The following is a 57,503-nucleotide window of genomic DNA, read 5'->3' on the forward strand; positions in this document are numbered from 1 at the left end:
AGGTCGGGCCTAAAGGCAGTCAGATCAATGCCCGTCACACGCGACTCCGCTCAGTTGTGCAGCTCAGGTGCAGTCCAGTTCGTCGAATCAGTCTAGCAGTTCGCATGCGTAATGAATGTTCGGGTAATCACAGACAGAGTGAGAGTCCGTGCGGTTTCGTCTTGATGTTGGCGCGGACAAACGGTGCACTTATGGCAGCAGCGTTATGCTGCTGATTTCTCAAAAATGGAGTCCAGCATGTCGGAAATCGCGGTGGTGGCGATCTCGGTGGCGAAGCCGGGGCACGAGGAGCAGTTGCGCAAGGCGCTCGAAGGGATCGTCGGGCCGACACGCAAGGAACGCGGCGCGTTGCAATACGACTTGCACCGCGATCTGCGCGAGCCGCGCCGCTTCGTCTTCTTCGAACGATGGGAAAGCGAAGAGGCACTCGCTGCGCACGCGAAATCCGCGCATATCGAGGCGTACAGGAAGGCGTCGGCGGACTGGATCGAGTACGCGGAGCTGCGCATCGTGTCGAAGATCGCCTGAAGCGAAGGAGCAGCGAGCGAAGCAGATCGAGAAAAGCCCGGCAATGCCATCGCCGGGCTCGAGCATGCTGGCGTTGGAAGCACCGTAGGTGGCTGGGGCTTCTCTATGCGCATTTCGTTTTCGCGCGCTTCGTGCGTGGTCGCGCGGCCTTCATGCGGTCCATACTATCTTCCGACGCGGCGCGCATGAGGCGTCATGCGATCAATGCGTGGAATGCGGCACGTCGAGGATCAGGATGATGGTCCAGTCTGCGTCGCCGTCGTGATGGTACTGACGTTCCGCGACGATGAACGGCTGCTGCTTGCCGGCCGGTCCGAGAAACAGCACATCCCCTTCCATCGGCAGACATTCGACGGGCGGCAGCGCAAGGAACGCATCCTGACTGCCGCGCGGCATGAGTTTTTCGATTTTGCGGGATGCTGCTTCAGTCCATTCGATGTCCAGCTGGATGTTGCTCATTCTGTCCTCCGCACCAGGGTGCGCACGGGTTGGGTGGGTTCTTCGGTGCGCGACTGTAGCATACCGTCAGCGCGCATCCGGCGACATGCGCTGCGCTGCCGCCGCGCCGCTCACGGAAAGCGTGCGGCGGCAATGAAAAAGCCGAAGCCGTGCGGGACGGCTTCGGCTTCGGATCGAACTTTGGCATCGAGCGACGACCGCGGGCGCGACACGCCGGCCATCGCGCAGTGGCCGCGCGCGGCGGCGCATAGAGCCTAAACTGCGAGGACCTGCTGCGGCAGCTTACTGCGCCGGCTCAGCCTGCTTCTTATGATGCGTCGAGCCCTTGTGATGCTTCATCGGCGCAGGCGGCGGCGCGCTTTCCATTGCCTGCTGCTTCGATTGCATTTCCTGCGCGCGCTGTTCGACGTCGGCGGCCTTCGCCGGATCGGTGCTCATCGTCACCCCTTGGTCCTGCTGCGCGTACGCCGCGCCCGTCAGTGCCGAAAGGGAAACCAGGATTGCCAGGGACACTTTCTTCATCGCTGCCTCCGTCGAGAGTGGTTGTGGACCCCGAGTATGGCTGTCCGTTGGAACGACAGTGCATTCTATCCAGCAATGTTTGATCCAGCGTATCGTCTGTAACAGAATTCACAGACGGTTACGTTTAGTTACATTCGCGCCCAGTCGCCACGGAGCCGCTTCGGAGAAGCCATTGCGCATGAAACGTATTGTGCTTCCGTTCGGCGCATCCGTCTCGACAAGTCAGATTTTCCCGCTCGCGCGTTGCGCCGATGGTTTTTCGGTGGGCCCGAGAAATTCCATCGGATAGCTAAGCAAATGGCGGCATGCCCATTTGGCCGCGGTCAGAACCAGCCGATCTCCCGGTACGCATGGAACTGCGCAAGGCCGATCAGTTCGTGCAGCGCGATTTCCGCGTCGAACAGGTTTTCGCCGCGCGGCAAGAAGCCGAGTTTCGCTTGACGCGTGTTCGACACGACAGGCACCGGCTGCATCCCGAAACGGTGAAAGTTGAGCAGGGCCCTCGGCATGTGATAGGCGGATGTGACGAGAATCAACGAACCGTAATATCCGTCGTGCAGAATCGCTCTGACGTTACGCGCGTTTTCGTAGGTCGTCAGGCTGCGGTTCTCAAGGATGATGTCGCCGCGCGGCACATGGTCGCGCAGCAGGTAGGGCAGATAGGTGTCTGCTTCCGTCGCCTCGTGCTCCTGCGGATTGCCGCCGCTTACGATCACGTGACAAACAAGACTGACCTGCTTGCAGCGGGCGTAGAGGTCGGCACTCTTGTCGATGCGGGCGTAGGCGTCTCTGGGCGGAACGAGCTTGCCGTCATGGTCATGAATGGTGCCCGTGCCGAGCAGCACGATGGCCGTATGGGGCGCATACGTTGCGGGTGCAACCGTCTGCCCGCCGGGCGGCGCGTCGCGCTGGGTGAGATCGAGCAGCGGCTGGGTCAGCCAGCCCGAGCCAAGCGCCCAGTAGAACGCAATCGCTGCCGCGCCGATTATCGTGCGTGCGCTGCGCAGCAGCACGAAAGCTGCGAAAAAAAGCAGCAATAAAGTTAAGAGAATCAATTTTATTGGGGTAACGTATGGTATTCGGACATTTCCACCCGCGGGCCATCGCGCCGATACGGTCGCATCGCCGCCAATTGGAAGCAGAACGCTAGCACGGCGTTCACACGGGGACCGAAAAAAACGGCGGCCAATGCCGGAATCGCGGACCTACGGGGGAAATCTCCGGCCATCCGCGATGCGCGCGTCAGCAGACGCGCCATTGTGTCGCGAACAAATAAGTCATGGCTGCACTTAAAGAAAGAAGTGAGATGACCACTTATTCCAACGAAGCCGTACTTGAGGCGCTGCGACGGGCGCAATACCGTCAGGTGCCATGGGCCAAGCGCCCAGGCGTTTTCGAATATCTGCGTTCGCTTGGCATGATGGACACCGTTCGTCAACGGACGGTCGCTCCCGCGCCGGGTTTCCATGCTCCAGTGGACATCGCGGTGCTGACCGAACGTGGCCGCTCCGAATTTGCGCGGCTCGCTCGCGACGAGCGTTCGCTCGACTGGGACGCGCGGCGCATGCGCAACTACGTTTTTGCCGGCGCGGTCGCCGGAGAGAGGGCAGCTGCCGTCTAGACGACGGGCTCTTGCAGGACGCGCGCTCACCATGACAGTGCGGCGTGCGGAAAACGCGTCGTGCGAGGCGCGTCGAGGGCATGTCGCCGCCATCTCCGCGTTTTAGCACTTTCTTTACACATGCCGGGCGGCGTCGCTCGGCACCCGCGCCCATTGGCTCCGAAGAAACATTGGACGAAAAAAAAGCCCGTATCGCGAGGATACGGGCGTACCGGAATTACTTCTGCCACGCTGTGCTTATGGCACTTGTGAGACTGGCGACCCGGCAGGTGGTTCCCGATTTCGCACATCTTCGTTGCCGCTGCTGCGAAAGCGGCGCGGTGGCAAGGCAATCAGCCTGCTCTCGGCGCCGTTCAGTGCGCGTCCGCCGCCCGCCGTTGCACGGGCTCATCTCGCTGCCCGTCGGGCCGCGCTCGAACGTTGCTGGCGATATCGCCGCGCAAATCCCCACGCGGCGAGGGTGGCGTGAACCCCTGATTACGCGCTTCCGTCTGCTGCCACGCCTGAAGCGTGGCCGGCTGTTCCGGCCGCCAGTTCCAGCCCTGCTGCGGGCGTTGCTGCGCGAACGCAGTCGCGGCAATCACTGAAGCGACCATGCCGCAGACACGCAGTGACATTGGCCTCATGATCGACTCCCGACAAGCCAGTCGGGGCTTGTTTGCATACTCGTACGGTATGCCGCAGTGCGAAAGCGTGCTGTAAATAAAAGTAAATGGATGTTTCGTCCCGTCACGGCAGGAATGCAGGCCGCAAAAACGGGATCCGGCGGGCGGCAAGGGCGGGCGCGTGCAGAACGCGGCGGAACTGCGAAGCCGGCCGAGACTCGCGGTAACGAGGCTTCGCGATCGGATAGGCGTTTGGCGCCGTCGATCCGTCAGCGGGTCGATTTCAGTTCTGAAGAAGAGGCAAGGGACGGAATTGGGCGAAAGTCCGGTCCCGGAAAGGCGCCGGGCGCCCCTTGGGGCGCCCGGCGGCGTGATGTGCTGCGTCAGGCCATCTTGACGGGTGCGCGCCAGGATTCCGGATTGGTCCAGAACGCGCCGCGCAGACGGTCGCGGCTCGGCGGCGCCGGTGGTTTGGCCGCCGTTGCGCCAATGCGTCCGCGCAACGAAATCTCACGGCCGCTCGTGCCCAGCCGCTTGACTATTTCGGCGAGCGTGCCGTCGGCTTGCCATTCGTCGAAACGACGACGGCACGTCGGCGGCGACGGATAGCGGCCCGGCAACTTGGACCAGCCTTCTCCCGTCGACAAAACCCACAACACGGCGTTGACTACCGCGCGAGCTTCGACGCGTGGTCGACCACGGCGTTCGCTCCGTGCAGGCTCCGCACAGAACAACGCCTCGACCAGCGCCCACTCGTTGTCTCTCAAATCGTCGAACACCATCATGTTTCACCTCAGCGAAGCTAACTCCGGTGCGCTGCCCCGCGCTGCGCACTCTTCATGCACCCGAATCCGTTTCGGGCGCCGGCGGAGAGCCGGCCTGTACCTTTGCGAACCGCTTTTTTCGCCAGTCCGAATCGGCGCCGACTCTTGTGCAGGAGGAAACGCACGAAGCGTGCCATCTTTCATCCAACCGCCTCGAAGCCTCGCCGCATCAAGCCGTTACGGGCGTTAGCCTGGCCCGTATGAGAATCCAAAAAACCCATTCGGCAAATCGGGACAATCACCAATCTTGTGCAATCAGGCCCGCCCCGCGTGCGTTTGCGCCTTCCTGCTGCATTGCAGCGACGCAAAAGAAACGATGCGGAAACACATCGCGGGTCATAAAATCGGCATCAAACAACATCATTCATGAGGGGAGCGGATGAATGTGACGCTGCGTCAACTGCGCGTGTTCATCGAGGTGGCGCGGCTGCAGAGCTTCAGCCGTGCGGGGAGCGAAATCGGGCTGACGCAATCGGCCGTGAGCCGGTGCGTGCGCGAGCTGGAAGGGGAAATCGGCTTGAAGCTGATCGATCGGACGACGCGCGAAGTCCAGCTCACCGACGTCGGCGGCAATCTGGTCGCGAGCGTGTCGCGCCTGCTCGGCGATCTCGACGACGCGCTGCGCGAAATTCGCGAGATCGGCGAGCAGCGGCGCGGCCGCGTGATGGTGGCCGCCAGCCCGACGATCGCCTGCCGGCTGATGCCGCCGATCGTCGCGGCTTGTGGCAAGCAGTATCCGTTCATCATGCTCGGCTTGCGCGACGACGTGCAGAGCGACGTGGTGCGCAAGGTCAAGTCGGGCGAGGTGGATTTCGGCGTGATCATCGGCCCCGTGTCCGCCGACGATCTGATCGCCGAGGCCTTGATGACCGACTCGTTCTGCCTCGTCTCGCGGGACGACCATCCGCTTGCCGGACGCAGCGAGGTGGCGTGGCGCGAGCTGGAAGGCGAGCGTCTCGTGTTGCTCGACCATGCGTCGGGCAGCCGGCCGATCATCGATGCCGCGCTGGAGGCGTACGGCGTCAGCGCCAATGTCGTGCAGGAGCTGGGCCATCCGTCGACGGTGTACGGACTGGTCCAGGAGGGCATCGGCGTGAGCGTGCTGCCGTGGCTCGCCATGCCGTTGCCCGCGGGGTCGTCGCTGGTCACACGGGCGCTCGTGCCGCGCGCCGAGCGGACCGTCGAGCTGGTGCGGCGGCGCGACCGCTCGCTGTCGCCGGCCGCCGACGCCGTGTGGAACCTGATCCACCAGGTGCCGGGCCGCACCGAGGACTTGCGCTGAGAGCGGGCCTGACCGCGTTGCCGGCTTCCGGGCCGCGCGTTTTGCGACACGCTACACTCCCATTTTTCACCGACCCGCCGGGATCTTCGATGAGCGAAACCGATTTGCCCCCGTTCCCCAATGCACGCGATGCCGTGCGCTCGCTGCGCGCGTCGCAGATCCGCGAAGTGGCGAACGCCGGCTTCGGCGTGCCGGACGTGCTGCCGTTCTGGTTCGGCGAATCGGACCGCGTGACGCCGCCGTTCATCCGCGATGCCGCGAGCGCGGCGCTTGCGTCCGGCGCGACGTTCTACACGCACAACCTCGGCATTGCGCCGTTGCGCGAGACGCTCGCCCGCTACGTGAGCGCGCTGCACGGGCCGACGCCCGTCGAGCATCTGGCCGTCACGAGCGCGGGTGTCAACGCGCTGATGCTGGCCGCGCAGCTGGTCGTCGGCGCGGGCGACCGCGTGGTGGCCGTGACGCCGCTGTGGCCGAATCTCGTTGAGATCCCGAAGATTCTCGGCGCGCGCGTCGAAACCGTGTCGCTGGTCTATGGCGCAAGCGGCTGGCAACTCGATCTGGAGCGGCTGCTCGCGGCGCTCACGCCCGACACCAGGCTGCTGATGCTGAACTCGCCGAACAATCCGACGGGCTGGGTGATGACCCGCGACGAGCAACGCGCCGTACTCGAGCATTGCCGGCGTTTGGGCATCTGGATCGTCGCCGACGAAGTCTACGAGCGCCTCTATTACGCAGGCGAGCCCGGAGAAAGTGCGCCGTCGTTCCTCGATCTCGCGGGCCGCGACGAACGCGTGATCTGCGTGAACTCGTTTTCGAAGGCCTGGCTGATGACGGGCTGGCGGCTCGGCTGGATCGTCGCGCCGACGTCGCTGATGGACGATCTCGGCAAGCTCGTCGAGTACAACACTTCGTGTGCGCCGGCGTTCGTGCAGCAGGCGGGCATTGCCGCGATCGAGCAGGGCGGGCAGTTCACGCGGGAGCTGGCGGGCGAGCTGCAGACGTCGCGCGATCATCTGGTCGGGGCGTTGTCGGCGCTGCCGGGTGTCGACGTGAAAGCGCCGCCGGGCGCGATGTATGTGTTTTTCTCGTTGCCGGGCGCTTCGCGCAGCCTCGATCTTTGCAGGGCGCTCGTGCGCGACGCGGGGCTCGGCCTCGCGCCGGGCAGCGCGTTCGGGCCGGAGGGCGAGGGCTTCGTGCGCTGGTGCTATGCGTGCGACACGGCACGTCTCGATGCGGGCGTCGCACGGCTCAAGGACTATCTCGCGCGCCATTGAGCGAATCGGTAAAGCCATAACACGGGGCAGGGCGGCGCAACGGCGCGGCGCTCCGCACCGTGATGCACGGCGGAGTATCCCGATTAAGGTGCAGTTTGGATTTCGTCTTTACGCACCGATTGTTTTTGCGTAATATGGCAGCCAGTCACGCGGTTCCCTCGCGGAATTTCGCTGCTCCGTCGTCCGGCTGGGTATGGCTCGATGCCTGTTTCGCCTCCCCCCGGTGCGTGCTCCCATCAATATGACCGATCAAAATCGGGCGAGCGCGTCTTCAGTTCCACATCGTCTGTTTGATCCGGTTCTTTGACCACAGGGTCTGACCTAGCTGCATGAATACCCAAGAGGCGAAGATCGTCCTCGAGACTGCCTTGATCTGCGCGCAGGAGCCGTTGAAGATCGGCGATTTGCGTAGGCTCTTTGCCGACGGCGTGTCGGCAGACACGGTTCGCACGTTGCTTGAAGACCTGAAGCAGGACTGGTCCGGACGGGGTGTCGAACTCGTCGGACTCGCTTCCGGCTGGCGTTTCCAGAGCAAGCCCGCGATGCGCACGTATCTCGACCGCCTGCATCCCGAGAAGCCGCCGAAGTATTCGCGCGCGGTGCTCGAAACGCTCGCGATCATCGCGTACCGGCAGCCCGTCACGCGCGGCGATATCGAAGAGATTCGCGGCGTGACCGTGAACACGCAGGTCGTCAAGCAGCTCGAAGACCGCGGCTGGATCGAAGTGATCGGCCATCGCGACGTGCCCGGGCGCCCGGCACTGTACGCGACGACGCGTTCGTTTCTCGACGACCTCGGCCTGAAGTCGCTCGAAGAACTGCCGCCGCTCGACGACCCGTCGGCACAGTCGAACATGGATCTGCTCACGCAGCACGCGATCGAATTCGCGGACCGCGAAGCCGGCGACGAGAGCCGCGCAGCGGATACGGACGACATCGATGGCACGGCTCATGCTGCATCGGAAGCGGCGGAACCCGCCGCTGTCGCCGAAGCCGAGGCTCAAGCGGAGCAAGCCGGCGAGCAATCGGAGCCTGCGGAAGAAGCGCAAGCAATGCACGGCATGACGCAAGACGCGCAAGACGCCGTGCGCGACGACGCTAAAAGCAACATCGGGCAAACGGATGTGTTGCCGCCCGCCGAACAGCGCAGCGCTACACAGGCGGCGCATGAAACGGAGCTGGCTCACCAGGCCGGATCTGCAGCGCAGTCGGAAGACCAACACGAAGACACGCGCGAATCGCATAACGAGACCGGGCACGCGCAGCGCGCCAATCCGGCCGGAACAGACCAGACTCACGCGGTGCATGACGATCGGCACGATCGCCGCGACACCGCTCAGGACGCAGGCGAGCTGACCGACGACGAAGCCGAGTCGCGCAGCGCCTGACGTAACCGTACCTTTTTGACGCGCCCGCGACGGGCGCGCGACCAGACATTTTGAGGTTGTTTTGACAGACATCCACGACACCGATTCGCCCGAATCCGAGCGCGCCGTTGCCGCCGCGCGCCCCGACGAGACGCGTACGGCGCAAGCATCGACGGCCGACAGCGAGCGGCCCGCGCAGGCGCATGACGCCGAAGGCGAAGAACGTCCGCGCCGCGGCCTGCGCCGTGGTCCGCGCAGCCTGATCGCGCGTCGCCGCGCCGGTACGAAAGCGAAGACGCCCGAGGCGAAGACGCCCGACGCCGCCGACGCGCAGCCGGCGTCCATCGCGGCGGAAGCGCCGCCCGACGGCGAAGTCGTCGCGCAGGTGCGCATGCCGCGCAAGGACGCTGGCGCGAAGGGACAAGGCGGCCAGGGCGGCCGTCGCGCGGGTGGCAAGCAGGGCGGGCAGCAAGGCGGCCACCAGGGCGGCCAGCGCAAGAATCGCGGCGGCAGCAGAGTTGCTGCGCCCGCCGCGGCCGCCGATGGCGACAAGCAGGACGACCTGTTCGCGTATGTGACGTCGCCGGCGTTCGATGCCGACAACTCCACGACGGGCGGCGTGCGCGCGCCGATGCTGCGCCGCGGCCGCGCCGCTGCACCCAAGCGCGTGCTTGCGCCGGACGACGACGCACCGAAGCTGCACAAGGTACTCGCTGAAGCGGGCATGGGCTCGCGTCGCGAGATGGAAGAGCTGATCGTCGCGGGCCGCGTGTCGGTGAACGGCGAGCCGGCGCACATTGGCCAGCGCATCATGCCGACCGATCTCGTGCGCATCAACGGCAAGCCCGTCAAGCGCAAGCTGCAGAACAAGCCGCCGCGCGTGTTGCTGTATCACAAGCCGACGGGCGAAATCGTCAGCCACGCCGATCCGGAAGGCCGTCCGTCCGTGTTCGACAAGCTGCCGCCGATGAAGACGGCAAAGTGGCTCGCCGTCGGCCGTCTGGACTTCAATACGGAAGGCCTGTTGATGCTCACCACGTCGGGCGATCTGGCCAACCGCTTCATGCATCCGCGCTACAGCGTCGAGCGTGAATACGCGGTGCGCGTGGTCGGCGAGCTGACGGAGGGCAACCGGCAAAAGCTGTTGCACGGCGTCGAGCTGGACGACGGTCCGGCGAACTTTCTGCGCATCCGCGATGGCGGCGGCGAAGGCACAAATCACTGGTATCACGTCGCGCTCGCCGAAGGGCGCAACCGCGAAGTGCGCCGCATGTTCGAGGCCGTCGGCCTGATGGTCAGTCGGCTGATCCGCACGCGGCACGGCCCGATCCTGCTGCCGCGCGGCCTGAAGCGCGGCCGCTGGGAAGAACTCGAGGACAATCAGGTGCGCAGCCTGTTGGCGTCGGTGGGCCTGAAGGCGCCGACCGAAGAGAAAGGCGGCGGCCGCCGCAACGAGCAGGAGCGTCGTCAGCCTGATCCGATGCAGACATCGATGGGCTTCATCAGCCGCGAGCCCGTGCTGATGTCGCATGGTCGCTTCGACCAGCAGCAGCCGCGCGGCGGGCAGGGTCGCCGCGGCAAGGCGCCGGGCGCCGTCGGCGCGTTGAATTCCGGCCTGGGCGGATTTGGCAACACGAACGGCAATCGCGAAGGGCGTGGCCGTGGCCGCGATGTCGACGGCAATCGCGCGCCGTCGGGCAACCGCGCGGCAGCGGGCGGCAATGCGAAGCGCGGCGCCGGCAATCGCGCGCCGAACGGTAATCGTGCGAATAGCGGCAATCGCACCGGCGGCAACCCGAATGCCGGCGGCAACCGCGGCGGCGGCGCGCCGCGCAACCGATCGCGCGGACGCTGATCGCTCTATCGCTGCGGGCGGTCTCGGGTTCCAGCCGAGCCCATCCGTCGGCGGCGATGCGGCGATGCGGCGATGCTGTGATTGTGGTGTTTGTGTCTGGATGCACCTCCACCGTTTGCAGCCGTTTTCAAGTCGTTTCAAGCGCGGGCGCACACCCGCGCAAACTGCCCGACAAAGCCCAGCTTTAACCCTTGATTGCGGCGAACTCAGCCGCAAGTCTCGTTGGTGAGCCTGTCGGCGGTTTGCGTTTGTCCTGAAAAATGGCTACAATCGCAAAGTCACTGGGCGTGCGGTTTCATGTGCGGCTCAGGTGCGACCACCGGCAATAAGATGATGGGCGTTTCGCCCATTTTTTTTTGCCGCTCAGTTCTCACGTGGGTCGGCATCTCGGGTAGCACGAACGTGCGCCGGCTTGGCGCGCAGCCCGCGGGTGTATCGCAAAGGCTTGCAGCGCGAACATCTTAAAGGGCAGCACTGTGCAACTGACGGAACTGATTGAAACCACGGTCGTGGGCCTCGGCTATGAGCTCGTCGACCTCGAGCGCACCGGGCGCGGCATGCTGTGCGTGTATATCGACCAGCCCGCGGGCATCGCGATCGAAGACTGCGAAAAAGTTACCCGTCAGCTCCAGCACGTTCTGACGGTCGAAAATATCGATTACGAGCGGCTTGAAGTATCGTCGCCGGGTCTCGACCGCCCGCTGAAGAAACTGGCGGACTTCGAACGCTTCGCGGGCAGCGAGGCGGTCATCACATTGAAAAAACCATTGGACGGACGGAAATCGTACCGGGGCATCCTGCATGCACCCGAAGAAGGCGAAACGATCGGTCTGGAATTTGAAGGGAAGGAAGGCGCCGCGATGCTGGATTTCACGCTCGCGGATATCGACAAGGCACGCCTCGTTCCGAAAGTTGACTTTAGGAGCCGCAAACAATGAGTCGCGAAGTGTTGATGCTGGTGGATGCGCTGGCACGCGAAAAAAATGTCGACAAGGACGTGGTTTTTGCCGCGCTCGAGGCAGCGCTCGCGTCTGCATCCAAGAAACTCTTCGACGAGGACGCGGATATCCGCGTTCATATCGACCGTGATAGTGGCGAGCACGAGACGTTCCGCCGATGGAAAGTCGTGCCGGACGAAGCGGGTCTGCAGGAGCCGGATCAGGAAATCCTGTTGTTCGAAGCGCGCGAGCAGAAGCCCGACGCGCAGATCGACGACTTCCTGGAAGAGCCCGTTCCGTCGATCGAATTCGGCCGCATCGGCGCGCAGGCCGCCAAGCAGGTGATCCTGCAGAAGGTGCGCGACGCGGAACGCGAGCAGATCCTGAGCGACTTCCTCGAGCGCGGCGAAAACATCATGACGGGCACCGTCAAGCGTCTCGACAAGGGCAACTTCATCGTCGAATCGGGCCGCGTCGAAGCGCTGCTGCGTCGCGACCAGCTGATTCCGAAGGAAAACCTGCGCATCGGCGACCGCGTGCGCGCCTATATCGCGAAGGTCGACCGTACTGCGCGCGGCCCGCAGATCGAACTGTCGCGCACGGCGCCCGAGTTCCTGATGAAGCTCTTCGAAATGGAAGTGCCGGAAATCGAGCAGGGCCTGCTGGAAATCAAGGCGGCGGCACGCGATCCCGGCGTGCGCGCGAAGATCGGCGTCGTTGCTTACGACAAGCGCATCGATCCCATCGGCACCTGCGTCGGCATTCGCGGTTCGCGCGTGCAGGCCGTGCGCAACGAGCTCGGTGGCGAAAACGTCGACATCGTGCTATGGTCGGAAGACCCCGCCCAGTTTGTGATCGGCGCGCTCGCGCCGGCAGCCGTCCAGTCGATCGTCGTCGATGAAGAAAAGCATTCGATGGACGTCGTCGTCGACGAGAACGAACTGGCCGTCGCTATCGGCCGCAGCGGCCAGAACGTGCGTCTTGCCAGCGAGCTCACCGGCTGGCAGATCAACATCATGACGCCGGACGAGTCTGCGCAAAAGCAGAACCAGGAACGCGGCGTACTGCGCGACCTGTTCATGGCTCGTCTCGATGTCGACGAGGAAGTCGCCGACATCCTGATCGACGAGGGTTTCACGAGTCTCGAAGAGATTGCGTATGTGCCGCTCAACGAGATGCTCGAAATCGAAGCATTCGACGAAGACACGGTTCACGAACTGCGTAATCGCGCTCGTGACGCACTGCTGACGATGGCGATTGCGAACGAGGAGAAGGTCGAAGGCGTTGCGCTCGACCTGAAGAGCCTGGAAGGCATGGATGCCGATCTGCTCGCGAAGCTGGCTGAACATCAGATCCAGACGCGCGACGAACTGGCAGAACTGGCTGTCGACGAGCTGGTCGAGATGACGGGAATGAATGAGGACGCCGCGAAGGCGTTGATCATGAAGGCCCGTGAACACTGGTTTCAATGAGATCCACGACCATGAACCACTGATCTGATCGCGGCCGCAAGGCTGCATGACCCGATGCTAACCGCAAGGAATCGGTCCTTGCACTAAGAGGAATGAATGGCGAGTAACAACGTAGCCCAATTTGCCGCGGAACTGAAAATGCCTGCAGGCGTGCTGCTCGAGCAGCTGCAGGCGGCGGGCGTCCAGAAAGCGAGTGAAGACGATGCCTTGTCCGAGACGGACAAGGCGCGTCTGCTCGACCACTTGCGCAGGTCGCACGGCTCGAACGATGCAGACAAGCGCAAGATCACGCTGACGCGCCGGCATACGTCGGAAATCAAGCAGTCCGACGCCACGGGTAAAGCTCGCACCATTCAGGTCGAAGTGCGCAAGAAGCGCACGTTCGTCCGCCGCGATGAAGCGGCCGAACAGGCGGAAGTAGCGGGCAACGGTCAGGAAGCGGAAGATCTCGAACTGCAGCGTCGCGAGGAAGAAGCGCGTCACGCGGCAGAGCTGCTCGAAAAGCAGGCGCTGGAGCTGAAGGAGCGCCAGGAGCGTCTCGCGCTCGAAGAAGTCGAGCGTCAGGCACGCGAACAGGCGGCCGAGGCGGAGCGTCGTCGTGCCGAAGAGGAATCGGCGAAGAAGCGCGCGGCGGCCATGGCCGAAGCGGCGGCTCGCGAGCAGGCCGAGCAGGAGCGCGCATCGCAGGATGAAGAGCGCGCGGCGGCGGAACGCGCTGCGCAGCGCGAAGCGGCGAAGAAGGCCGAAGACGCTGCACGCGAGCAGGCCGAGAAGGCGCGCCTCGAACAGGAAGAAATTGCGAAGCGTCGCGCGGCGGCTGAAGCCGAAGCGCGCGCGATCCGCGAAATGATGAGCACGCCGCGCAAGGCGCAGGTGAAGGCGCCGGAACCGGCGCCGAAGCCCGCCGAGCCAGCCAAGCCCGCCGAAGCGAAGGGCACGCTGCACAAGCCGGCGCGTCCCGCTGGCGAAACGTCGGCGCGTCCGGCCGCGAAGAAGCCGGCGCCCGCAGTAGCGGCGCAACCGGCGGCGACTGCGCAGCCGGCGGGTCCCGCTGGCGACAAGAAGAAGCCGGGTGGCAAAGGCGGCTGGCAGGACGACGCAGCGAAGCGCCGTGGCATCAAGACGCGCGGCGACACCAGCGGCGGCGTCGATCGCGGCTGGCGCGGCGGTCCGAAGGGCCGTGGCAAGCATCAGGAAGCCACGACCTTCCAGGCGCCGACCGAGCCGATCGTGCGTGAAGTGCACGTGCCTGAAACCATTACGGTTGCCGACCTCGCTCACAAGATGTCGGTGAAGGCTTCGGAAGTCATCAAGGTGATGATGAAGCTCGGCCAGATGGTCACGATCAACCAGATGCTGGACCAGGAAACGGCGATGATCGTCGTCGAGGAACTGGGCCATCGTGCCGTCGCGGCAAAGCTGGACGATCCGGAAGCGATGCTGATCGAAGGCGAGGTCTCGGACGCGCCGCAACTGCCGCGTCCTCCCGTCGTCACGGTCATGGGTCACGTCGACCACGGCAAGACCTCGCTGCTCGACTACATCCGTCGCGCGAAGGTCGCGGCAGGCGAAGCGGGCGGCATTACGCAGCACATCGGCGCGTATCACGTCGAAACGCCGCGCGGCGTCATCACGTTCCTCGATACGCCGGGTCACGAAGCGTTCACGGCCATGCGTGCGCGCGGTGCGAAGGCAACCGACATCGTGATTCTCGTCGTCGCCGCCGATGACGGCGTGATGCCGCAGACGAAGGAGGCGATCTCGCACGCGAAGGCTGGCGGCGTGCCCCTCGTCGTCGCGATCAACAAGATCGACAAGCCGGAAGCGAACCCGGAACGCGTGAAGCAGGAACTCGTCGCGGAAGGCGTGGTGCCGGAAGAATACGGCGGCGATTCGCCGTTCGTCCCGGTGTCGGCGAAGACGGGCGCGGGCATCGACGATCTGCTCGAAAACGTGCTGCTGCAAGCCGAAGTGCTGGAACTGAAGGCGCCTGTCGAAGCACCGGCGAAGGGCCTTGTGATCGAAGCGAAGCTCGACAAGGGCAAGGGTCCCGTTGCGACGATCCTCGTCCAGTCGGGTACGCTCAATCGCGGCGACGTCGTGCTGGCAGGCAGCGCCTACGGCCGCGTGCGAGCGATGCTCGACGAAACCAGCAAGCCGACCAAGACGGCGGGTCCGTCGATTCCGGTCGAAATCCAGGGTCTGTCGGAAGTGCCGGCGGCGGGTGAAGAAGTCATCGTCATGCCGGACGACCGCAAGGCTCGCGAAATCGCGCTGTTCCGTCAGGGCAAGTTCCGCGACGTGAAGCTCGCGAAGCAGCAGGCCGCGAAGCTCGAAAACATGCTCGAGCAGATGGGCGAAGGCGAAGTGCAGCATCTGCCCCTCATCGTCAAGGCCGACGTGCAGGGTTCGCAGGAAGCACTGGTGCAGGCGCTGCTCAAGCTGTCGACGGACGAAGTGCGCGTGCAGATCGTGCACAGCGCGGTCGGCGGCATCAGCGAATCGGACGTCAACCTGGCGACGGCGTCGAAGGCGGTCATCATCGGCTTCAACACCCGCGCGGACGCGCAGGCTCGCAAGCTGGCGGAGACCAACGGCATCGACATCCGCTACTACAACATCATCTACGACGCAGTGGATGAGGTGAAGGCCGCGATGTCGGGCATGCTGGCGCCGGAGAAGCGCGAAGTCGTCACGGGCATGGTCGAAGTCCGTCAGGTCTTCAAGGTACCGAAGGTCGGCACGGTGGCGGGCTGTATGGTCACGGACGGTTTCGTCAAGCGTACGTCGTCGGTGCGCGTGCTGCGCAACAACGTCGTGGTCCACACAGGCGAGCTCGATTCGCTCAAGCGCTTCAAGGACGACGTCAAGGAAGTGCGCCAGGGCTTCGAATGCGGTATGTCGGTGAAGAACTTCAACGACGTCCAGGAAGGCGATCAGTTTGAAGTCTTCGAAGTCACAGAAGTCGCGCGTACGCTGTAATTCAGGCGTCGAGCGCATGAGGGGCGGGGCGGGCGCTTGAGCCCAATCCCGCCCCTTTGTTTTTGCATCGAATGTTTTGCTGTCGTGTTTGCGTTGGAGTCCGTGGCTCGTTGCCGCCGAATGCGCGAACACATTGCCACCGGATCACGGATTCACCATGCCTAAGAAACGTACTTCTCCCAACCGCAACGTGCAGATCGCCGATCAGATTCAGCGCGATCTGTCCGAACTGATTCGCGAGGTCAAAGACCCGCGCATCGGTATCGTCACGTTTCAGAGCGTCGAGTTGACGCCCGACTATGCGCACGCGAAGGTCTACTTCACGACGCTGACGGGCGATCCGCTCCAGACGCAGGACGCGCTCAATCACGCGGCCGGTCATCTGCACAACCTGTTGTTCAAGCGCCTGCACATCCACACGGTGCCGACGCTGCATTTCCACTACGACAAGACGATCGAGCGCGCGGTGGAGATGTCGCGGCTGATCGACGAGGCGAACGCCACGCGCGCGAAAGACGACTGACCGAAGGTCGAGGCACGCGCGCATATGACTCAGAATCCACGTCCCAAGGTGCCGCGTCGCGCGCTGGATGGCGTGTTGCTGCTCGACAAGCCAGTGGGTCTGTCGAGCAACGACGCGCTGATTCGCGCGAAGCGTCTTTATCTCGCGAAGAAGGCGGGACACACAGGCACGCTTGACCCGCTCGCGTCGGGGCTCTTGCCGCTTTGCTTCGGCGAAGCGACGAAGTTTTCGCAAGATCTGCTCGACGCGGACAAAACCTACGAAGCGACCATGCGCTTAGGCATACGCACGACGACGGGCGATGCGGAAGGCGAAGCGATCGAAACGCGCGACGTAGCGTGCGACCCGCGCGCCGTCGAACGGGTGCTCGCGCAATTTCGCGGCGACATCGTGCAGGTGCCGCCGATGTATTCGGCGCTCAAGCGCGACGGCAAGCCGCTGTACGAGTACGCGCGCGCCGGGCAGACGGTCGAGCGCGAAGGGCGTCAGGTGACGATTCATGCGCTGGAACTCGTCGTGTGCGCGCTGCCCGACGTGACGTTTCGCGTGACGTGCAGCAAGGGCACCTATGTGCGCACGCTCGCCGAGGACATCGGCGAGGCGCTCGGCTGCGGCGCGCATCTGGTGATGCTGCGGCGTACGGGCGTGGGCGCGCTGACGCTCGAGCATTCGGTCACGCTCGACGCGCTTTCAGACGCGACGGAATACGAGCGGGACGCGTGGCTGCAGCCTGTCGACGCGTTGCTGTCGACGTTCCCGTCCGTGTGTCTCGATGCGGAAGCGACGCGTCGTTTCATGCACGGCCAGCGCTTGCGGCTTGCCGATCTTTCCGTCGGCGACGATGTGCTGCAAGCCGCCCGCACGCGCGTTTATGCGAGCGAAGGCAAATTGCTTGGCGTGGCGAGGGTGGGCGAGGGCGTGCTCGCGCCCGAGCGCCTGATCGTGACGACCTGATAACGCCCTGATAGCGACCTGACGGCAGCAAACACCCGCAACCGGACAATCTGCGCGAGAAGCAAAAAAAAAGCGGACCGCAATCGAGCGGCTCCGCCTTTTGTCTTGCCGACTGATGCCACGACGAATCGAGGCATCAGTCGTCCAGCAGCAGAATCAATGGGCCGCTGAAGCCGCCGCGCTCGCGTCACCGCTCGCCGCGCGTTCGGGACGCGTGACCCAGATCAGCGCGATCAGCGCAACGAAAATTCCCGCCGACACATAGAACAGGTCGTTTACGCCGAGTTGCGCGGCCTGCTGTGTCGTCATCGAGTTGAACAGCCCGTACGCTTGCGCCTGGTTCAACCCGACGCCGCCCATCTGCGTGATCGACTGATCGAACACGGGGTTGTACGCGTTCGCGCGCTCGGTCAGTTGAGCGTGATGCAGGATCGAGCGATGGTCCCACGCGGTCTCGAAGATCGACGTGCCGATGCCGCCGCACATGATCCGCACGAAGTTCGACAGACCCGAAGCGGCCGGAATCCGGTGGCCCGGCAAACCGGACAGCGTGATCGACACGAGCGGGATGAAAAAGCCTGCCATGCCGATGCCTTGAATGAGCGTCGGCAGCATCAGCGAGTAGGTGTCGACGCCCGTCGTGTAGCGCGAGCGCATCCAGAAGCACAGCGCGAACACGAGAAACGATGCCGTCGAGATATAGCGCGGATCGGTGCGCGGCAGGATCTTGCCCGTCAGCGGCGACAGCAGGATCGCGAACACGCCGACGGGCGCCATCACGAGACCGGCGTCCGTCGCCGTGTAGCCGATATCGGTTTGCAGCCAGAGCGGCAGCAGCACGAGATTGCCGAAGTACAGCCCATAGCCGATCGCGAGCGCCACCGTGCCGCCCGTGAAATTGCGCAGCTTGAAGAGCGACAGGTCGACGACGGGATGCTTGTCCGTCAGCTCCCACACGATGAAGAATGCCAGCGCGATCAGCGCCGTGAGCGCGAGCACGACGACCGTCGTCGACGAAAACCAGTCGAGGTCCTTGCCCTTGTCGAGCATGACCTGCAGCGAGCCGACCCAGGTGATCAGCAGCACGAGGCCGACGATATCGATCGGCGCTTTCTTGATGACGGAATCGCGGTTGCGGAAGATCGCCCACGTGGCGGCCGCGGCGATGATGCCGACGGGGATGTTCACGTAGAAAATCCACGGCCACGAGATGTTGTCCGAGATCCAGCCGCCGAGAATCGGACCGGCGACGGGCGCGATCAGCGTCGTCATCGCCCACATCGAGAGCGCCATCGGCGCCTTCGCGCGCGGATAGCTCGCGAGCAGCAGCGTCTGCGACAGCGGGATCATCGGACCGGCGACCGCGCCCTGCAGCACGCGCGACGCGAGCAGGAACGGCAGATTCGGCGAGAGGCCGCACATCCACGACGAGATCACGAACAGCACGATCGACGCCATGAAGAGCCGCACCTGGCCGATGCGGTCGGTGAGCCAGCCCGTCAGCGGCACGGAGATCGCGTTCGCGACTGCGAACGACGTGATCACCCACGTGCCCTGATCGGCCGACACGCCGAGGTCGCCGGAAATCGACGGGATGGAGACGTTCGCGATCGACGTGTCCAAAACATTCATGAAAACGGCGAGCGACACCGCGATGGTGCCGATCACCAGTTGCGCGCCCTCGAGCGGCGGATGAGGGACGTGCGCTTGAGCCTGAGCCATCTATTGTTCGAACCTTGTTGAATGCGGACGGACGCCGCTCACATCAGCTTTGGCGTTGCCTTCGCGCCGGATGCCGCTTTCTGCGGCACGCCGGCGTTCGGCCCTGCGTTTTCCGAAATGATGCGTGCGATTTCCGAGTCGGCCTCGTCCCCGTACTTGTCGAAGACGTTGGTCTGATAGACGGTGTTCTGCGCGCTGCCGAGCTCGCCGCCCGTATCGTCCTTGATGCTCACGTCGACCTGCATCGACAGGCCAATGCGCAGCGGATGCTTTTCGAGCTCCTGTGGATCGATCGCGATACGCACGGGCAGACGCTGCACGACCTTGATCCAGTTACCCGTCGCGTTCTGCGCGGGCAGCAGCGAGAACGCCGAGCCCGTGCCCGCCGAGAAGCCGACCACCTTGCCGTGATATTTCACCGACGAGCCGTAGACGTCCGCCGTGAGTTCGACGGGCTGGCCGATGCGCATGTGCTTCAACTGCACTTCCTTGAAGTTCGCGTCGACCCACACGGCGTTGAGCGGCACGATCGCCATCAGCGGATTGCCCGGCGACACGCGCTGGCCCACCTGTACCGAGCGCTTCGCGACATAGCCCGTCACAGGCGCGGGCAGCGTGTTGCGCGCGTTGTTCAGATAAGCATCGCGGACCTTGGCGGCCGCGGCCTGCACGTTCGGATGGCTCGCGATCGTCGTGTTGGCCGTCAGCGCGTGGTTGGACGCGAGCTGCTGTTGAGAGGCGTCCAGTGCGGCTTGTGCGCTCTTCACGGCGTCGCGTGCGTGCGAGATTTCTTCCTGCGACACGGCGCCCGTTTGCGCGACGGTCATACGGCGCTTCAAGTCGTCCTGGGCACGCGACAGATCGGCCTGACGAACGGCGACTTGCGCCTGGTATTGGCTGTCGTCGGCGTAGAGGCCGCGCACCTGGCGCACGACCTGGCCGAGATTCGCTTCCGCCGATTGCAGCGCGATGCGCGAATCGGCGGGATCGAGCACGACGAGCGGGTCGCCGGACTTGACGGTCTGCGTGTCGTCCGCGTTCACGGCGATCACCGTGCCCGTGACCTGCGGCGTGATCTGCACGACGTTGCCGTTCACGTACGCGTCGTCGGTATCCTCGTGAAAGCGCGCGACGAGGAAGTAGTAGAGGCCGTACGCGATCGCGGCAATCAGGATCACGATGACGAGCAGCGTCATCATGCGCTTGCGTTTGCCGTTGCTGGCCGGCTGCGCGTTAGCGGGTTGTTGGGGCGTGCTCATGAATAGGCTCCGGATTCTGTCAGTCTGTATCGTTTATTCGGATCGCAATGTGCTGTGCGTGTGCTTGCTCGCTTCGCGCGCTCAGTTCGACGCATGGGCCGCGGATGCCGCAGCCGACGCCGATGCCGCTGACGCGGGCGCATCCGTCGGCACCACGAGACCCGTCTGCGTCGCGTCGAAACCGCCGCCGAGCGCCTTGATCAGCGCGATCTGCAAGTCGCGGCGGCGCATCTTCAGGTTCGTCACCGTCTGCTCCGCCGCGAGGCGGTTCTCGTCGGCGTTCAGCACCTGCAGTTGCGGCGACAGCCCTGCCTTGTAGCGGATCACGGCAAGTTCGTACGCTTTCGTCGAGGCGTCCAGCGCGCGTTGCGCATCCCCTTGCTGGCGGTCGATCGAACGGATCGACGAAATCTGCGTGGCCACGTCGGACAGCGCGTTGATCAGCGTCTGGTTGTAGTTCGCGACGTTGAGGTCGAAGTCCGCGTAGCGGCCCTTCAGTTGCGAGCGCAGCGCGCCGGCGTCGAAGAGGGGCAGATGGACCGCGGGGCCGAACTGGATCTGACGGCTCGATGACGTCAGGAAGCGGCTCCAGCCGAACGCATCGAAGCCGAACGCGGCGGCGAGGTTAACGTCGGGGAAGAACTCGGCCTTCGCTTCCTTCACGTCGTGCATCGCGGCTTCGACCTGCCAGCGCGCGGCGACGATGTCGGGGCGGCGCGAAACGAGATCGGCGGGCACGTTGTCGGGGAGTGTAACGGCGCCGCCCGGATTGAATACGGGCTTGGCGACCTGCAGGCCGCGGTCCGGGCCCTTGCCGAGCAGCGCGCCGAGCTGGTAGCGCGTAGTCGTGATCTGGCCGTCGAGTTCGGTCAGGTTCGACTGGCTGGTCGCGATGTTGCCGTTCGCCGTCTGACGCTCGACGTTCGTATCGAGACCGGCGGCGACGCGGCCGTTCGTGATCGAGCCGACTGTCTGGCGGTTCTTGATCTCGCGCTCGGCGATGTCGCGCAGCGCGTAAAGCTGCGCGAGCGAGTTGTACGTGCGCGCGACGGACGCGGCGAGCGACACGCGTGCCTGCTGCATGTCCGCTTCGGTTGCCTTTTCCTGCGACACGGCCTGGCCGAGCCGCTCACGATTCTTACCCCAGAGGTCGAGATCCCAGGAAGCGCTCGCAAGCACATTGTTTTCGCTGAACCAGGTGCCCCCAAACGGCGGCGGGAAGAGGGCATTTGCCGAATAGAGCTCACGGGTCCACGAGTAGCTGCCTTCGACCTTCGGATACAGCGCCGATTTCGACGATTCGATATAAGACGATGCCTTCGCGATCCGCGCCTGCGCCTGCGCGATCGACGGACTGCCTTCGAGTGCTTCCGCGATCAGCTGAGGCAACTGCGGATCGCCGAACTGATTCGCCCAGTCGAGAGTCGGCCATTGGCCGCCTTCGGAGGACAGGCTTTGCGAGGCCTCGAACTGCGAGCTGGGCGCGATCTGCTTGTCGTCCTTCAGACCGAAGTAGTTCGCGCAGCCGGCGAGAGCCAGCGCCGCGACGGCGGCAGCGGCCGCCGCCCGGTACGACGATGCGTGCGCGCGCCTGGACAGAAATTTCATCGCTGAACTCTTTGCGTGTAATGGCATTTTTCTTTAATGGACAGTGCAACCATTTTCTTACGATTTGCTATCGGCATTGCTTGCCGAGTCACGGTTTTCGCCGAGTAATTCGCAGCTGTTTGCCAAGACTCGTCTCAAAAGACTCTTGAGGAATCCTGTTTCCTCCGGCGTGAAACCGGAGAGCAGCTTCTCCGTCACGCCCGTGAAGACAGCCGGCATGCGTGCGGCGATCGCGTGGCCTTCGGCCGTCAGCGCAAGCCGGACGACGCGGCGGTCTTCGTCGCTGCGCACCCGCGTAAGCAGCCCGCGTTTTTCGAGGCGATCGACGAGGCGCGTGACCGCGCTCGCGTCGATGCCATACTCGCGCGCCAGCTCGGCCGCGAGCAGGCATTTGCCGCTCGCGACCATGAACAGCACGCTGGCCTGCTGGCTGGTGATGCCGAGTTCGGCCATCGTGCGTTGCGTCACGAGGTTCGACAGCGCTGATTTCACGCGCGAAATCAGATAGCCGACGCTTTCGCCCATTTGGTATTCGCTGACCTCGGGCGATGGCGTGTTGGACGGTTCGGTCATGATTCTCGTGCGACTGCAATGGTTGACTATGCACGATTGTAGAATCGATTAATTGACGCGGCAAGCGTTATTACAGCTTAGGCAAGGATCTATCTCGCGGAGGGTGAAAGTCGGAGGAAAGCTTGTCGGGCGCGGCAGGCTGGCAGGGCGCGCGTCGCGTTATCGAGACAATGGGGCGCGCCATCGGGGAATACCAGAAACGCGTCATGCACGCGTGCTATAATTTTTGGCTCCCAAAAGTGCGCTTTGGGCTTGGCGAGGTAGCTGGGCAGGTGGCGCACTCCACTCGTATCAAGCGTCTCCAGGTTCCTATGTCCCGCGCTCTCCGCAACATCGCCATCATTGCTCACGTCGACCACGGCAAGACCACGCTCGTCGACCAGCTGCTCCGCCAGTCCGGCACCTTCCGCGAAAACCAGCAGATCGCGGAACGCGTGATGGACTCGAACGACATCGAAAAAGAGCGCGGCATCACGATTCTCGCCAAGAACTGCGCCGTCGAATACGAAGGCACGCACATCAATATCGTCGACACCCCGGGCCACGCCGACTTCGGCGGCGAAGTGGAGCGCGTGCTGTCGATGGTCGACTCGGTGCTGCTGCTCGTCGACGCCGTCGAAGGCCCGATGCCGCAAACCCGTTTCGTCACGAAGAAGGCGCTCGCGCTGGGCCTCAAGCCGATCGTCGTGGTCAACAAGATCGACCGTCCGGGCGCACGCATCGACTGGGTGATCAACCAGACATTCGAGCTGTTCGACAAGCTCGGCGCGACGGAAGAGCAACTCGACTTCCCGGTCGTCTATGCGTCGGGCCTAAATGGCTACGCTGGTCTCGATCCGAGCGTGCGCGACGGCGACATGCGTCCGCTGTTCGAAGCGATCCTCGAGCACGTGCCCGTGCGCCCGGCCGATCCGGACGGCCCGTTGCAGCTGCAGATCACGTCGCTCGACTACTCGACGTACGTCGGCCGTATCGGCGTGGGCCGCATCACGCGTGGCCGCATCAAGCCGGGTCAGCAGGTCGCGCTGCGCTTCGGTCCGGAAGCCGAGATCCTGAACCGCAAGATCAACCAGGTGCTGTCGTTCAAGGGCCTGGAGCGCGTCCAGGTCGACGAAGCGCAAGCGGGCGACATCGTGCTGATCAACGGCATCGAGGACGTCGGCATCGGCGCGACGATCTGCGCGCCGGACAATCCCGAAGCGCTGCCGATGATCACCGTCGACGAACCCACGCTGACGATGAACTTCCTCGTCAACTCGTCGCCGCTCGCGGGCAAGGAAGGCAAGTTCGTCACGAGCCGCCAGATCCGCGATCGCCTGATGAAGGAGCTGAACCACAACGTCGCGCTGCGCGTGAAGGACACGGGCGACGAAACGGTGTTCGAAGTGTCGGGCCGCGGCGAACTGCACCTCACGATTCTGGTCGAGAACATGCGCCGCGAAGGGTATGAGCTGGCCGTGTCGCGTCCGCGCGTGGTGCTGCAGGAAGTCGACGGCGTGAAGCACGAGCCGTACGAACTGCTGACCGTCGACGTCGAAGACGCGCACCAGGGCGGCGTGATGGAAGAACTCGGCCGCCGCAAGGGCGAAATGCTGGACATGGCGTCGGACGGCCGTGGCCGCACGCGTCTCGAATACCGCATTCCGGCGCGTGGCCTGATCGGCTTCCAGGGCGAGTTCATGACGCTCACGCGCGGCACGGGCCTGATGAGCCACGTGTTCGACGAGTACCTGCCACTGAAGGAAGGGTCGCTCGGCGAGCGCCGCAACGGCGTGCTGATCTCGCAGGACGACGGCGCGGCTGTCGCCTATGCGCTGTGGAAGCTGCAGGATCGCGGCCGCATGTTCGTGAAGCCGGGCGACGCGCTGTACGAAGGCATGATCATCGGCATTCACAGCCGCGACAACGACCTCGTCGTGAACCCGATCAAGGGCAAGCAGTTGACCAACGTGCGCGCATCGGGCACCGACGAAGCCGTGCGTCTCGTTCCGCCGATCCAGATGTCGCTGGAATACGCGGTCGAATTCATCGACGATGACGAGCTCGTCGAAGTGACGCCGCAAAGCATCCGTCTGCGCAAGCGTCACCTGAAGGAACACGAGCGGCGTCGCGCGAGCCGCGAAGGGGCAGCCAGCTAAGTTCGCGTGCCTTTGCGGACATGTACTCGTGCGTGAGCAAAAAGCCGCCTTCGGGCGGCTTTTTGCATTGCGCGCGGCGCCTCGTCAGACCGTATTGGAATATGCGCCCAAAATATTCTTGCGCAGTGCGGCAAACACTGTTGCGAAAGCATAAAACTTGCCGCAAAGCCCCGTGGGACGGGGATTTCAATCGGGAGCTGTCCTATATCAACCATTGGTTATGTGATATGCTCCCGCGAATGCAAGTTTTAGGTCCTTCCAAGCAAGACTTGATTCGCGCAATCCGCTAAACGGTCAGGCCGTGTCGCGGAAGGTTCAGTAACCCGCTATTTCTCGAGAAGCTCGAAGAAAGGTGAGCGTAAAATGATGAAGCAATTCCAGTCGAACTCGTATCTGTTCGGCGGCAATGCTCCGTACGTAGAAGAGTTGTACGAAGCATATCTCGACAATCCCGCGTCAGTGCCCGAGACCTGGCGCAACTACTTCGACGCGTTGCAGAACGTCCCTGCATCGGATGGCACCGCAGCCAACGATGTGGCCCACGGCCCGATCGTCGAATCGTTTGCTCAACGCGCGAAGGCCAATGCGTTCCTTCCGCGAGTCGCCGGCGAAGATCTCACCACCGCGCGCAAGCAGGTTTATGTGCAGTCCCTCATCGGCGCATATCGCTTCCTCGGCTCGCAATGGGCCAACCTCGATCCTCTGAAGCGCCGCGAACGTCCGAACATTCCCGAGCTCGAACCCGCGTTCTACGACTTCACCGAAGCCGACATGGATCAGGTGTTCAATACGAACAACCTGTACTTCGGTTTCGAGCAGGCTTCGCTGCGCGACATCGTCAAGGCGTTGCGCGACACGTACTGCGGCACGATCGGCGCCGAGTACATGTACCTGAGCGATCCGGAGCAGAAGCGCTGGTGGAAGGAGAAGCTCGAGACGATCCGCTCGACGCCGAACTTCTCGAACGAGAAGAAGAAGCACATCCTGAACCGTCTGACGGCGTCGGAAGGCCTCGAGCGCTTCCTGCACACCAAGTACGTCGGTCAGAAGCGCTTCTCGCTGGAAGGCGGCGAAAGCTTTATCGCGTCGATGGACGAAGTCGTGCATCACGCGGGCAAGAACGGCGTGCAGGAAATCGTCATCGGCATGGCGCACCGCGGCCGTCTGAACGTGCTGGTCAACACGCTGGGCAAGATGCCCGCCGACCTCTTCGCCGAGTTCGAAGGCAAGCACGTCGACGATCTGCCCGCAGGCGACGTGAAGTACCACAAGGGCTTCTCGTCGGATATCGCCACGGAAGGCGGCCCGGTTCACCTGTCGCTCGCGTTCAACCCGTCGCACCTCGAAATCGTGAACCCGGTGGTCGAGGGCTCGGCTAAGGCCCGCATGGACCGCCGCGGCGACGAGCAGGGCCTGCAGGTGCTGCCCGTGCAGATTCACGGCGACGCCGCCTTCGCAGGCCAGGGCGTCGTAATGGAAACGCTGAACCTCGCGCAAACGCGCGGCTACGGCACGCACGGCACGCTGCACATAGTCATCAACAACCAGATCGGCTTCACCACGTCCGACCCGCGCGACGCGCGTTCGACGCTGTATTGCTCGGACGTCGTCAAGATGATCGAGGCGCCCGTTCTGCACGTGAACGGCGACGATCCGGAAGCCGTCGTGCTGGCGACGCAGCTGGCCATCGACTTCCGCATGCAGTTCCACAAGGATGTCGTGCTCGACATCATCTGCTTCCGCAAGCTGGGCCACAACGAGCAGGACACGCCGGCTGTCACGCAGCCGCTGATGTACAAGACGATCGCGAAGCACCCCGGCACGCGGGCGCTGTACGCCGAAAAGCTGGTGCAGCAGGGCGTCATCACCGCCACGGAAGGCGATGAGTTCGTCAAGGCTTACCGCAAGGCAATGGACGAAGGCCACCACACGGTCGACCCCGTCCTGTCGAACTACAAGAGCAAGTACGCGGTCGACTGGGTGCCGTTCCTGAACCGCAAATGGACGGATGCCGCCGACACGGCCGTGCCGCTCGCCGAGCTGAAGCGTCTGGCCGAGCGCATCACGACGATTCCGGAAGGCTTCAAGCTGCACCCGCTCGTCGAGCGCGTGATCAACGATCGCCGCGCGATGGGCCGTGGCGAGGCGTCCCTCGACTGGGGCATGGGCGAGCATCTGGCATTCGCATCGCTGGTCGCATCGGGCTATGCGGTTCGTCTGACGGGCCAGGATTCGGGCCGCGGCACGTTCACGCACCGTCACGCGGTGCTGCACGACCAGAACCGCGAGCGCTGGGACGGCGGCACGTACGTTCCGCTGCAGAACATCGCTGAAAACCAGGCGAAGTTCTCGGTGATCGACTCGGTGCTGTCGGAAGAAGCCGTGCTCGGCTTCGAATACGGCTACTCGACGGCTGAACCGAACACGTTCGTCGCGTGGGAAGCGCAGTTCGGCGACTTCGTCAACGGCGCGCAGGTCGTGATCGACCAGTTCATCTCGTCGGGCGAAGTGAAATGGGGCCGCGTGTCGGGCCTGACGATGCTGCTGCCGCACGGCTACGAAGGCCAGGGTCCAGAGCACTCGTCGGCGCGTATCGAGCGCTTCCTGCAAATGTGCGCAGACCACAACATGCAGGTCGCCCAGCCGACCACGCCGGCGCAGATCTTCCATCTGCTGCGCCGTCAGATGATCCGCCTGTTCCGCAAGCCGCTCATCGTCTTCACGCCGAAGTCGCTGCTGCGTCACAAGGAAGCCGTGTCGGATCTGTCGGAACTCGCGAAGGGCTCGTTCCAGCCGGTGCTCGGCGAAACGGACGCGTCGATCGACGCGAAGAAGGTCAAGCGCGTGCTGGTCTGCTCGGGCCGCGTGTACTACGACCTCGTCGCGCATCGCCGCGAAGCGAAGGCGCAGGACGTCGCGATCTTCCGTATCGAACAGCTCTATCCGTTCGCGCACAAGCAGTTCGAAGCGGAACTGAAGAAGTACGACAACGCAACCGAAGTGGTGTGGGTGCAGGACGAGCCGCAGAATCAGGGCCCTTGGTTCTACATCGAGCATCACCTGCGCGAAGGCATGAAGGAAGGACAGAAGCTCGCGTACAGCGGCCGTCCCGCTTCGGCCTCGCCGGCTGTCGGCTACTACGCGAAGCACTACGAGCAGCAGAAGGCGCTGATCGAAGGCGCGTTTGGCCGCCTGAAAGGCGCGTCCATCGTTAAATAACCAACGAGAGCGAACCGGGAAAGCGCTGAGCGCTTTCCCGCCCCGCGTCTGAAACACCCATGTAAGCGCGATATCACGCGCACTAATCAGACGCGGCTCGCACAAGGTTCGTTGTCATCCGATACGTATTCAGAGAAATCAAATGGCTATTGTTGAAGTCAAGGTTCCCCAGCTGTCCGAGTCGGTCTCGGAAGCGACGATGCTGCAGTGGAAGAAGAAGCCGGGCGAAGCCGTCGCCCAGGACGAAATCCTGATCGAAATCGAAACCGACAAGGTCGTGCTCGAAGTGCCGGCTCCGTCGGCGGGCGTGCTCGCGCAGGTCATCAAGAACGACGGCGATATCGTGGTCGCCGACGAATTGATCGCGAAGATCGACACGGAAGGCAAGCCGGGCGAAGCGGCCGTCGAAGCCGAAGTCAAGCCGGCTCCGCAAGCCGAGCCGGCAGCGGCGGCTGCCGCTCCCGCGCAGGCTGCGGCTGTTGCAGGTGCAAGCACGACGGCATCGCCGGCTGCGACGAAGATCATGGCCGAGAAGGGCGTCGCAGCAGGCGACGTCGCCGGCACGGGCCGCGACGGCCGCATCACGAAGCAGGACGCGCTGGGCGCAGGCGCCGCGGCACCGGCTGCGAAGGCTGCGCCGACACCCGCCGCAGCGCCCGCGCGAGCCGCGAAGCCGTCGCTGCCGCAAGTCGGCGCGCCGGCATCGGCCGACCAGTGGCTGAAAGACCGTCCGGAACAGCGCGTGCCGATGTCGCGTCTGCGCGCGCGCATCGCCGAGCGTCTGCTCGAGTCGCAGCAGACCAACGCCATCCTCACTACGTTCAACGAAGTGAACATGGCGCCCGTGATGGATCTGCGCAACAAGTACAAGGACAAGTTCGAGAAGGAACACGGCGTGAAGCTCGGCTTCATGTCGTTCTTCGTGAAGGCGGCTGTCCACGCGCTGAAGAAGTTCCCGCTGGTGAACGCGTCGATCGATGGCAACGACATCGTCTATCACGGCTACTTCGACATCGGTATCGCTGTCGGCTCGCCGCGCGGTCTGGTGGTGCCGATCCTGCGCAACGCGGACCAGATGAGCCTCGCCGACATCGAGAAGAAGATCGCCGAATTCGGCGCGAAGGCACGTGATGGCAAGCTGTCGATCGAAGAAATGACGGGCGGCACGTTCTCGATCTCGAACGGCGGCGTGTTCGGCTCGATGCTGTCGACGCCAATCATCAACCCGCCGCAATCGGCGATCCTCGGCGTGCACGCGACGAAGGAACGCGCCGTTGTCGAGAACGGCCAGATCGTGATCCGCCCGATGAACTATCTGGCGCTGTCGTACGACCACCGCATCATCGATGGCCGCGAAGCCGTCCTCTCGCTGGTTGCGATGAAGGACGCGCTGGAAGATCCGGCCCGTCTGCTGCTCGACCTGTAATGCCTGTCTCGCGACGCGGCCGCGGCTTGAAACCGCGCGCCGCCGTCGCGATATGAGAGCAGTGCCTCTCGCATTTCCCGCAGTATCTGAAGCCACGCGCGCCGCGAAGCGCGGCCGCGTCGGCTGGTCATCAAAAGGATAGTCATGTCCAAAGAATTTGACGTCGTCGTGATCGGTGCCGGTCCCGGCGGCTATATCGCAGCCATTCGCGCCGCGCAGCTCGGCAAGACGGTTGCCTGTATCGAGAAGTGGAAGAATCCGGCCGGCGCGCTGAAGCTGGGCGGCACGTGCCTGAACGTGGGCTGCATTCCGTCGAAGGCGCTGCTCGCGTCGTCGGAAGAGTTCGAGAACGCGTCGCACCACCTCGCGGACCACGGCATCAGCGTGGAAAACGTGAAGGTCGACATCGCGAAGATGCTGGCTCGCAAGGATGGCATCGTCGACAAGATGACGAAAGGCATCGAGTTCCTGTTCCGCAAGAACAAGATCACGTGGCTCAAGGGGCACGGCAAGTTCACGGGCAAGACGGACGCCGGCGTTCAGATCGAAGTGTCGGGCGAAGGCGAAACTGAAGTGGTCACGGCGAAGAACGTGATCATCGCGACGGGCTCGAAGGCGCGTCACCTGCCGAACGTCCCCGTCGACAACAAGATCGTCGCCGACAACGAAGGCGCGCTGTCGTTCACCGAAGTGCCGAAGAAGCTCGCCGTGATCGGCGCGGGCGTGATCGGCCTCGAGCTGGGCTCGGTGTGGCGCCGTCTGGGCTCGGAAGTGACCGTGCTCGAAGTGCTGCCGGAGTTCCTCGGCACCGCCGACCAGGCGCTCGCGAAGGAAGCTGCCAAGCAGTTCAAGAAGCAGGGTCTCGATATTCAGCTCGGCGTGAAGATCAGCGAAGTCAAGAACTCTGGCAACAGCGTGTCGCTTGCTTACACGGACAAGGACGGCAACGCGCAGACACTCGACGCCGACCGCCTGATCGTGTCGATCGGCCGCGTGCCGAACACGGATAACCTGGGCCTCGAATCGATCGGCCTGAAGGCGAACGAGCGTGGCTTCATCGACGTCGACGACCACTGCGCGACGTCGGTGCCGAACGTATACGCGATCGGCGACGTGGTGCGCGGCCCGATGCTCGCGCACAAGGCCGAAGACGAAGGCGTGCTGGTGGCCGAGATCATCGACGGCCAGAAGCCGCACATCGACTACAACTGCATCCCGTGGGTCATCTACACGGAGCCGGAAATCGCGTGGGTCGGCAAGACGGAGCAGCAGCTGAAGGAGGAAGGCCGCGAGGTCAAGACGGGCCAGTTCCCGTTCATGGCGAACGGTCGCGCGCTCGGCATCAACAAGGCGGATGGTTTCGTCAAGATGATCGCCGATGCGAAGACGGACGAGCTGCTCGGCGTGCATATCATCTCCGCGAATGCGTCGGATCTGATCGCCGAAGCCGTCGTGGCGATGGAGTTCAAGGCTGCGTCGGAAGACATCGGCCGCATCTGCCATCCGCACCCGTCGCTGTCTGAAGTGATGCGTGAAGCGGCGCTCGCCGTCGACAAGCGCGCGCTGAATATGTAAGAAGCTTCTGCCCGGAGTCTTATCCGGGCAAACGCGAATCACGACGAAGGCGGGTGGGTTCAATCCCTCCCGCCTTCTTCATTGCTGCGTCACATAATGAACGTCACCGAATACTACGAACAGGAATTGCAGACACGGGGATACGAGTCCGATCCGGCGCAACGCGCTGCCGTCGATCGTCTGCAGCGGTGCTATGAAGAGTGGACTGCGTATAAGGCGCGTCGTCCGAATGCCTTTATGAAGCTGATCATGCACCCTGATCTGCCGAAGGGCGTCTATATGTGGGGCGGGGTGGGGCGCGGAAAGAGCTTCCTGATGGACAGCTTCTATGCGGTTGTGCCGCTTGTGCGTAAGACGCGTCTGCATTTTCACGAGTTCATGCGAGAGGTCCATCGCGAACTCGAAGAACTCAAAGGCCAGGCCGATCCGCTCGACGAACTCGCGCGGCGCATCGCGAAGCGCTACCGGCTGATCTGCTTCGACGAGTTCCATGTGTCCGATATCGCGGACGCGATGATCCTGTATCGCCTGCTCGACCGCCTGTTCACGAACGGCGTGCAGTTCGTGATGACGTCCAACTACGATCCCGACACGCTATATCCCGACGGCCTGCATCGCGACCGTCTGCTGCCCGCGATCGAGCTGATCAAGAGCAAGCTCGACGTGGTCAATGTCGACGCGGGCATCGATTACCGCAGGCGCACGCTGTCGCAGGTCGAGGTGTATCACACGCCGCTCGGCGCCGCCGCCGACAAGGCGCTGCGCGATGCGTTCGCGAAGCTCGCGGCCGTGCCCGACGAAAGCCCGTTGCTACACATCGAGAAGCGCGAGCTGAAGGCGCTGCGGCGCGCGGACGGCGTCGTCTGGTTCGATTTCGCGACGCTATGCGGCGGCCCGCGCTCGCAGAACGACTACCTCGAACTGGCGAGCCGCTTCCATGCGGTGATCCTTTCCAGCATTCCGCAGATGACGCCGCGCATGCAGTCGGAAGCGCGGCGCTTCACGTGGCTCATCGATGTCTTCTACGATCACAAGGTCAAGCTGCTGATGTCCGCGGCCGTGCAGCCCGAAGAGCTCTATACGGAAGGGCCGATGGCCAACGAGTTCACGCGCACGGTGTCGCGTATCGTCGAGATGCAATCGCAGGAATATCTGGATGCGCCGCGACGGATCGTCGATACATCGCTCACCTGATCGATTTGGTTCGAGCAGCACGCCGTTTGGGATAGCACAACCCGCGCTGACCCTTATGGCAGCGGCTAGCCGTGCTTTTTCAGGATTCGGATTGGTCTGATATCCGGTAGTGGGTCAACTCTATATCGTCGAGGCACCCTTGACGAAGGAGAAAACATGACCCCTTACCGTGATATCACCGACGAAGAATGGCAGCAGGTCGCGCCGCTGCTGCCGGAACTGCGACCGCGTTCCGAGTTGCGCGGCCGGCCGCTCGCCAACACCCGCTCCGTGCTCAACGGCGTGCTCTGGGTGATCTATAGCGGCGCCACCTGGTCCGCAATGCCGCGCAAATACCCGTCGTATCAAACCTGTCACCGCCGCTTCAAGGCGTGGCATAAGGCAGGCGTGCTGAAGCGTGTGATGGACCAGCTGTTCGGCGATGCCGGCAGCGAACTGTGCAGCACGATGGAAGCGCGCATGCGCATCCACTCGCCGAACGCAGTTGGGTCAGCGGAAAACGATGCGGCCACCGCGCAACCGGTCACGCCCGCCATGCCGTTGTTCCCGTCGCCGGGCGCTCCCGCACCGCCGCTGGTATTCGACTACGCGAGTCCCTTCATGAATGCGGCTTGACGGATCGAACGAATTGAACGCACGCAATAACAAAAAGCCGGTCTGACGAGAGTAATCGCCGGGCCGGCTTTCTTGCATTCATGCTTCGCCGCGGGGAACGAAGCGCCGCGCTACTGCATCAGTTCTGCCGAACCCACGTTTGGGAGCGTCCCAGCAGTGATACGCCGATATAGCCGCGCACCACGAGCTTCTGTCCGCCGTCTTCTACGCGCATCTTGCACTTGTAGAGCTTGCCGTTCTCCGGGTCGAGAATCTGTCCGCCGTCCCAGTTGTCGCCGTCCTTTTTCATATCGTTGATGATCGTCATGCCGAGAATCGGCTGGTCCTTGCGCGCGTCCGTGCAGGCAGTGCAGCGGCGGTCGGGCTGATCGTTCGGGTTGAGCCCTTTGATGACCTTGCCGCTCAGCGTGCCATTCGCGTCCTGCGTGATTTGCACGAGCGCCTTGGGCTGGCCCGTGTGATCGTCGATGGTTTGCCATGTGCCGACGGGACTGTCGGCCTGCGCGAATGCCGTGACGGCGCCGGCGAGCAGCACGCCCGCGACAGCCACCTGTTTCAACGTCTTGCCGAACGCGCAACGCGCGCGCTGGGTGAGTGATGTCATCGTCTTCCTCCTTGTTGAAAATCATCGCGATCGGGACTCGCGCGGCGCCGTGTGAGCCTCGATGCGAGGCGGCGCCCTGCCTTTTATGTGCTGCGTTGGAGAGGGCAGAATACGTGAAAGGGTGCGCGTCGTCTGATAGTGAAGCCTCTAATCGAAGCGACCGTTTCGCGAGCGCTTCGTGGTTGCGATGCCGCCTTCAGTTCAACTGATACGAAAACGCCGCATTGATGCGCGGACTGCGCGACGCGCTTTCGATGGGCGCATCGCCGAGCGCTTTCGCTACGGAAAGATCGAGGCTGTAGTGCTTCGCGTCGGAGAGCCGAAAGCCGATCCAGCGGATGACAATCTGTTCGGCTGCGGCGTGCCCGCATGCAGATAGACGCGCGCGATGTCGAACGAAACGTACGGCGTGAGCGTGCGCAGATACGTGAACCCCAGCGCGACCGCGCGATTGATTTCGAACGATGCGCCCCAGCCCGAATCGCCGGATGTCTCGCCCGGCTGATAGCCCTGCGCGAAGCGTTGCGCGCCGAATGAAATCTGTTCGGAAGTCGGCAGCGTGTCGGGGCTGTATTGCGCGGTCGCGGCGACCGACGTGCCGATGCCGAACGGCCACTCGTTGGTTTGCGACACGCTCGCGCCCGTGCGCACGAACGTGATCGAGGCGGGATTGACGGCCGTCGTGCCGGGGATGTTCGAGTCGCCGGCCTTGCCTGCGCCGAGTATGTCGAACGCTTTCGCGACGTTGATGCTGGCCTTGCGCATCTGGCCCGTCTGCACTTGCGCGTAGTCGGCTTGCAGCTGAAGCACGCGCACCTGTGAGCGCAGCCCGATGGCTGCGCCCGTTATCGTGTTGTTGAAGCGGTCTTCGTCGTGCGATGCATACGCCGTCATGGTGCCCGCCAGGCTGCGCGAGTTGCTCAGCATCAGCGGATACGACAGCGAGCCGCCGAGCCTGTCGTTGATCACCGTGCGTTGCACATAAGAGGGCAGGCCGGGGTTGTTCTTCGGGTTGCCGCGATAGTGCGATGCGTCGATCTTTGCGGTCATGCCGTCCGTGCCGATAGGCAGCGCGCCGTGCGCCGCGAGATAAGTGACGTTGTCGCGGCCCTTGGGCAGCAGCGCCGATACGCTGAGCTGGTCGCCAAGCGACGTGAGCCCGTTCTCCGTCGCCGTCAGCAGGCCCTGTACGCCCGGATGGTTGAAGTCGATGCCCGTGCCGATGTCGAAGGGCTTGCGCTCGACGCTCAGTTCGAGCGTCGTCGCGCCGTCGGTGCTTTGCGGCGGCGGCACGTTGGCTGTGACTTTCACGCCAGGCAAGAGGCCCATCACGTTGATATAGCGCTCGAAGGGACAGCACGTTCCGCGCGGACCTGTACTATCGGCTCGCCGTGATCGAACTGAGGATTCCATCGCTGGAAGAGCGGGGCGCCGTCGACATGATCCGCGATCTTCAAGGCGTTCATCGCCGCCGTCGTGGGCGCTGAGCGGCTCGCGACGCTGCCCGACCTTCCGTATTGGCTCGCGGACGCAGTCGCCGATACATATTTCCCGGGCAACGTGCGCGAACTGCGCAATCTCGCTGAACGGATTGGCGTGACCGTGCGGCAGATCGGCGCATGGGACGCGGCGCGGCTAAAACAGGTTGCTGACGATCGCGCGCAGCAGCCAGCTCATGCCCGCCGAGAGCGTGGCGGAGGTGCTCGCCGACCGCAGCAAATGGGACATGGCCGAACGCAGCCGCGTGATTGCGGCGCTCGATGCGAACAGCTGGCGCCGCCAGGACACGGCGCACTATCTCGGGTTCAGCCGCAAGGTGCCGTGGGAGAAGATGCGCAAGTGCCAGATTTTCGACGAGGAACCCGAAGCGCGCGAAACTGAGTAATAATTAGCCGCTTTTGCAAAACTACAACACGATACGGGCAGAATTACATGGACCAGAAGTCGAAAGTTCGACACATCGCGCTGTCGGCATGCATTCTTTTCGGGGCTGTTCACGGGGCATACGCGCAGGCTTCAGAGGAAAACGGCGCAGTAGTTGCCATCACCGTCGGCACGGCCGTCGCTACGCAGACGGCTACGGCGGCGGCTCCCGCCACGTCGGCGAGTCAAACTTTTGCACTCACGCCCGACGAGGCGAAGCAGTCCGCGACGGGCAATGTCGCGGAACTGCAACAGATGATTCACGGCAGCGGCATCGCTGAATTGCGCACGACGTACAACGGCAGTTACGGCGCAAGCCTGCTGTTCAACGCGCAGGAGATGACGTACTACGTCGCGCTGTTCCAGCAGAAGAACTTCTGGCGCGTCATCAAGACGCAGGACGACGTGCGCGCCGAGCAGATCTATCGCGACTTCGCGCGGCAGACGGTGCAACTGTCCGACATCGAAATTCGCCGAACGAGACTCGAAGCGCAAAAGGCGTATACGGATCGCCTCGTCGCGCTGTCGCAGGAACGCGCGAACCGTCTGCAAGCCGACCTGAATGTCGCGCACGAGCAGCAGACCATCGTCAACAGCATGCAGCAGCAGACCCGAGCGGAAGCGGCGACGCTGGCGCAGCAAAAGGCGCAGGCGCAGGAGCAGTTGCGCGCCGCGCAGCGCCAGGTGCACGATCTGCAGCGGCAACTCGAAAGCGGGTTGCCCGCGCACTGATTCCGTGCGGCCCTCGTGCGAGCCGCATAGGCCTTTTATGGCTTCGCGGCTCGTTCACGGCTCGTTCAATGCTCATTCACGGATTATTCGCGTCTCGTTCACGGCTCGTTCAATGCTCATTCACGGCTCATTCACGGCTCGTCCCGAATCAGCGTCGCCGGAGATCATGCGCATGCTCGTGCACGCGAACGTTCGCGCCTCCAAGGCGGCATGGCCTGAATGCGCGGATCGCGAGCGCGTTTTGCCTCGCGCTTCGGACTGCTCGCTCCTGTTCGACGGCCGCTCTCCGCTCTCTCAACGCGACTTCTTCTGCTTACGCTGATGGCTACCTTCGTCGGCTTCGTCGGGATCGACGGCGATCGGATCGCTCGCGGGAAAGGTTTCTTCGAGCGCCTCATCGAGGCGGTCCTCCGTGCTGTGGGGTTCCTCGGCTGGCTTCGGTGCTTTCGGCTTCGTGTTCGACATGACGTGCTCCGCTATGACGTTCTACGGTATCGAGCAATCAGAATAGCTCAATCGTGCAAACGCGACCGCCTGGCCGAACGGCATAGGACGATGCGCATGCTCGCTCGTCTCGCTCGCACACCGTCATTCGACATTCGGAACGCGTCATGAAGCGGCAATAAGCCGAACAGGCTGTCGATGCAGGCCGCTGGAATTTCTCGCCTAACGATTCGTTCTTACCGCAGCGTGCCGATGGCGGCGGACGTGCGAGGAGACCCATGCAACCGGACGGATATCACAGCAGGCAGCGCTTGAACGCGACACACGTCGTCGAATCGGAACTACAGCATCTGGAATGGGCGACGCGTCAACCGATGATGCGCAGGCTCAACGCACGCTATTGGCGTCGCAGGGTGTTGGAAGTGAAGGGCGGCTACGAGTTGACCGCGCAGCAGGGCATGCGGATCGACAGGATGCTGAGGCGGCTGGCCGATCGCGCCGGCTCATCCGTCGCTTGAATCGCCGACGCGCCGCGCGCGCCGGTTCTTGACGTATCGTTGCCTGTTTGGCGACTTGTTTGGCCGCCTGTTCGACCACTTGTGCGACCGCTTGTTGGGCCACTATTTGGCGGCGCGTTGGATGGCTGCCGTGGCAGCCTGTCAGACTGCTTGGGCGGCTTTATTCCGCGTTCCCGCCGTTGTTGTTGTTACCCTGATCGTTGCCGGCGCCGTACAGACGCCGGCGGCGCGTGACGACCACCGGGCCGTCCGACGACGACCGATCCGACGGCGCTTGCGGCGCGCCGCCATACGGCTCGCGCTGTTCGCGCGGCTCCCGATGCTCACGCGCGCCGTGCGGACCGCGCGCCGCATGTTCGCCGTGCGATGGCCGACCTCCTGCGCGCGGCGCGGGACGCGTGCCCGTGTCGAGCTGGATCGTCGAGATGGCGCGCTTGTAGATGCCTTGCAGCCCGACGGGCGTGCGCAGCATCACCAGGTACTGATCGAACGACTCGATGCAGCCCGTCAGCCGGATACCGTTGACGAGGTAAATTTCGACGCGCTTGCGTTCTTTGCGCGCCGCGTTCATGAAGTCGTTTTGCGGATGCGATTCTGCGGGAGGCATGGACAATTATGTGTAGAAAATCGGTTGTTCGCCGGGGATTTTACCCGTTGTGGCTGCGGGCCGGCGTGACGGGCGCCAAACGCGAACTGACTGACGCCCACTATAACCACTTGTGAGCGCGGAAGCATCTTTTAAAGCCCATGTGTAACGTTGAGTTACCAAATCTTGCCACGTAGTGCGCGCCGTCCAACGTTCGCGTGCGTCATCGTGCAATGAGCATGCCGCGTGCAAAGCGTGCAAGTCGGGGCAAGACCGGAAGGCGCAAAGGTAATAAATGGCCGATGCTCCGGAATAAATCGCATGCCATGAGCGTTTATCAGTCAGGCATCGCACACAAAGCTGCGGCATCCGCCGCCGGCATCGTGCGATTCCGCATGATTTGTCCATTCAACGCATGGCTGCGTCACGTGTGGCGTGGTCCATACAGGAGGGTATTCATGAAAGTGTCCAGACTGGTATCTGCCGTATTCGTGATCATGGCGCTAGGGTTTGCTTCGTTGTCGTTGAGCGCGTGTCAGTCCACAGGCGACATGAGTTCGTCGGGCGGCGCGAGCAGCAGCGGCACGAGCGGCAGCAGCGGCGGCTATTGATGCGCGCTCGCTTGACGGCTAGCGCCGGGTGAAGTTCGAAGCGGAGGTGATTTCGTGGCTCCCTCAGTTGCGCCGCTACGCGCGCGCACTGACGGGCGACCCGGCTTGGGCGGACGATCTGGTTCAGGATACGGCCGAGCGCGCGCTCGCGCGATGGAAGGGGTTCCGACCCGACAGCAATCTGCGCGCGTGGCTCCTCACGATCCTGCGTCACCTTTACATCGACCAGCTGCGCGTGCGCCGCGAGATCGCGGTGGACGACGAGAGCGCGCCGTGGCGCAATCTCGAAGCGCCGCATGGTGAAGTCGACGGACTGGTGTTGCGCGACGTGCAGCGCGCGCTTTATTGTCTGCCCGTCGAGCAGCGCGAAGTGATGCTGCTCGTGTGCGTGGAGGAGTTGAGCTATCAGGAGGCGTCGGCCGCGCTCGGCGTGCCGATCGGCACCGTGATGTCGCGGCTGTCCCGCGCGCGCGAGCATATGCGGGCCCTGTTGACGGAAGGGCCTGTGCAACACAAGTCGCCGTCGCTGAAAGTGGTCAGAAACGGGGCGGGAAACGGGCAATGAACAACGACGAACATTCGACCGGTTCGACGGGCGCGCCCGACCTGCGCGCGCTGTCGGCATTCGTCGACAACGAATTGCCGGAGAGCGAACGCGCGGCCGTGCGCGAGCATCTTGCGAAAGATCCGCAGGCGGCCGCGCAAGTCGCATCGTGGCGCGCGCAAAAGGCCGCATTGCAGACGCTGTGCGGCGTGGGCGAGAGCGAGCGCGAGGAGCCACAGGTGATCGTGCTGCGTGCCCGCGTGCCGTGGTGGCGGCGCGTGGGCATCGCGGCATGCTGGGTGATCGCGGGCGCGGGGCTCGCGCTCGCGCTGGGACCGCTCGTCCCGCGTCTGACGGGCGGCAGCACGGGCGACGTCATGTCGTTCGCGAAGCGCGCGGATATCGCCTACGCCGTCTACACGCCGGAGAGCCGGCATCCCGTCGAAGTCGCCGCGAGCGAGGAAGAGCATCTGATTGCGTGGCTGTCGAAGCGGCTCAACCGTCATCTGTCCGTGCCTTCGCTGCAGGAATACGGCTATACGCTCGTCGGCGGGCGGCTGCTGCCGGGCGAGGCCGGGCCCGCCGCGCAATTCATGTACGAAAGCCGGAGCGGCGCACGGCTCACGCTCTACGTGACGGGTATCCCTAAGGACGAAACCGTGTTCCGTCTGTTCCGTGACGGCAATCGCCGCACGTTCTACTGGATCAGCGACCACATGGGCTACGCGCTCTCGGGCCCGATCGAGGAAGCCAAGCTGCGGTCCATTGCGATCGAAGTCTGCGGCGAACTCGGCGGACGTCCGGAAGCGTGGCAGTAGCGTGCGCTCGCGCCGCGCCTCTCTTCTCTTCACCCTGTCTGGCCGGAATAACAGAAATACCGGGTAACAAAACCGGCCGCGCTGTAATCCGCACGCGAGGAATAGCGCCGCACGCGTGTGCGTTTATGTCGATATGCGGGCGTGTGTTCCGCCCGTTTTGACGGGCGCGAAAGAGAGGCTTGCCATGCCCGCAAGGCGAATCGATGGCGTCTTCACGGCGTCGGCGCGCGACGCGTGCCGCGACACCGCACCGTCGAAGCAGGATCAATCATGCGTACTTTGTTAGGAATCGGCGCGGCGCTGTGCGTGTGCGCCAGTTGCGCGGTGCCGACGGCGCAGCCCGTCGCCGCGCAGGAGCAGTTCACCGACAACGCTGGCGACACTGTATGCCAGCCCGTCGTGGGCCAGGCGGAAATCGACGGCACGATGCAGCAGATCAGCGGCATCGCGTGCAGGCAGCCGGACGGCACGTGGCAGATCCAGCAGGGCGACGGCACGGACACGACCGCTGTCTATCCCGTTCCGGCCTATCCTTACTATGATCCGTGGTATTGGGGGCCGCCTGTCGCGGTCGGTATCGGCGGGTCGTTCGTGTTCGTCGACCACTTCCATCATTTTCACCACATGCATCACGTGCATTGGGGGCATCCGGGCGGCGGCTTCAACGGGCACGGCGGCTTCAATGGGCATGGCGGCTTCAACGGACACGGTGGCTTCAACGGACACGGTGGCTTCCACGGTGGGGGCGGCATGCACGGCTGGGGCGGCGGATCGCACCCGTGGGGCGGCATGGGCGGCATGCACGGAGGGGGTGCGCGCGGACGCTGAGCACGCCGTCGCGCGTGCCGCATGGGCGCCGTCCGCCGAATGCCGCCGCGAGCAACGATAACTCGACGCAGAACTCAACGCAGCATGGCCGACGCCATATGGAGGCGCCTTGACACGCACTCTGCCGCCGGACGTTTCCGCCGCGACATTCGATCGCGCGCTCGGCGCATTCGAAGCGATCGTCGGCGCGACGCAGGTCGCGTCGTCGGCGGCGAGCCTCGCGCCTTATGCCGACCCTTTCGCGCCGGGCACGCTCGCCGCGTCGTTCGTGCCGTCGGCGGCGCTGTTGCCCGCGAACGTCGATGAGATCCGCGCGATCCTGCGCATCGCGAACGAATATCGCATTCCGCTGTGGACGGTGTCGACGGGACGCAACTTCGCGTATGGCGGCGCGGCGCCCCGGCTCGCGGGATCGGTGGTGCTCGACCTGCAACGGATGAACCGCATTCTCGCCGTCGACGAGCAACTCGCGTATGCGCTCGTCGAGCCCGGCGTCAGCTATTTCGATCTGCATCACTATTTGCGCGAGCGCGGCTACAGGCTGTGGGTCGATCCGCCCGCGGCGGGCTGGGGCAGCATCGTCGGCAATACGCTCGAGCGCGGCTTCGGCACGACGGCCTACGGCGATCACGCGGCGACGCAATGCGGGATGGAGGTCGTGCTCGCGAATGGCGACGTCGTGCGCACGGGCATGGGCGGCATCGAGATCGGCACGTCGTGGCAGGCCTTCCGGTACGGCTATGGACCGTCGTTCGATCCGTTGTTCATGCAGTCGAACTACGGCATCGTCACGAAGATGGGCGTCTGGCTGATGCCCGCGCCGAGCGCGTATCTGCTGGGCGAAATCCAGTTTCGGCGCGACGACGATCTGGAAGCCATCGTCGAGACACTGAGGCCGCTGCGCCTCGACGGCACGATAGCCAATCATGCGGTGATCGAAGGCGCGTTGCGGCGCGCGGCGGGCCTCGGGCCGCGTTCGCAGTGGTATCGGGGCAAGGGCGCGATGCCGGAAAGCGCGATCGCGTCGATGACCGATGCGCTGAAGGTCGGCCGCTGGAACCTGCACTATGCGCTGTACGGCGAGCGCGACGTGATCGACGCGAAAGAGACGCTGGTGCGCCGCGCGTTCGGCCGCATTCCGAATGCGCGGATGATGTCGAAGATCTACGACGGCAACGCGGAGCCCGAAGGGGGCGGCGACCGCAATCTGGCGGGCATTCCGGCGATGACGGCGTTCAGGATGCTCGACTGGCGCGGCGGCAGCGGCGCGCATGTCGATTTTTCGCCGCTATGCCCGGCGACGGGGCGCGATGCGATGCGCCAGTACACGATGGCGAAGGCGCGCGCGAACGAATATGGCTTCGATTACTACGGCGGCTTCACGGCGGGCGAGCGGCATCTGCATCACATCGCGGCGGCGATCTTCGATCACAGCGACGCACGGCAAAGCGAACAGGCCGGCGATCTGCTGCGCGCATGGATGAGCGATGCGCACGGCGCGGGCTATGGCGAGTACCGCTCGCATCTCGTCTACATGGATTTCGCGGCGGCGCGCTACAACTTCAACGATGGCGCGCTGCTGCGGCTGTCGGAGACGATCAAGGACACGCTCGATCCCACGGGCATTCTGTCGCCGGGCAAGCAGGGCATCTGGCCGAAGGCGTATCGCGACAGGCGCGGCTATACATGATGAGCATGATGGGCGTGATGACGCCGCATGCAGGGGAAAGGAGGTAGCGTCGACATGAAACGTCGCACATTCATCGCGGCGGGCGCATGGCTATCGGCGACGGCGGCCTGGGGCGTGCCGTGGCTTCACGACGATGGCCTGCTTGCCGACATCGCGCTGATCGATACGAGCTTGCCGGAATCCGCGGCCTTGTCGGCGCATGCGGCACGCGTGCGTCTGCCCGCCTTCGACATCAACGACGCGCCGCACGCCGACGTCGCCACGCTCTGGTACGAAACGCTCGCGCCGCGCGCGGCGCAAGCGGGCGGGCGCCTCACGCTCATAGGCGTCACGCGCGCCGCCGATTTCTTCGTGCTCGCGCGTCTCGCGCTGCAACCGGGCGCTGCGCTCACGCACACGCACACGCGAGCGCGCGGCGTGCCGCAAAGCGCGGCCGTCGCCTTCGCGCTCACGACGTGATAGATCAGAACTTGTACTCCGGGTTCTTCGGATCGAACGCCATGTCGTCGAAGGTCTTCGGCGTGATCGTCACGAACACGATGCGCTCGAAGATCTGTCCGTCGTTGCCATACGATTCGACCATTCTGAAATACGGATGCCGCAGATCGAGCCCGAGCACTTCCTTCTTCGCATAGAACTCGGGCTGACCTGTCGGCGTCTCGTACGTGAACGCGACGACGCGCACGCCGTCGAGCGTCTTCACTTCGATCTGTGCGGGATGCGTGATGCCGGCGTCGGCGAACTTTCTGCCTTCGTCGAGAAACTGCTGCGTGATGAATTCGGTGCCGAGATCGCGCACCCGATGGTTCGACTGCGCGCGCGCCAGCGATCCGTCGATCGACGTCCACAGCGGCATGATGTTGAACAGCCCGCCGAGGTGGCCGTACATTTCGTCGCTGCGCCTGGACTCGTCGTAGATGATTTCCTGGCCCGAGTGCGGACCGCCCGGCAGCCACTTGCCGTAGATGCGCAGCGGATCGCGCGAGAGCCGCACGAGCATATGATCGGGCTTGCGCGGCCACACGCCGCGAATGCGCTCCTGGCGCAGCATCGTGAACTCGTACGACGGATAGCCGTTCGGACCTTCCTCGATATAGCGCGGCACGGTCAACGGATCGAACGATTCGAACAGCGCGACGAGTTGCGCATCGTCCATCTGTTCGAGCGCGCCGCTTTGCGCGGCGCGACGCAGCCATTTGACCTGCTGTTCGAGCGCCAGCTTCGCGACTTGAGCGGCGGCATCGTTCGCGATCGACGCGGTGTTCGGGGCGTTCGGCGCCAGCGCTGCCGCCTCGTTCTGCGCGAAGGCCGTTCCCGCGATGCCCGCCATCAGTGCGCAGACGAGATGGGCGGCGCGAAGCCCGGTCCAGCGCGAGCGTTTGTTCACAAACATCCGTTGATGCATGCATCGCTCCAGGAAGCGCGGACGGTTTCGTTGCCCCGGCTGCGCGTTCAGACGCGCAAGGGCACGCAAGGACAGGCGTGGGCCGTCACGATGACTTGAGCTTCGCCAGTTCCTGCTCGCGCAGTTCGCGCCGCAGGATCTTGCCGACATTGGTTTGCGGAAGCTCGTCGCGGAACTCGACGACCTTCGGCACCTTGTAGCCCGTCAGATTCTTGCGGCAGTGCGCGATCACCTGTTCCTCAGTGAGCGACGGATTGCGCCGCACGACGAACACCTTCACGCGCTCGCCCTGCGCGACATCGGGAATGCCGATCGCGGCCACTTCGCGCACGTCGGGATGCATCGCGATCACGTCCTCGACCTCGTTCGGATAGACGTTGAAACCCGACACGAGGATCATGTCCTTCTTGCGATCGATCAGACGGATATAGCCGCGCGAATCCATCACGCCGATATCGCCCGTCGCGAGCCAGCCTTCGTCGTCGAGCACCTTCGCGGTCTCCTCGGGCCGGTTCCAGTAGCCTTTCATCACCTGCGGCCCCTTCACGCACAGCTCGCCCGCCTCGCCGATATTCGCCCAGCTGCCGTCGTCCTTGCGAAAGCGCACTTGCGTCGACGGCGCGGGCAGGCCGATCGAGCCGTCGAATTCGCGCATGTGCTTCAGATCCACCGGGTTCATCGATACGATCGGTGAGCATTCCGTGAGCCCATAGCCTTCGATGATCGGCTTGCCCGTCACCTCGCGAAAACGGTCGGCGACGGCTTTCTGCATCGCCATGCCGCCCGCCATCGCGAGCTTGAGCTTCGAGAAGTCGCGTCGGCGGAATTCCTCGTCGTCGAGGAACGCGTTGTAAAGCGTATTGACGGCCGTGATGCCCGTGAACGTCTCGTGACGCAGGATCTTCATCACGCGCTTCGTGTCGCGCGGATTCGCGATCAGGATGTTGCGCCCGCCAAGCCCCATGAAGATCATCGCGTTCACGGTCAGCGAGTAGATGTGATAGAGCGGCAGCGGCGTGAGCACCGTTTCGATTTCGTCGGTGAACTGGCTCTCGGCCCATACCTTTGCCTGCAGCAGATTCGCGACGACGTTGCGGTGCGTGAGCATCGCGCCCTTCGCGACGCCCGTGGTGCCGCCCGTGTACTGCAGGAACGCGAGGTCCGTGGACGCGATCCGCACGGGCGCAAGCGCCCGGCCGTTGCCGGTCGAGAGCGCATCGAGCAGCTGAACCGCTTGCGGCAGGTCATATGCGGGCACGAGCTTCTTCACGTGCCTGAGCATGAAGTTGATCAGCTTGCCCTTCAGGTTCAGGCCGTCCTTCAGCAGATCGCCGAGCCCGGTGACGATCACGTGCTGCACGCGCGTGCCCGCGAGCGAATCCTGGACGGTCTTCGCGAAGTTCTCGAACACGACGATCGTCTGCGCGCCGCTGTCCTTCAGCTGATGCGACAGCTCGCGCACCGTGTACAGCGGGTTCACGTTGACGACGATCGCACCCGCCTTCAACGCGCCGAAAAGCGCGATCGGATATTGGAACGTGTTCGGCAGCATGATCGCGACGCGCTCGCCCGGCTTCACGCCGATACTTTGCAAATACGAAGCGAACGCCGTCGCCTTGCGTCCGAGCTCCGCATACGTGAGGCTCTCGCCGACGCTCACATACGCGACGCGCTCGCGAAAGCGCGTCGTGCAATCGTCGAAGAACTCGACGAGCGACGCATACTGCGACACGTCGATCTCATGCGGCACTTCGGGCGAGTACGACGCGTACCAGATGCCGTCCGTGTTCGGCGCGGCGTGGGCGGAGGAGGGCGGTGCAGATGGCTGTGACGGCGGCTGGGACTGGGATTGCGACTGCGACGCGGATTGCGTTTGCGACCCGGACTGTGTCTGCGTCTGCATGGAATGCGAAGCGGTGGGCTCGGTCATCGTGGCGTCTCCTGGGTCTCTCGGCGTCGTTATGTGTCGGGTGGGCATGAACCGTTCGGGTTGCCAAGGGTGGTCGGTCCAGATCGGGAGCGCGATTCTACCGCTCCAGTATCGCGACGACGCCCTGACCGCCCGCCGCGCAGATCGATATCAGGCCGCGCGCGGTGCCCACCGGCTTGTCGAGCTGCACGAGCAGCTTCGCGAGTCCCGCGACGATACGCCCGCCCGTCGCGGCGAACGGGTGGCCTGTCGCGAGCGACCCGCCGTTCACGTTCATTTTCTCGCGATCGATCGCGCCGAGCGCGCCCTCGAGCCCCAGTTGCGTGCGGCAGTACTCATCGTCCTGCCAGGCCGCGAGCGTGCACAGCACCTGCGCGGCAAACGCCTCGTGAATTTCGTAGAAGTCGAAGTCCTGCAACGTCAGGCCCGCGCGCTTCAGCATGCGCGGCACGGCGTACGCAGGCGCCATCAGCAAGCCCTCCTTTTTGTCGAAGAAATCGACGGCGGCCGTCTCCGACCACGTCAGCCATGCAAGCACGGGCAGGCCACGCGCGGCCGCCCATTCTTCGCTCGCGAGCAGCACGGCCGATGCGCCGTCCGTCAGCGGCGTGGAATTGCCCGCTGTCATCGTGCCCGCGTCACGGTCGAACACGGGCTTGAGCGACGCCAGCTTTTCGAGCGTCAGGTCGCTGCGCAGATTGTTGTCGCGCGCGAGGCCGCGATACGGCGTCATCAGGTCGTTCAGGAAGCCACGCGCGTAGGCCTCGGTCAGCTTGCGGTGGCTGTCGTAGGCAAGCACGTCCTGTGCCTCGCGCGAAATGCTCCAGCGCTTGGCCATCCGTTCGCAATGCTCGCCCATCGACAGCCCCGTGCGCGGCTCGCTGTTGCGCGGCAGCAGCGGCTTGAAGAACATGCCTGGCCGCAGCTTCGTCAGCGCGCCGACGCGTTGCGCCGCCGACCTGCCGCGATTCGCTTCGAGCAGGATCTTGCGCATCCGTTCGTTCACGCCGATGGGCGCATCCGAGGTCGTATCGACGCCGCCCGCGATGCCCGCATCGATCTGCCCGAGCGCGATCTTGTTGGCGACGAGAATCGCCGCTTCGAGGCCCGTGCCGCACGCCTGCTGCACGTCGTACGCGGGCGTTTCCTTCGCGAGCGTGGTAGACAGCACGGTTTCGCGCGTCAGGTTGAAGTCGCGCGAATGCTTGATGACGGCGCCCGCCGCGACTTCGCCGAGGCGCTCGCCATGCAGGTTGTAGCGGTCGATCAGACCTTGCAGCGTGAAAGTCAGCATGTCCTGGTTCGAGACCGTCGCGTATGCCGTATTCGAGCGCGCGAACGGGATGCGGTTGCCGCCCAGTATCGCGACGCGGCGCGCGGCGGGAAGCGGTTGTGACGGGTGAGGCATCGGGAAGCTCCGTGGTCGCGTCCGTCTGTGCGACGGATCAGGTCGGCATTAAACACCCGGCGCCTGCTTCAGAACGAATCAGGCGGGGCGATGATTCCATCGTGATGGCGGATTGCGTGTGTGATGGGTTTGCGTGGGCGGTTGCGCAAGCGGTTGCATGGGCGGTTGCGCAAGCGGTTGCGTGGGCGGTTGCGCAAGCGGTTGCGTGATCGGTTTGCGTAAGCGAGCCGTGGCCGCGGCTTTCGCAGTCTGCGCCGAAGATCAGCGACCTCATTGCAGATTCCACTGAAACCGGCCCCGCAGATGCGGCTTGCCGCTCTGCGGATCGCGCACTTCGAATTCGCGCGCAGTCGGCGACGGCGATGCCGTCCACAGCGACGCTTCGCCGGGCAGCAGCATCGGCGCCCTGAATTCGCCCGCGAGCGTTGCGTCGGCGAGCCGCTTCGGCGGCTGCAGCGCGGCGGCCGCGCGCGCGAGCGTCCACATGCCATGCGCGATCGCGCGCCGAAAGCCGAACGCCTTCGCGGACAGCATCGACAGGTGGATCGGGTTGTAGTCGCCCGATGCGCGCGCGTAGTCGCGGCCCAGTTGCGCGGGCAACTGCCAGCGCGAGTTGCGCGCGAGCGCGCTGCCATTGGTTTCGAGCGCGCTCAGCGGATCGCCGATCGCCGCGACGCCGCGCTTCAGGTACACGCTGTCGCCGTCCCAGACGGCTTCGCCGCGCCGGTAGATGCGCGTCTGCATCACGAACGCCTGGCCTTTGTCGTGACGCAGGCGCGCGCCGAACTCGACTTCGACGCGCAGCGTGTCGTCGAACGAAAGCGGGCGGCGCATGCGCACGCTGTTCGCGAGATGGACGATGCCAAGCGCGGGCCACGGAAACGCCGGGTCGGTCAGCAACAGCAGATGCAGCGGAAACGCGAGCAGATGCGGATACGTGAACGGAATGCCCTGCTCGGGAAAGAAGCCGCTGACGCGCGCGTAGCGTTCGATCGCGACGGAATCGAGCGCGACGGCCGGGCGCACGAGCCGCAGCGCGGGCAGCTCGGTCGGCCGGTTGCGCTGAAAGCGCTTGGCCACGCCCGACAGGGCGCGCGCATACAGCTTCGCGGGCTGCGGCAGTTCGGGCAGGACGACTGTTTTCGGGCGCGGCGCGCCGAACATCGGGCGGGAGTCGAACAGGGCCATGACCGTCACGCTCCTATCAGGCTTTGGCCGCACACGCGCACGACCTGGCCCGTGATGCCCGCCGAGCCCGGATGCGCGAGCCACGCGATGGTCTGCGCGACATCGACGGGCTGGCCGCCCTGGCTCATCGAATTCATCCGGCGGCCGGCTTCGCGGATCGCAAGCGGCATCTTCGCCGTCATCTGCGTTTCGATGAAGCCGGGCGCGACGGCATTGATCGTGATGCGCCGTTTCGCAAGATGCGGCGCCATGCTCTGCACGCGTCCGATCACGCCCGCCTTCGACGCCGCGTAGTTCGTCTGCCCGATATTGCCCGCGATGCCGCCGATCGACGACACGCAGACGATGCGCCCGCCGTCGCGCAGCGTGCCCGCTTCCAGCAGCGCTTCGTCGATGCGCTCCTGCGCAGAGAGATTGATATCGATCACGTTTCGCCACGCCGGCTCGCTCATCTTCGCGATGGTCTTGTCCTTCGTGATGCCCGCGTTGTGCACGAACACATCGACGCCCAGCTCGTCGAGGGCCGCCGCGATCTGCGCGGGCGTTTCGGGCGCGGTGATGTCGAACGGCAGCGCGGTGCCGGAGATCTGGCGCATCGTGGCGTCGAGCGCATCGGTGGCGGCGGGCACGTCGATGCCCGTCACGTGCGCGCCTTGCGCGGCGAGCACGTTCGCGATCGCCGCGCCGATGCCGCGCGCCGCGCCCGTCACGACGGCGCGCTGGCCCGCGAGCGGCTGGGTCCAGTCGAAATCGTCGCCGAGCGAAGAAGGCGCGGTGCCGATCCGCACGACCTGGCCCGACACGTAGGCCGAGCGCGGCGACAGGAAAAAGCGCAAGGTCGATTCGATGCCGCTCCGGATGCCGCTGTCGTTGCTGCTTTCGTCGCTGCTTGCGGCACTGCTTGCGGCACTCCTTTCGGCGCTGCTTTTGACACCATCGGCGACATAGACCAGGTTCGACGCGATGCCGCGCCGCGCTTCCTTGCCGAGCGAGCGCGTCACGCCTTCGAGCGCGCGTTGCGCCGTCCATTGGCGCGGGCTCGCGCAGGCCTCGGGCGGGCGGCCCAGCACGACGATCCGTCCGCACTTGTCGAGCGAGCGCAGCGCGTCATGAAAGAACGCGTACACGGTGTCGAGTTGCGCGCTGTCCGCGATGCCGCTCGCGTCGAACACGAGCGCCCGCACGCGCGCCTGCGAGCCGGCCTGTGAGCCCGCTGCGGGATCGGCGGGCTCGAAGCGGCCCGTCATCAGGCCGTGGCGGTTCGCGAGCGGCATCCACGCGCTCGCGCCCGCGTGAGCGACGCTCGTCATGCCGATACGCGCGATCACGCCGGCGAGCGCGTCGAGCAGTTGCGGCGACGGCCCCGCGCCGACGGCCACGATGCCGTCGAATTCGGGCGCATCGGCGCGATAGCGGCGCAGCATTTCGGGCTTCGGCAAGTGGAGCGAGCGCGCGAGCCGCGCGCCGAGCGGCGAATTGACGAAGTTCAGGTAGGAATCGTTCATCGCGTTGTTGGCTCCTGGCCTGACGGATGGCGTCAGTGTGCACGGTGCGCGCGACTTGCCGCAAGCGTGGCTGAATTGCGCATTCGTCGCCCGTTCATCGCACGGCCATCAGGATGCCATCGACATGCCATCGACGTGACATCAGGCGGCCAGCTGCGTCGCCTTGTCGAGCGCGTCCTTGCGCCGCTGCAGATCGGCGAGCATGCCGAAGTCCGCGGGGAAGTCGTCGACCTTCACGATCTCGGCCGCAAAGTGCGCGTAGTCGTCGAGCACCTTGCGCTCGTCTTCGTCGATGAAGCCGCGCTGCTGCGCCGCTTCGTTCCAGTCGGCGAGATCGGCGAGGCTTTGCGGAAGCGGATCGATGCGGCCATGCCGGATCGCTTCGCGCAGGCGCTGCTCGATTTGCGCGACACGCGGCGCGAGCGCGAACGCCAGCTCGCCGTAACCGAGCGCGTCGATGTCGACGTGCGGCACGTACGAGTCAGCTAGCAACCGGTCGCGCGCGGCGCCCGGCGTCTGAATCAGCTCGGCGACGGCGCTGCCGAGCGCATCGGACGGCGCGCGATGCGGCAAGCCGAACGGGAATGCGAGCGCGCGCACGAGGCCCGCCGCGACGCGGTTCGGATAATTGCGCAGCACGCCGTCGAGGGCCGTTTGCGCTCGATGCAGCGCATCCTCGACGCCCCATTGCACGAGCGGCACATCGCTCGACTCGCGCCCTTCGTCTTCGAAACGCTTGAGCGTCGCCGAGATCAGATAGAGCTGAGACAGCACGTCGCCGAGCCGCGCCGAGATGCGCTCGCGCCGCTTCAGGTCACCGCCGAGCACGAACATCGACACGTCGGCGAGCAGGGCGAATGCCGTCGACAGGCGCGTCGCCGCGCGATAGTAGCTCGCGAGCGGCGCATGCGCGCGCTGCGGCTTCGCGATCAGCGCGCCGCCCGTCACGCCATCGACGAAACAGCGCACGACGTTAGACAGCGTGAAGCCGATGTGCCCGAAGAGCGCCTCGTCGAAATCGCGCAGCGCCTTCGCGGGGCCCGCTTCATGGATCGCTTCGCGCGCCGCGGCCATTTCCTTCAGCAGATACGGATGGCAGCGGATCGCGCCCTGGCCGAAGATGATCAGGCAGCGCGTGAGGATGTTCGCGCCTTCGACGGTGATCGAGATGGGCACCTGCTGATACGCGCGCGCGATGAAGTTCGACGGGCCCATGCAGATGCCCTTGCCGCCGAGGACGTCCATGCCGTCGTCGATCACTTCGCGGTTGCGCTCGGTGATGTGGTACTTCGAGATCGCCGAGATCACGGATGGCTTCTCGCCGAGATCGACAGCCTGCGCAGACAGGCGGCGCGCGGCGTCCATCACGTACAGGTTGCCGCCCATGCGTCCGAGCGCTTCCTGCACGCCTTCGAACCTGCCGATCGGCGTGCGGAACTGCCGCCGCACGGCGGCGTAAGCGCCGACTCCGCGCACCGCGACTTTCGACATGCCCACATTCGACGACGGCAGCGAGATCGCGCGGCCGGCCGCGAGACATTCCATCAGCATGCGCCAGCCGTTGCCGACCTGCTCTCGTCCGCCGATCACCCAGTCGAGCGGAATGAATACGTCGTTGCCCCAGTTCGGGCCGTTCTGGAACACGGCGTTCAACGGCCAGTGACGGCGTCCGATGTTCACGCCCGGATGGTTCGTCGGAATCAGCGCGCATGTGATGCCGGGCTCGTCTTCGCTGCCGAGCAGATGATCGGGATCGAGCGCGCGAAACGCGAGGCCGAGCACCGTCGCGATGGGGCCGAGCGTGATGTAGCGCTTGCTCCACGTGACGCGAAAGCCGGGCGTCTCGCGTCCTTCGAACGTGCCGTTGCAGACGATGCCGATGTCGGGAATCGCCGCCGCGTCGGAGCCCGCGTAAGGGCTCGTCAGCGCGAAGCAGGGTATTTCGTCGCCCCGCGCGAGACGCGGCAGATAGTGGTTCTTCTGCGCATCGGTGCCGTATTGCAGCAGCAGCTCGGCGGGGCCGAGCGAGTTCGGCACCATCACCGAGACGGCGGCCACCGAGCAGCGCGAGGCGAGCTTCATGATGACCTGCGAATGCGCGTACGCGGAGTAGCCTTTGCCGCCGTATTGCGCCGGAATGATCATCCCGAGGAAGCCTTTGTCCTTGATGAACTGCCAGGCCTGCGGCGACAGGTCTTGCCAGACGGCCGTCGTTTCCCAGTCGTTCACCAGAACGCACAACTGCTCGCATTCGTTGTCGAGAAACGCCTGCTCCTGCGCAGTGAGTTTTGCCGGGCCGTAGCCGAGCAGCGTGTCCCAGTGAGGGCGTCCCGAGAAGAGTGCCGCGTCCCACCAGACGGTGCCTGCTTCGATCGCGTCGCGCTCGGTCTGCGACATGTCGGGCAGGATCTTGCGGAACATGCCGAGCACGCGCCTGCTCACCCACGCGCGGCGCAGCGGCCTGATCGTCAGCACGAGCGCGGGAACGATCAACACGATCGCGAGGCAGGCGGTCGTCAGCGCGCCCGCTGCGTCCGTCAGGCACGCGGCCGCGACCCATACGATCAGAAACGCGAGCCACCACGACGCGCGCACCCGCACGTATCAAGCGCCCCGGCAGCGACGATCAGTGCAACGATGAACCACGGCATGACGACCCCCTCCTGTTCGACGATACGAACCTGGCCGCGAGCGCGTCCCGCGATGCGCGGGCGGCTCGCGTTCTTCGCGTTGTTCTCGAGTTGTTCCCGAGTTGTTCGACGCGCGGCGAATGTGTCCGCCGTTATCTGCGGTTATCCGTTGCAGCCGGCGTGCCCGCGCGGTTCCTTGCATCGTCGAGCAGTGGATGGCTGATTCGTCGGCCTTGGGTTTGGCCTTTGGCCTGCCCTTTGCCTGGGCCTGGTTTGGCCATTCCTTCAGCCCGTGCTGCGCTGCGCCGCGCGAGAGAACCGCTTGCTATCTGCCTACGCAACGGACGATCCGCTGCGTCAACCGTGCGCGGCGAAGCGTGAGCCGGTATCCTGTGCGTCCGCCTGCTTGCCGCTGTGCGCCGGCTCGCCTTGCGGTTGCGCGTCAGGCCGGGGTTCGGCGCGCATCGGCGGTTGCCGCGGTGTGCCGGGCGCCGGCATCTGCGCGTGAACAGCGGCCGGCGCGCCGTTTGTCGCGACGTCCGCTTGCGCTTCGCGGACGGCATCGCAAGCGATGTCGGCGCTGCCCGCGTCGCCGAGCACGGAGGCGAACGTTGCGAGCTGGCTCGCGTCGGGCAACGGCGCCTTCAGCGCGGACACGATCAGCGACGCGAGCCGCGCGATCAGTTGCAGATCGTTCATCGACTTGCCTTGCGAGAATTCGGTGATGAGGTTGTTCGTATCCGCGCCCGCGAGCACGCCCGACAGCGCGCCGATCGCGAAGTGCAGACGCCAGCCGAGTTCCTCGCGCGGCAGATGCGGCAGCGCACGCTGGAACGCTTCGAAAAAGCGCTCGGATACCGACGCGTAATGCGCGCTCAGAAAGTCGCGGATGAACGACGAGGGATCGGTGTACGCGCGGCCGAGCAGCCGCAGGAACGCCTTCCCGCCGATGCGCGTATCGCGCGACAAGCGCAGCGCCGGAATGAACATCGCGCCGAGCACGTGCTCACAGGTGAGCCGCGGGCCGAGCAGCGCGTCGAAGCGGTCGAGCAGCTTCAGGCGCTCCTGGTTCAGCAGATCGAGACGGCGCGACAGCATCGCGTGCATCAGCGCTTCCTTGCTGCCGAAGTGATAGTTGACGGCGGCCAGATTGACCTCGGCCTTCGATGTGATCTGCCGCAACGACATCGCTTCGTAGCCGCATTCGATGAAGAGCGTTTCGGCTGCGTCGAGGATGCGCGATTTCGTGTCGCCGGTGTGCCGGCTCGTCGTGCGAGTTGCCATGTTGCGTCTCCCTGTGTCGGCTTTTTTGCCGGCCGCAAACATTCGATTGGATTTTGATTTTGAAACGTGCGTTTTTTTCAGGATAAAAATGGAGCTTGTGATCGGGCAAGAGATGAGTGTCGATGGACTCCTCTAAAAAGCGTCCGACCGCGCGTCCCCTCGCAGACGACGCGGACAAAAAAGGCCGCTCCGATTCGAATCGGAGCGGCCTCGTAGTTGCTGCGTTGGCTGGGGCGCCGTGGCGCCCTTATGTGATGTCGTGTGCTGCCATATGTCGTTGCTGCTGTGTGTTATTGCTGCGCGCTGCTCAGTGTACCGTCGCCGTGACCTGTTCGGCGGATTGTGTCATGTCGATGCCACGCCGCTCACGGCTGAAGAGGATCAGCACCGCGATCACGACGGCCACCACGCCCGCGACGACGGCCATCGCCATCGCGTAGTTGTTGTTGTTGCTGACGGCAAACGACGCCTGCATCGTCGCGTTGACGGATGCGAGCAGGTTGCCGAGCTGATAGACGAGTCCGGGGAACGTCGCGCGGATTTCGTCGGGCGAGATCTCGTTCAGATGCACGGGGATCACGCCCCACGCGCCTTGCACGGAGATCTGCATCAGGAACGCGCCCGCCGCGAGCGCGACGGCCGTGCTCGAGAACGCCCACAGCGGCAACACGGGCAATGCGATCAAGGCGGCGATGAAAATCGCGCGGCGCCGGCCGATGCGCTCCGAGAACGCGCCGAACGCAAGACCGCCGACGATCGCGCCGATGTTCAGTGTGATCGTGATCAGCGATACCGTGTGCGGATCGAAGTGATGCTGCTCGCGCAGGAAGGTCGGATACAGGTCCTGCGTGCCGTGCGAGAAGAAGTTGAAGGCCGTCATCAGAACGATCGCGTAGATCGACAGCACCCAGTTGCGCTTGAGCGTGACGAGCAGGCCGGGACGCGCATGCTTTTCCATCGCGACCCATGCGGGCGATTCCTTCACGTGCGCGCGCACGTACATCACGAGCAGCGCGGGCAGCACGCCGACGAAGAACATGCCGCGCCAGCCGATGTATTGATAGAGCACGCCGAACACGATCGACGCCAACAGATAGCCGCTCGGATAGCCCGCTTGCAGCAGGCCCGATGCGAAGCCGCGAGCTTTCGGGGGCACGGTCTCCATCGTCAGCGCGGAGCCGACGCCCCATTCGCCGCCCATCGCGATGCCGAAGAGGGCGCGCAAGACGAGCAGCGTCGTGAGATTCGGCGAGAAGCCGGACAGCAGTTCGAGCAGCGAGTAGCACGCGATGTTGACCATCAGCGTCGGACGGCGGCCGAATTTATCGGCGAGACGTCCGAAAATCAGCGCGCCGAGCGGGCGCATCGCCAGCGTGAGCGTAATGCCGAATGCGACTTCCGGGATCTTCGTATTAAATTCGGCCGCGATATCTTTCAGAACAAAGACCATCAGAAAGAAATCGAATGCGTCGAGGGTCCAGCCCAGATAGGCAGCGATCGTGACGTTTCTCTGTTCCCGAGTCCAGCTCATGTCAATTGTTCTCCTGTCGACCGGAGTAACGCTTTAACGCCTGCTCTGGTCTCATGCAACCTGGTTGCAGTCTCCGATATTCCGTGCTGCCGAATGCCGTCGAACCGGCAATTGCACGGAACGCAGCGCCCGTATGCGAAGGCTTCGAGCGAGTGTACGCCGACCATTAAGCGGCTGCATGTAAGGGACACCGCTTTGTCGGTGGCAATCCTTGGGAAATAGGATGTGGAAACGGGAATAATGTTTGGTTAATGTAATTAATGTAGTTATTTTGATTGTTTGTGATTTTATTTTGTAATTGTCGGGAATGAGAAATGCAGCTTTACCGGTCTTTCGGTTCGCAATAGCAGCGCGATGGGAATCAAGTCCGGCGTGACGGGGCGTCTCGCGATGAGAGTCCGCGGAACATGAGCCGCAAAATCAAAAACCCCCGCAAGCCGCTGTTCGCTTTGCGGGGAGATCTGTTTAGCGCTGAAAGCGTGGTGCCCAGGAAGGTACTCGGTCACGCAAGCCCTGGCTGCGCTTGCAAGCGCAGCCTTTCGAGTCCTCGCGCAAGCGAGCAGGCGCTTTGCTTCCTGGGCCGGAAATGAAAAAAGGCCGGCATTTGCCGACCTTTTTAAATACGTGGTGCCCAGGAGAGGACTCGGGACCCCAACCCCCATCCCGCAAACCCTTGCTGGGCGTAGAACCTAGAGTATCAAAATCGGCCGAGTGGTACCCGGAAGTGTGCGATTGTGATACCCAGGGTTCGTCACTTCACGCCTAGCTCTTCGAAGATCTCGTCGACCAGCTTGTTGGCCGCTTTGTCGAGGAACACCTGCATCGACTTGTATCCGGCTTTGTTGTCCAAGATCCACTTGACCTTGATGTATAGCTCGGGCTCAAACTTGAAGTTGTAGCCCATGCGTTGCTGCTGCTGGACGATCTCGGGGTTCTCCCAAGGGAACCGCGCCTTACGCGCGGCCTCCGCTCGGGCTAAGTCCTGGAGACGCGCGATTTCCGCTTGCGCGTCCTTCAGTTGCTCCTCTACTGATTTAGGCTTGTTCATTTCAGGATACCTTCTGGTTGGATTGAGTTGAACACGCCTGTATTGTACAACTCGTAGTCAAATAGAAGCAAGAGCTTCCGTGTGCGTTGCACAACACATGATTTTCCCCAGGTCCTCCCAAGCGAAGTCAAAGGTGTTGTAGCCGCAGACCGCTCGCCCATCGACGGCGATCTCATACTGCATTTCGTCTCTTCGGCCTTCTTCGAGGCGCTTTAGAGTTACCACGGTATTATCGTTCAAGACTACGCAGACGGTTGACATTTATCGGCCCATTAAGAAGTTAGTTCAAAGAACGACTAACGAACGGCTGCGAGCAGATCTTCATCACTTATATGGGCGTATCGCAGCGTCGTCTCTATTTTTCTGTGTCCGAGGAGCTTCTGGACCATCGCGATGTTGCCGGTCTTGGCCAGGGTCCTCGTTGCAGCGGTGTGGCGCAGCGCGTGAAGCACGAAGTCCTCGTCGTCTTCGAGGCCCATCGCTGCTTTCAGCTTGCCCCACACGGTTCTCAATTTCCTTTCGTCAAGCTTGAAAGGAAGTCCATAAGCTAGCTCACGTTGTGACCTTTCAGTAAGGGGAACAGAACGGGCTTTACCCGTCTTATTGACCCATAGACGTACCCACGGGCCGTCGACGTCCTTGGGCTCGAGATTCAGCAGTTCGCCCCTCCGCATGCCGGTGTCGAGCAGCACGATGAGAAACCGCGCAACCTCGTCCTCACCCCATTCCTTGAGGAACCGGAACATGCGCTCCTCCTCGTCCAGCGTCAGCCAGCGGACCCGTCCGTCACCCTCGGGATTCCAGGTGAACTTCGGGAGCTTCGCGATCCACTCGCGGTCATGGGCGTACTTCAGGATCGAGTGGACGTTGGTCAGCTTGCGGTTGACCGTGCTGTCCTTGACGGTCCCCCGGATCTCGTCCACGAAGTCGTCGATGGTGGTGGTCCTCACAGCCGACAGCGGGAGGTCGCCGACCACCTTGATGAAGTGCTCGACGTTGCGGTACGCGGTCAACTCGTAGGCCTTACCGCGCCACAGCGCCCGACCGGCTACGCGCAGCAGTTCCGACAGGTTCTCGGGAGTCTTGGTCTTCATGGCGCGCCTCAAACGAAGTTGAACGTCATACCGGCGGCGAGCGGCTCACAGGCCTTCAGGAACAGGTTCTCCTCAGGGGTGCCGTCGTAGCACACCAGCTTTCCCCGGGAGGTCATCAGGCCGACCTCAGCCCAATTCTCGGGGTTCTCGCGGTAGTCCTTCAGTTCGCTGCGCCCCGTGAAACCGTAGGTGGCAACGATGCGGCACTGACCGGCCTGGTCGGAGAAGGCGGGGACGATCAGCAGGGTCTTCATCTTCATGTCTTGCTCCCGAGTAAACACTCTAGACTGAACAATACACCGCTGTACGAGGTTGTGCAATACAGTGGCGAAAAAAGACCCGCCGTAGCGGGTAGGGGAAATACTTAGGGTAAACCTTACTTCTTGTGGAAGTTCTTCTGACCTGGCGCTGCTTGCTTCTTGCGGGCGATTTCACCGATCACGCCCCCAGGGACTCCTTGGGCCTTCAACTGTGCTGCGCGGCCTCCGCTGCCGAGGGCGTTGCTCTTGCCCTGGAAGCTGCCGGTCTTCTTCGTGCCACTCTTGCTGGTTGCCACTGCTTCTCCTACGGTTGCTGCATCACACGATGCTCTTCTGGATCTCGTCTGCGATCACTGCGCCGATCCGGTGCGACAGTGACTTGAT

48 protein-coding genes and 4 pseudogenes (1 of these 52 only partly in view) are annotated in these 57,503 nt (G+C 63.9%); 26 read left to right on the top strand and 26 right to left on the bottom strand.

Going from position 1 to position 57,503, the window contains the following annotated elements; all coding sequences use genetic code 11:
- Positions 1-237 precede the first annotated feature (237 nt).
- Positions 238-528: a putative quinol monooxygenase gene (locus AB4Y32_RS25020; protein WP_368723922.1), complete on the top strand. Its 291-nt coding sequence runs from the start codon at positions 238-240 to the stop codon at positions 526-528.
- Between the two features lie 201 nt (positions 529-729).
- On the opposite strand, the gene AB4Y32_RS25025 is transcribed toward AB4Y32_RS25020, so the two are convergent.
- From AB4Y32_RS25025 to AB4Y32_RS25035, 3 genes are all read right to left on the bottom strand, one after another.
- Entirely contained in the window at positions 730-987 is a 258-nt protein-coding gene (locus AB4Y32_RS25025; protein ID WP_087732723.1) for a DNA-binding protein, read from the bottom strand.
- Between the two features lie 282 nt (positions 988-1,269).
- A complete protein-coding gene (locus AB4Y32_RS25030) occupies positions 1,270-1,509 on the bottom strand; it encodes a hypothetical protein (RefSeq protein ID WP_368723923.1) in 240 nt (79 codons plus the stop codon).
- Positions 1,510-1,832: 323 nt separating this feature from the next.
- The gene (locus AB4Y32_RS25035; protein WP_439899840.1) at positions 1,833-2,564 is read right to left on the bottom strand and encodes a YdcF family protein; all 732 of its coding nucleotides are present in this window, start codon (positions 2,562-2,564) and stop codon (positions 1,833-1,835) included.
- A gap of 251 nt (positions 2,565-2,815) precedes the next feature.
- On the opposite strand from AB4Y32_RS25035, the gene AB4Y32_RS25040 reads away from it, so the two are divergent.
- Positions 2,816-3,130 (top strand): hypothetical protein, encoded by a 315-nt coding sequence (locus AB4Y32_RS25040; protein WP_209931180.1) that lies wholly within the window; start codon positions 2,816-2,818, stop codon positions 3,128-3,130.
- Between the two features lie 353 nt (positions 3,131-3,483).
- Here AB4Y32_RS25040 and AB4Y32_RS25045 read toward each other — a convergent pair whose 3' ends face one another.
- Together AB4Y32_RS25045 and AB4Y32_RS25050 are read right to left on the bottom strand one after the other, a co-directional pair.
- Positions 3,484-3,756 carry a hypothetical protein gene (locus tag AB4Y32_RS25045; RefSeq protein WP_368723925.1) on the bottom strand — a complete coding sequence of 91 codons (273 nt, stop codon included), beginning with the start codon at positions 3,754-3,756 and terminating at the stop codon, positions 3,484-3,486.
- Between the two features lie 365 nt (positions 3,757-4,121).
- A pseudogene (locus AB4Y32_RS25050) lies at positions 4,122-4,517 on the bottom strand (transposase); the annotation flags it as partial.
- A 421-nt stretch (positions 4,518-4,938) separates the two neighbouring features.
- Here AB4Y32_RS25050 and AB4Y32_RS25055 point away from each other — a divergent pair.
- The 9 genes from AB4Y32_RS25055 to truB all read left to right on the top strand — a co-directional run bounded on the left by AB4Y32_RS25055 (position 4,939) and on the right by truB (position 17,209).
- Entirely contained in the window at positions 4,939-5,841 is a 903-nt protein-coding gene (locus tag AB4Y32_RS25055; RefSeq protein ID WP_368723926.1) for a LysR family transcriptional regulator, read from the top strand.
- A gap of 89 nt (positions 5,842-5,930) precedes the next feature.
- Positions 5,931-7,118 carry a pyridoxal phosphate-dependent aminotransferase gene (locus tag AB4Y32_RS25060; protein WP_368723927.1) on the top strand — a complete coding sequence of 396 codons (1,188 nt, stop codon included), beginning with the start codon at positions 5,931-5,933 and terminating at the stop codon, positions 7,116-7,118.
- Between the two features lie 329 nt (positions 7,119-7,447).
- Positions 7,448-8,506, top strand: coding sequence for an SMC-Scp complex subunit ScpB (gene scpB / locus AB4Y32_RS25065; RefSeq protein ID WP_368723928.1), 1,059 nt, complete (start codon positions 7,448-7,450; stop codon positions 8,504-8,506).
- A 61-nt stretch (positions 8,507-8,567) separates the two neighbouring features.
- Complete coding sequence (rluB, locus tag AB4Y32_RS25070; RefSeq protein WP_368723929.1) at positions 8,568-10,340, top strand: 23S rRNA pseudouridine(2605) synthase RluB; 1,773 nt, start codon at positions 8,568-8,570, stop codon at positions 10,338-10,340.
- 476 nt (positions 10,341-10,816) lie between these two features.
- On the top strand, positions 10,817-11,278 hold the full coding sequence (rimP, locus tag AB4Y32_RS25075) for a ribosome maturation factor RimP (RefSeq protein ID WP_368723930.1): 462 nt from the start codon (positions 10,817-10,819) through the stop codon (positions 11,276-11,278).
- Positions 11,275-12,750, top strand: a complete 1,476-nt coding sequence (gene nusA, locus AB4Y32_RS25080; protein ID WP_368723931.1) for a transcription termination factor NusA — start codon at positions 11,275-11,277, stop codon at positions 12,748-12,750. Before rimP ends, nusA begins: the two co-directional genes overlap by 4 nt.
- 96 nt (positions 12,751-12,846) lie before the next feature.
- On the top strand, positions 12,847-15,732 hold the full coding sequence (gene infB / locus AB4Y32_RS25085) for a translation initiation factor IF-2 (protein WP_368723932.1): 2,886 nt from the start codon (positions 12,847-12,849) through the stop codon (positions 15,730-15,732).
- Positions 15,733-15,889: 157 nt separating this feature from the next.
- A complete protein-coding gene (gene rbfA, locus AB4Y32_RS25090) occupies positions 15,890-16,255 on the top strand; it encodes a 30S ribosome-binding factor RbfA (RefSeq protein WP_087732733.1) in 366 nt (121 codons plus the stop codon).
- Positions 16,256-16,279: 24 nt separating this feature from the next.
- Positions 16,280-17,209, top strand: coding sequence for a tRNA pseudouridine(55) synthase TruB (gene truB, locus AB4Y32_RS25095; protein WP_368723933.1), 930 nt, complete (start codon positions 16,280-16,282; stop codon positions 17,207-17,209).
- Positions 17,210-17,365: 156 nt separating this feature from the next.
- Here the strand turns inward: truB and AB4Y32_RS25100 are convergent, their stop codons facing one another.
- The 4 genes from AB4Y32_RS25100 to AB4Y32_RS25115 form a co-directional block, all read right to left on the bottom strand.
- Complete coding sequence (locus AB4Y32_RS25100; protein WP_368723934.1) at positions 17,366-18,931, bottom strand: DHA2 family efflux MFS transporter permease subunit; 1,566 nt, start codon at positions 18,929-18,931, stop codon at positions 17,366-17,368.
- Positions 18,932-18,969: 38 nt separating this feature from the next.
- Positions 18,970-20,190, bottom strand: coding sequence for an EmrA/EmrK family multidrug efflux transporter periplasmic adaptor subunit (locus AB4Y32_RS25105; protein WP_368723935.1), 1,221 nt, complete (start codon positions 20,188-20,190; stop codon positions 18,970-18,972).
- 81 nt (positions 20,191-20,271) lie between these two features.
- Positions 20,272-21,798, bottom strand: a complete 1,527-nt coding sequence (locus AB4Y32_RS25110; RefSeq protein WP_368723936.1) for an efflux transporter outer membrane subunit — start codon at positions 21,796-21,798, stop codon at positions 20,272-20,274.
- Between the two features lie 57 nt (positions 21,799-21,855).
- A complete protein-coding gene (locus AB4Y32_RS25115) occupies positions 21,856-22,371 on the bottom strand; it encodes a MarR family winged helix-turn-helix transcriptional regulator (RefSeq protein ID WP_368723937.1) in 516 nt (171 codons plus the stop codon).
- Positions 22,372-22,682: 311 nt separating this feature from the next.
- Here AB4Y32_RS25115 and typA point away from each other — a divergent pair, with 311 nt between their 5' ends.
- The 6 genes from typA to AB4Y32_RS25145 all read left to right on the top strand — a co-directional run bounded on the left by typA (position 22,683) and on the right by AB4Y32_RS25145 (position 32,538).
- The gene (typA, locus tag AB4Y32_RS25120; protein WP_368723938.1) at positions 22,683-24,509 is read left to right on the top strand and encodes a translational GTPase TypA; all 1,827 of its coding nucleotides are present in this window, start codon (positions 22,683-22,685) and stop codon (positions 24,507-24,509) included.
- 363 nt (positions 24,510-24,872) lie between these two features.
- On the top strand, positions 24,873-27,728 hold the full coding sequence (locus AB4Y32_RS25125; RefSeq protein WP_368723939.1) for a 2-oxoglutarate dehydrogenase E1 component: 2,856 nt from the start codon (positions 24,873-24,875) through the stop codon (positions 27,726-27,728).
- Positions 27,729-27,870: 142 nt separating this feature from the next.
- Positions 27,871-29,154: a 2-oxoglutarate dehydrogenase complex dihydrolipoyllysine-residue succinyltransferase gene (odhB, locus tag AB4Y32_RS25130; RefSeq protein ID WP_368723940.1), complete on the top strand. Its 1,284-nt coding sequence runs from the start codon at positions 27,871-27,873 to the stop codon at positions 29,152-29,154.
- 144 nt (positions 29,155-29,298) lie between these two features.
- Positions 29,299-30,729: a dihydrolipoyl dehydrogenase gene (gene lpdA / locus AB4Y32_RS25135; RefSeq protein ID WP_368723941.1), complete on the top strand. Its 1,431-nt coding sequence runs from the start codon at positions 29,299-29,301 to the stop codon at positions 30,727-30,729.
- Positions 30,730-30,825: 96 nt separating this feature from the next.
- Positions 30,826-31,923, top strand: coding sequence for a cell division protein ZapE (gene zapE / locus AB4Y32_RS25140; protein ID WP_368723942.1), 1,098 nt, complete (start codon positions 30,826-30,828; stop codon positions 31,921-31,923).
- Between the two features lie 156 nt (positions 31,924-32,079).
- Complete coding sequence (locus AB4Y32_RS25145) at positions 32,080-32,538, top strand: transposase (RefSeq protein WP_368723943.1); 459 nt, start codon at positions 32,080-32,082, stop codon at positions 32,536-32,538.
- Between the two features lie 118 nt (positions 32,539-32,656).
- Here AB4Y32_RS25145 and AB4Y32_RS25150 read toward each other — a convergent pair whose 3' ends face one another.
- Together AB4Y32_RS25150 and AB4Y32_RS25155 are read right to left on the bottom strand one after the other, a co-directional pair.
- The gene (locus AB4Y32_RS25150) at positions 32,657-33,142 is read right to left on the bottom strand and encodes a DUF2147 domain-containing protein (RefSeq protein WP_368723944.1); all 486 of its coding nucleotides are present in this window, start codon (positions 33,140-33,142) and stop codon (positions 32,657-32,659) included.
- Positions 33,143-33,338: 196 nt separating this feature from the next.
- A pseudogene (locus AB4Y32_RS25155) lies at positions 33,339-34,558 on the bottom strand (ShlB/FhaC/HecB family hemolysin secretion/activation protein); the annotation flags it as partial.
- Here AB4Y32_RS25155 and AB4Y32_RS25160 point away from each other — a divergent pair.
- Positions 34,492-35,027 (top strand): annotated as a pseudogene (locus AB4Y32_RS25160) (helix-turn-helix domain-containing protein); the annotation flags it as partial. The pseudogenes AB4Y32_RS25155 and AB4Y32_RS25160 overlap by 67 nt on opposite strands.
- 47 nt (positions 35,028-35,074) lie before the next feature.
- Positions 35,075-35,797, top strand: coding sequence for a DUF2968 domain-containing protein (locus tag AB4Y32_RS25165; RefSeq protein WP_368723945.1), 723 nt, complete (start codon positions 35,075-35,077; stop codon positions 35,795-35,797).
- A 294-nt stretch (positions 35,798-36,091) separates the two neighbouring features.
- On the opposite strand, the gene AB4Y32_RS25170 is transcribed toward AB4Y32_RS25165, so the two are convergent.
- Positions 36,092-36,262 carry a hypothetical protein gene (locus AB4Y32_RS25170; RefSeq protein ID WP_368723946.1) on the bottom strand — a complete coding sequence of 57 codons (171 nt, stop codon included), beginning with the start codon at positions 36,260-36,262 and terminating at the stop codon, positions 36,092-36,094.
- Positions 36,263-36,519: 257 nt separating this feature from the next.
- On the opposite strand from AB4Y32_RS25170, the gene AB4Y32_RS25175 reads away from it, so the two are divergent.
- Complete coding sequence (locus AB4Y32_RS25175) at positions 36,520-36,759, top strand: hypothetical protein (protein WP_368723947.1); 240 nt, start codon at positions 36,520-36,522, stop codon at positions 36,757-36,759.
- 160 nt (positions 36,760-36,919) lie between these two features.
- Here AB4Y32_RS25175 and hfq read toward each other — a convergent pair whose 3' ends face one another.
- Positions 36,920-37,366, bottom strand: coding sequence for an RNA chaperone Hfq (hfq, locus tag AB4Y32_RS25180; protein ID WP_368723948.1), 447 nt, complete (start codon positions 37,364-37,366; stop codon positions 36,920-36,922).
- A gap of 437 nt (positions 37,367-37,803) precedes the next feature.
- Between hfq and AB4Y32_RS25185 the strand changes: the two genes are divergently transcribed.
- The 6 genes from AB4Y32_RS25185 (at position 37,804) to AB4Y32_RS25210 (ending at position 42,295) form a co-directional block, all read left to right on the top strand.
- On the top strand, positions 37,804-37,956 hold the full coding sequence (locus AB4Y32_RS25185) for a hypothetical protein (protein ID WP_368723949.1): 153 nt from the start codon (positions 37,804-37,806) through the stop codon (positions 37,954-37,956).
- A gap of 28 nt (positions 37,957-37,984) precedes the next feature.
- Positions 37,985-38,521: a sigma-70 family RNA polymerase sigma factor gene (locus AB4Y32_RS25190; protein ID WP_368723950.1), complete on the top strand. Its 537-nt coding sequence runs from the start codon at positions 37,985-37,987 to the stop codon at positions 38,519-38,521.
- Positions 38,518-39,318 carry an anti-sigma factor family protein gene (locus AB4Y32_RS25195; RefSeq protein ID WP_368723951.1) on the top strand — a complete coding sequence of 267 codons (801 nt, stop codon included), beginning with the start codon at positions 38,518-38,520 and terminating at the stop codon, positions 39,316-39,318. The genes AB4Y32_RS25190 and AB4Y32_RS25195 overlap by 4 nt, the downstream gene beginning before the upstream one ends.
- 270 nt (positions 39,319-39,588) lie before the next feature.
- Positions 39,589-40,146: a hypothetical protein gene (locus AB4Y32_RS25200; RefSeq protein WP_368723952.1), complete on the top strand. Its 558-nt coding sequence runs from the start codon at positions 39,589-39,591 to the stop codon at positions 40,144-40,146.
- Positions 40,147-40,255: 109 nt separating this feature from the next.
- Entirely contained in the window at positions 40,256-41,836 is a 1,581-nt protein-coding gene (locus tag AB4Y32_RS25205) for an FAD-binding oxidoreductase (protein WP_368723953.1), read from the top strand.
- Positions 41,837-41,890: 54 nt separating this feature from the next.
- Entirely contained in the window at positions 41,891-42,295 is a 405-nt protein-coding gene (locus tag AB4Y32_RS25210; protein WP_368723954.1) for a hypothetical protein, read from the top strand.
- A gap of 4 nt (positions 42,296-42,299) precedes the next feature.
- Here AB4Y32_RS25210 and AB4Y32_RS25215 read toward each other — a convergent pair whose 3' ends face one another.
- The 13 genes and pseudogenes from AB4Y32_RS25215 to AB4Y32_RS25275 all read right to left on the bottom strand — a co-directional run.
- Positions 42,300-43,241 (bottom strand): DUF1571 domain-containing protein, encoded by a 942-nt coding sequence (locus AB4Y32_RS25215; protein ID WP_368723955.1) that lies wholly within the window; start codon positions 43,239-43,241, stop codon positions 42,300-42,302.
- Between the two features lie 85 nt (positions 43,242-43,326).
- Positions 43,327-45,171 (bottom strand): AMP-binding protein, encoded by a 1,845-nt coding sequence (locus tag AB4Y32_RS25220; RefSeq protein ID WP_368723956.1) that lies wholly within the window; start codon positions 45,169-45,171, stop codon positions 43,327-43,329.
- A gap of 97 nt (positions 45,172-45,268) precedes the next feature.
- Positions 45,269-46,579 (bottom strand): acetyl-CoA C-acetyltransferase, encoded by a 1,311-nt coding sequence (locus tag AB4Y32_RS25225; protein WP_368723957.1) that lies wholly within the window; start codon positions 46,577-46,579, stop codon positions 45,269-45,271.
- 270 nt (positions 46,580-46,849) lie between these two features.
- On the bottom strand, positions 46,850-47,767 hold the full coding sequence (locus AB4Y32_RS25230) for a MaoC family dehydratase (protein ID WP_368723958.1): 918 nt from the start codon (positions 47,765-47,767) through the stop codon (positions 46,850-46,852).
- Positions 47,768-47,772: 5 nt separating this feature from the next.
- Positions 47,773-49,272 carry a 3-oxoacyl-ACP reductase gene (locus AB4Y32_RS25235; RefSeq protein ID WP_368723959.1) on the bottom strand — a complete coding sequence of 500 codons (1,500 nt, stop codon included), beginning with the start codon at positions 49,270-49,272 and terminating at the stop codon, positions 47,773-47,775.
- A 141-nt stretch (positions 49,273-49,413) separates the two neighbouring features.
- A pseudogene (locus tag AB4Y32_RS25240) lies at positions 49,414-51,923 on the bottom strand (acyl-CoA dehydrogenase).
- Positions 51,924-52,259: 336 nt separating this feature from the next.
- Positions 52,260-53,186 carry a TetR/AcrR family transcriptional regulator gene (locus AB4Y32_RS25245; protein ID WP_368723960.1) on the bottom strand — a complete coding sequence of 309 codons (927 nt, stop codon included), beginning with the start codon at positions 53,184-53,186 and terminating at the stop codon, positions 52,260-52,262.
- Positions 53,187-53,493: 307 nt separating this feature from the next.
- Positions 53,494-54,717, bottom strand: a complete 1,224-nt coding sequence (locus AB4Y32_RS25250; RefSeq protein WP_368723961.1) for an MFS transporter — start codon at positions 54,715-54,717, stop codon at positions 53,494-53,496.
- Positions 54,718-55,468: 751 nt separating this feature from the next.
- Positions 55,469-55,765, bottom strand: coding sequence for a hypothetical protein (locus tag AB4Y32_RS25255; protein WP_368723962.1), 297 nt, complete (start codon positions 55,763-55,765; stop codon positions 55,469-55,471).
- A gap of 296 nt (positions 55,766-56,061) precedes the next feature.
- Positions 56,062-56,859: a tyrosine-type recombinase/integrase gene (locus AB4Y32_RS25260; RefSeq protein WP_368723963.1), complete on the bottom strand. Its 798-nt coding sequence runs from the start codon at positions 56,857-56,859 to the stop codon at positions 56,062-56,064.
- Between the two features lie 8 nt (positions 56,860-56,867).
- Positions 56,868-57,119, bottom strand: coding sequence for a hypothetical protein (locus AB4Y32_RS25265; protein WP_368723964.1), 252 nt, complete (start codon positions 57,117-57,119; stop codon positions 56,868-56,870).
- 116 nt (positions 57,120-57,235) lie between these two features.
- Entirely contained in the window at positions 57,236-57,415 is a 180-nt protein-coding gene (locus AB4Y32_RS25270; protein WP_368723965.1) for a hypothetical protein, read from the bottom strand.
- Between the two features lie 22 nt (positions 57,416-57,437).
- Positions 57,438-57,503, bottom strand: the end of a protein-coding gene (locus AB4Y32_RS25275) for a hypothetical protein (protein WP_368723966.1). 240 nt of this gene lie beyond the right edge of the window; only the last 66 of its 306 coding nucleotides appear in the window; its start codon lies off the right edge, out of view; it ends in the stop codon at positions 57,438-57,440.

It is taken from the genome of Paraburkholderia phymatum (genome assembly GCF_040965635.1).
In the GTDB taxonomy this organism is placed as follows: Bacteria; Pseudomonadota; Gammaproteobacteria; order Burkholderiales; family Burkholderiaceae; genus Paraburkholderia; species Paraburkholderia phymatum_B.

Bases quoted from the DNA above. Each gene is read 5' to 3' on its own strand.
- AB4Y32_RS25020 (WP_368723922.1), top strand. From the start codon at position 238: ATGTCGGAAATCGCGGTGGTGGCGATCTCGGTGGCGAAGCCGGGGCAC.
- AB4Y32_RS25025 (WP_087732723.1), bottom strand. From the start codon at position 987: ATGAGCAACATCCAGCTGGACATCGAATGGACTGAAGCAGCATCCCGC.
- AB4Y32_RS25030 (WP_368723923.1), bottom strand. From the start codon at position 1,509: ATGAAGAAAGTGTCCCTGGCAATCCTGGTTTCCCTTTCGGCACTGACG.
- AB4Y32_RS25040 (WP_209931180.1), top strand. From the start codon at position 2,816: ATGACCACTTATTCCAACGAAGCCGTACTTGAGGCGCTGCGACGGGCG.
- AB4Y32_RS25045 (WP_368723925.1), bottom strand. From the start codon at position 3,756: ATGAGGCCAATGTCACTGCGTGTCTGCGGCATGGTCGCTTCAGTGATT.
- AB4Y32_RS25055 (WP_368723926.1), top strand. From the start codon at position 4,939: ATGAATGTGACGCTGCGTCAACTGCGCGTGTTCATCGAGGTGGCGCGG.
- AB4Y32_RS25060 (WP_368723927.1), top strand. From the start codon at position 5,931: ATGAGCGAAACCGATTTGCCCCCGTTCCCCAATGCACGCGATGCCGTG.
- scpB (WP_368723928.1), top strand. From the start codon at position 7,448: ATGAATACCCAAGAGGCGAAGATCGTCCTCGAGACTGCCTTGATCTGC.
- nusA (WP_368723931.1), top strand. From the start codon at position 11,275: ATGAGTCGCGAAGTGTTGATGCTGGTGGATGCGCTGGCACGCGAAAAA.
- infB (WP_368723932.1), top strand. From the start codon at position 12,847: ATGGCGAGTAACAACGTAGCCCAATTTGCCGCGGAACTGAAAATGCCT.
- rbfA (WP_087732733.1), top strand. From the start codon at position 15,890: ATGCCTAAGAAACGTACTTCTCCCAACCGCAACGTGCAGATCGCCGAT.
- truB (WP_368723933.1), top strand. From the start codon at position 16,280: ATGACTCAGAATCCACGTCCCAAGGTGCCGCGTCGCGCGCTGGATGGC.
- AB4Y32_RS25100 (WP_368723934.1), bottom strand. From the start codon at position 18,931: ATGGCTCAGGCTCAAGCGCACGTCCCTCATCCGCCGCTCGAGGGCGCG.
- AB4Y32_RS25105 (WP_368723935.1), bottom strand. From the start codon at position 20,190: ATGAGCACGCCCCAACAACCCGCTAACGCGCAGCCGGCCAGCAACGGC.
- AB4Y32_RS25110 (WP_368723936.1), bottom strand. From the start codon at position 21,798: ATGAAATTTCTGTCCAGGCGCGCGCACGCATCGTCGTACCGGGCGGCG.
- AB4Y32_RS25115 (WP_368723937.1), bottom strand. From the start codon at position 22,371: ATGACCGAACCGTCCAACACGCCATCGCCCGAGGTCAGCGAATACCAA.
- typA (WP_368723938.1), top strand. From the start codon at position 22,683: ATGTCCCGCGCTCTCCGCAACATCGCCATCATTGCTCACGTCGACCAC.
- AB4Y32_RS25125 (WP_368723939.1), top strand. From the start codon at position 24,873: ATGATGAAGCAATTCCAGTCGAACTCGTATCTGTTCGGCGGCAATGCT.
- odhB (WP_368723940.1), top strand. From the start codon at position 27,871: ATGGCTATTGTTGAAGTCAAGGTTCCCCAGCTGTCCGAGTCGGTCTCG.
- lpdA (WP_368723941.1), top strand. From the start codon at position 29,299: ATGTCCAAAGAATTTGACGTCGTCGTGATCGGTGCCGGTCCCGGCGGC.
- zapE (WP_368723942.1), top strand. From the start codon at position 30,826: ATGAACGTCACCGAATACTACGAACAGGAATTGCAGACACGGGGATAC.
- AB4Y32_RS25145 (WP_368723943.1), top strand. From the start codon at position 32,080: ATGACCCCTTACCGTGATATCACCGACGAAGAATGGCAGCAGGTCGCG.
- AB4Y32_RS25150 (WP_368723944.1), bottom strand. From the start codon at position 33,142: ATGACATCACTCACCCAGCGCGCGCGTTGCGCGTTCGGCAAGACGTTG.
- AB4Y32_RS25165 (WP_368723945.1), top strand. From the start codon at position 35,075: ATGGACCAGAAGTCGAAAGTTCGACACATCGCGCTGTCGGCATGCATT.
- AB4Y32_RS25170 (WP_368723946.1), bottom strand. From the start codon at position 36,262: ATGTCGAACACGAAGCCGAAAGCACCGAAGCCAGCCGAGGAACCCCAC.
- AB4Y32_RS25175 (WP_368723947.1), top strand. From the start codon at position 36,520: ATGCAACCGGACGGATATCACAGCAGGCAGCGCTTGAACGCGACACAC.
- hfq (WP_368723948.1), bottom strand. From the start codon at position 37,366: ATGCCTCCCGCAGAATCGCATCCGCAAAACGACTTCATGAACGCGGCG.
- AB4Y32_RS25185 (WP_368723949.1), top strand. From the start codon at position 37,804: ATGAAAGTGTCCAGACTGGTATCTGCCGTATTCGTGATCATGGCGCTA.
- AB4Y32_RS25195 (WP_368723951.1), top strand. From the start codon at position 38,518: ATGAACAACGACGAACATTCGACCGGTTCGACGGGCGCGCCCGACCTG.
- AB4Y32_RS25200 (WP_368723952.1), top strand. From the start codon at position 39,589: ATGCGTACTTTGTTAGGAATCGGCGCGGCGCTGTGCGTGTGCGCCAGT.
- AB4Y32_RS25210 (WP_368723954.1), top strand. From the start codon at position 41,891: ATGAAACGTCGCACATTCATCGCGGCGGGCGCATGGCTATCGGCGACG.
- AB4Y32_RS25215 (WP_368723955.1), bottom strand. From the start codon at position 43,241: ATGCATCAACGGATGTTTGTGAACAAACGCTCGCGCTGGACCGGGCTT.
- AB4Y32_RS25220 (WP_368723956.1), bottom strand. From the start codon at position 45,171: ATGACCGAGCCCACCGCTTCGCATTCCATGCAGACGCAGACACAGTCC.
- AB4Y32_RS25225 (WP_368723957.1), bottom strand. From the start codon at position 46,579: ATGCCTCACCCGTCACAACCGCTTCCCGCCGCGCGCCGCGTCGCGATA.
- AB4Y32_RS25230 (WP_368723958.1), bottom strand. From the start codon at position 47,767: ATGGCCCTGTTCGACTCCCGCCCGATGTTCGGCGCGCCGCGCCCGAAA.
- AB4Y32_RS25235 (WP_368723959.1), bottom strand. From the start codon at position 49,272: ATGAACGATTCCTACCTGAACTTCGTCAATTCGCCGCTCGGCGCGCGG.
- AB4Y32_RS25245 (WP_368723960.1), bottom strand. From the start codon at position 53,186: ATGGCAACTCGCACGACGAGCCGGCACACCGGCGACACGAAATCGCGC.
- AB4Y32_RS25250 (WP_368723961.1), bottom strand. From the start codon at position 54,717: ATGAGCTGGACTCGGGAACAGAGAAACGTCACGATCGCTGCCTATCTG.
- AB4Y32_RS25255 (WP_368723962.1), bottom strand. From the start codon at position 55,765: ATGAACAAGCCTAAATCAGTAGAGGAGCAACTGAAGGACGCGCAAGCG.
- AB4Y32_RS25260 (WP_368723963.1), bottom strand. From the start codon at position 56,859: ATGAAGACCAAGACTCCCGAGAACCTGTCGGAACTGCTGCGCGTAGCC.
- AB4Y32_RS25265 (WP_368723964.1), bottom strand. From the start codon at position 57,119: ATGAAGATGAAGACCCTGCTGATCGTCCCCGCCTTCTCCGACCAGGCC.